Raw genomic sequence first — 57,671 nt, forward strand, 5'->3', positions numbered from 1 at the left:
CGCTGACCATTGCTCCCGGTCCGGCTGGGCACGAGCAACCCGACATCGCCGTAGTGCCGCAGGGTGCGACTGGTTGCACCGGTCAGCCGGGCTACCTCCTGGATGGACCATTCCGCCGTCAACGGGAACCGCGGTGGGAATTGACGTTGCGTCAATGTCAACGCCACGAACTGATGTCATTTGTGGGTATTTCCCAAATTAGGCACTATATGGATCGTGATGGTGGGCCGCGCAGGAGATGCGAACGCACTTCAGGGTGCCTTCGGCGAGCAGTGGCTCTGTATGGCCGCGGCCTCATGGGGCTACCAGTACGGGCGGCCCGCATTTCTGGACCTCGACAAAACAGATGTCCAGCTCTCCCTCCTCGGCGAACACTGGGGGTGCTACTCACCCACGGTTCAGATCCAGGTCAAGACCGTCAGCGGAGTGTCTGCCTCCGGAACCGAGATCTCGTACAGTCTCGATGTCCCCACTTACGACGTGCTCAGGCGCACCGACCACAGCATCAGACGCCTGTTGGTGGTCGTCATCGTGAGAGATGATGACGACCGGGCCCGCCTTCATGAGGATGGCTTGCTGGTATTGGCGCACGGGTACTGGATGTCTCTCGAAAGCCTTCCAGCCACAACGAATACCTCAACACGAGTGGTGCACGTCCCGACGAAGAACAAGATCGATGAGGAAGGGCTGGAGCGGATGCTACGAGAGAACGCCGCTCCCCGGTCCACGTCCGTTCCCGATTTCGACCCCTGGGAGATGGCGTGAACGCCTCTCCTTCCACCGTGGATGGATTTCCGCCGCACTTCGACTGGCCACCACTCGACGAACTGAAGCAGTACCTGATCTCGACGAATTGGCAAGAAACGTCCCGCACGGACAAGCTCGTCATCTACCGATCCCCACTGTCCGAGGTGAGCACCGTCGTCCTTCCGGTACATACCGGATTCACCGACGTCGTCCAGCGTGTTTATGAGGCAGTTCGGGTTCTGTCGTGGACCGAGAAGCGCCCTGTCAGACAGGTCGTCGAAGACATTCGCAACGGTGGTGTGGACGGGGTCCTGGTGCGGACCCACCCGGAGGCCCCGAGCGGCCAGGCACCTCTCGGCTTCATCCGGATAGCCCTGCCGGCGCTGCGGGATTTTATCGCCGCTTCGGCATCGGCCACGCTACTTCAGATTCCGGCCCTGGTTCTGCCCAACCGGCGGCCGGCCCAGGCAGAATCCTATGCAGACCAGGTCATGCTCTCCACCGAGCCGGGAAGCTTCGTCTTCTCCCTTTCCCTGCCTCTGCGAGACGAGGCTCTGGAGAGCTCATCAGCATCCGACGGTTTGCTCGACCTGGAACCCGTGCCGTTCGGGCGGCGTGTGCAGACCCGGATGGCCCAGGTCGCAGAGCGTGCCTCCGCCCTCGCCGAACAAGTCTCAGCTGGCCATGCCACACTCCGCGCGTTCGCCAGGATGGAGCCAGGCGCGCCCAACGCCACTGAACTGGCAGCGATGTCTGCGCTCGGAGGTTCCGAATTTCATACGTACGAGATGACATTTACCCGCTCCGCCCGATTCCGCTCACCGGAAACACCTAGTCATCTACGGATCACACCGGGGCAGCAACGCGTTCTGCACGAAGCCGCGGATTTTCTGCGCACGAAACAGCCACGCTCCAATGTGAAGGTGGTCGGTCTGGTGATCAGACTGTCACACGATACGGGGATGTCTGGCCCCGGTGAAATTACTATCTATGGCGCAGACGATGACACCGGCGCTCAACGCCGTTATCGCGTGGAGCTTGTCGATTCCGAGTATCAGCGAGCGGTTCTGGCCCATCGCGACGGACGGATCGTTTCCATTTCCGGAGATCTTGTGATGCGCGGAAACCAGCGGCGCCTGGTCAAGACCACAGGCTTACAAGTCATGGAGCCGTCAGACGAGGAGTCGGACTACTTGTTCGACTGAACTGCCCTGCCTGACCAGATGGCTTTTCCTATAACAAAACACGCTCGCCAGGACGCAAGGTCAGGCGGGGGGCCAGCTCTTCAGGGCGGCGTCGGCCACCTGCTGCAGTTCTTCGCGGGTGGCGCCGCCCGCAGCCTGGACCGCGATGCCGTTGGCCACGGTCATGACGTAACGGGCCAGCACTTCGGGGTCGGAGGTCGGGGGTAAGTCACCCTCGTCGACGGACTGCCGGAACCGGTCGAGAAGGGCCGCGCGGCCGCCGTCCCGCCACACCGCCAGCGTGTCGCGGACAACTCGCCCCGCTTCACCGGTGCTCAGCGCACCCTGCACGCCCATGCAGCCGGCGGGGCCGCCGGGCCAGGTACTCGAGCGGACCGACCCGGCGAGGAACATGGTGGCCACCTGCCGGGCGGTCGGCTGCCGCAGGGACTCGAAGGAGTAGGCCGCGGGGCCGACCGTATAGCGCTGCAGCGCCTTGAGAAACAGCTCTTCCTTGTTCCCGAAGGCCGCGTACATGCTCTTGCGGGTGATGCCCATGGCGGCTTCCAGCTCGGTGAGGCTCGCGCCTTCGTAGCCCTGCTTCCAGAAGAGCAGCATGGCCTGCTCCAGGGCGTCGTCGGCGTCGAACCCACGCGGCCGACCGATCTGAGCCTTCTGGGGTGCGTCCACCGCAGCATTCTAGCTCTTCGAAACTGATCGGTGCAGAAGTGCTACATTCACGTTCAGCACTGATCGGTGCCGAAAAAGACGGAGGTCAGAGATGCGCAGGCTCGAAGGCAAGACAGCAGTTGTGACCGGTGGCGGTACGAAGGGAATCGGTCGGGCCACCGCGGCGAGGCTGGTGGACGAGGGCGCGCACGTTTTCATCTTCGGTCGGCGCAAGAACGAGCTGGACGAGGCGGCCGGGCTGATCGGCACCTCGGTCACCGCCGTCCAGGGCGACATCACGAACCACGACGACCTGGACCGGCTGTACGCGGCGGTCGGCGAGCGCGGTCAGGGGCTGGACGTACTGTTCGCCAACGCGGCCACTGCCTCGTTCGGGACGATCGAGCAGATCACCGAGGAGGCCTATGACCAGGTCTTCGACGTCAACGTCAAGGGAAGCCTATTCACGGTGCAGAAGGCATTGCCGCTGCTCAATGACGGTGCCTCGGTAATCTTGAATGCTTCCACCGCAGCCGATCACGGAGCGGTCGCCTTCGGCGCCTACTCCGCGTCCAAGGCCGCTCTGCGGACCTTCGCACGGGTCTGGGCCCATGAGCTGGCGGGCCGGAACATCCGTGTCAACGCCGTCTCACCCGGCCCGATCGACACCACCGGCATCAATGAGCTGGTCGGCGAGGAGAACGCGGCCGGCTTCAAGGCGAGCCAGGGTGCTGGTCTCCCGATCGGGCGCATCGGTCGCCCCGACGAGGTCGCCGCCGCCGTGGCCTTCCTGGCTTCGGCGGACAGCAGCTTCGTGATCGGGTCGAACCTCTACGTCGACGGCGGCGAGAACCAGATCTGAGACGCCAGGGGCCGTTTCCTTCGAGACGGCCCCGGCAATCTCAGTTCTTCAGCCTGTTCTTCCCGGCACCGCCGTTGAGGACGTCTTTACCCAGCCCGCCGTACAGCCAGTCGTTCCCGGCCTGCCCGAACAGCTTGTCCGCACCCGAGTTGCCGTAGAGCTTGTCGTTGCCGCTGCCACCGTGGATGACGTCATTGCCGGCATCACCGTGCAAGATCTGAGCGCCCACGCCGCCGGTGATGGTGTCGTCGCCCTCATTCCCGCTGGCCGACGTGCCCTTACCGATCGCCCGCAGGACGTCGTTGCCCTCGCCGCCCTCAAGGATCAGGCCGCTGTGGCCGGTGATGGTGTCTGCACCGGGGCCGCCCCAGACCGTGGTGGCGAAATACTCGTCGCTACTCTTCGTGCGGAGGGTGTCGTTGCCGTCGCCGAGAACGAACTGATTGATGACGCGCGTGCCGGCCGGGTTCGAGAAGGTCACCGTGTCGTCCTGGTCGTACAGACGAGCCACCGTGTACGAGATCGGCTCGTCGCGATACAGATTCGCGTCGTAGTCGTCGATCGTGCAGGTGACGCGGGTGTGGTCGGTCGTGTCGGGGTAGGCGCAGCCAGGCCCCGCCGAGATCTCCACGCTGTCGTCGTAGGTGTACGTGAAAGTTTTCCCGCCATTGGACTTCTCGCTCGCGACAGTGAGGTCGTTCCGCTGACCCGGCGCCGCCTTGTAATCGAGCCGGTAGCCGATCCGCTGAGCTCCGCGGGCGAAGTAGTACACGCGCGCGGTGGCAGGAGCGGTGGTGGCAACGGTGCTCGCGGGCGCAGCGCCCGCGCTCTCCCCCAGACCGATGGCCGCCATCCCGACTCCCAGTAGCGAGGCGACAGCCCCGAGGCTCACCAGCTGGCGGGGGCGGCGACGCAGAGCCATGTGGGGTTTCTCCATGAGAGCAAGCCGGGAAGGCAGGCAAGAGGGGATTCGCCGCAACAATATTGGACGAATGCCATCATAGGGTACCGCTTCTGGGAGCTTTTGAGTTCGGTGAACTACTGCTTCCCCAGCACCCGTGAACACCAGAACTCATGGCCATCCGCTGACCACCCTGGAGAACCCCATGCCGGATCAACAGCCGCTCACGGTCGAGGAATGGCAGGCCTTCCTCACCGAGTTCAGCCGCAGGGTGCTGACCTCGCCGGAACAGACCGTCGACCGGTTCGACCCCACCACCGAGCTGGGTTTCGTCACCGTTCCCCGGTTCAGCCCGGAGGTCCTGGAGAAGAGCTGGCTGGGCAGCGACCCGTGCAGCGAGAGCGACATTGCTGCGGCGGAAGCCCGTCTGGGCCGTGCTCTGCCTTCGCGCTTTCGGAACTTCTACCTGGTCAGCAACGGCTGGACCGATGCGGGACGGTACGGGGAAGACGTATGGCCCATCGAGAAGATCGACTGGCTACGCAACGCCGACCCCGAACTCGTCGAGGTCTGGCTCGAGGTCTACGACGAGGACGAGGCCACCATTCTCAAGACCAGCCTGCTCATCGGTTACGCCGACGGGGGCGCCGGCGATTACTGGCTCCTGAAACCGCCATCCACTGATACCGATTCAGAGTGGACCGCGTATCAATGGGGGCCCGGATCAGCCGGGGACCCGGAACCGTACGAGAACTTCGCCGTGCTCATGTCCGAGTACTTCGACGAGGTGGTGGTCGAGGGGTGAGCGTGGGTCTTCCCAGCCCTCAAGCGAGCTAGTAACCCGTCAAACGTGTCAGGGGTGTCCCGCCGCAGCGGAACGGACCAGTGTGCGATGTGTACACCTGGTACATCCGGTACCGGATGTACCAGGTGTACACATCGCACTAGCCCTTCGCCGGCCCCTCCTTGGCCTTCCCGAAAACCTGATCCAAACGCTGTCGTCGCCACCGACGTCCTCCGCTCAGACCTGCACCTACTCGCCGGGAACAAACGACGCCCCGACTCTCTTGTACATACGTACTAGTACAGGCGTACAGGAGTTGGCGATGGCGTACATCATGTTGGTCGTGGCGATTGCCCTGGAGGTGGTGGCCACGAGCTTGCTGCCTGTGACGCAGGGGTTCTCGCGGCTAGGGCCGAGTGTGGTGTGTCTGGGCACCTACGCGGTGGTGTTCATGCTGTTGGGGCGCATCGTGGAGCAGCTGCCGGTGGGCGTTGTGTATGCGACCTGGTCGGGTGCGGGGATTGCGGCGATCATGCTGATCGGGGCCACGTTCCTGGGTGAGCCGTTGAGCCTCGCCAAGGTCACGGGGGCCGCGATGATCATTGGTGGGGTGGTGATCCTTAACGTGGCTGGGGTTCACTGAGTCCTGATGACTAGTTCCCGGGATCCGGAAGGCCGGCGCCGCGCCCTGCTCGCGGCCACCGTCGAAGTGGTGGCCGAGGTGGGCGTGGCCCGCACGACGCACCGGGCGATCGCGACCCGGGCCGGCGTGCCGCTCGGCGCGACCACCTACTACTTCCCCACTCTTAACGACCTCATTGCCGGGGCACTGGAGCAGTCGGGTGATGCCTGGGACGCCGATCTGAAGCGCTGGGAATCGGAACTGCGCGCTGCTCAAGCCGAGATCGGTGAAGGTGACCACGCAGCAAGGAAACTGAGCGACGTCCTCACGCAATTGATTTTGGGATACCTGGCTGATCAGCCGCGTGCGCGGCTGGAGTGCGAACTGTATCTCGCTGCGGGACATACGCCGGAGCTGCGGCCCCTGGCCACCCGCTGGTTGCTGGGGCTACGCGAGGTGACGGGGCGCCTCACCGACAAGAACACCGGTTACGCCCTCGCCACCCTCGTCGACGGGGTGTTCCTGCAGGCCACGGTTACGGGGGAGGCGCCTCCCGCTGAACAGTTGCGGGCGGCCATCGAGCGACTTTGGGTCACTGCCTGAAGTGCTTGCGGACGTTTGCCAGCCCCCGCTGTCACGTTCCCGCCGGTTTCTGGTTACCGAGCAACACCGGGAACAGGAGCGCGGTGAGGGTTTGGCGCTGTTCATCGTCCAGAAGCTCGAGGACTTTCGTCTCCACCTCGAGCATCGTGCGCTGGCCGATGTCGATGAGTTCCCGGCCGGCGGGGGTGACGACCAGGTCGGCGGTGCGCCCGCGGCCGGGTAGCGTGCGGCGATCGACTGCGCCGAGTTCCTCGAGCTGACGCAGCGTGGCCTGCATACTCTGTGCGGTCACCCCGGCCCGGCGGCCGAGTTCGCTGTACGAGAGCCCGGGCTCGCGCGACAGATGGCCCAGCGCGGACAGATGCCTCAGCGACGTTCCGTGTTCGCGTAGCCCGGCCTCGACCTCGGTCCGGATGGTGCGGCCGATGGTCATCAGCAGAAAACCCGGGCTGGGCTGCGGCGATCTCGGAGCACCTGTCACCTGCCCATCCTGACACCCGGCACCCCTCTCCGATCAGTTTAAGTCTGGCTGTAACCTGTGGCGCGTGAAGGCCTTGCTCCTCGTCATCCATGTGGTTCTGGCGATCGTGCTCATCGGCCCGCTCACGGCCGCGGCCAGTCTGTTCCCCCGGTACGCCCGTGAGGCCGTCGCGGCCGGCGAAGACCACGCCGGGCCGTTCGCCGTGCTCAAGGCCCTGCACCGGATCAGCACGGGATACGCGGTGGCCGGCATCACCGTGCCGGTGTTCGGCATCGCGACGGCCTCGGCCATGGGCGTACTCGGCGACTACTGGATCTGGATCTCGATGGCGCTGACCGTGGTCGCTGCCGGCCTGCTGGCCTGGGCGGTCGTCCCGGTACAGCGACGCGTGATGGAACTGCTGCAGAGCCCGGGCGGCACGGATCGGGTGCCCGCCCTTTTGCCGCGGCTGGGCATGGTCACGGGCATCTTCGGCCTGACCTGGGCGATCGTCGTGATTCTGATGATCGTGCGGCCCGGCTCGTCGACGGGGGTATGAACCCGTGCAGCTACGGACTCTGCGCATCGCCGCCGGGGTGGAGGCGTGCTCCCTCGTGCTCCTGGTGCTGAATTTGGCGACCGTTCATGTCGGGGCCCTGGCCTCGGCCTTGGGCCCCGTGCACGGCTGCGCTTATCTGGTGGCCATCGTGATGACCTGGTCACTGACCAAAGACTCTGCTGCGCGAGCATTTTCGGTCATTCCCGGGTTCGGGGCCATGCTGGCGCTACGGCGCCTGCGGTCCCCCGAATCCTGGGAGCACAAGTTTCCCCAGGCTGTTGAAAAGCCTTGTGGATAAACGGTGATTAGTCTTCGCTGCGCGGCCGGCGACCCGGCAGGGCGGCGATCTTGGCGTAGAAGTGGTCGATCCGGCGCACGACCTCGGTGAGCCCGTCGAGGTTCATGGGCTTGGTGACATAGGCGTTGGCGTGGAGCGAGTAGCTGCTGAGGATGTCGGTCGGCGCCTGCGAGGTGGTCAGCACCACGATCGGGATACTGCGCAGCTCAGGGTCGTTCTTGATCTCGGCCAGCACCTGACGCCCGTCCATCCGCGGCATGTTCAGGTCGAGCAGGATGACGTCGGGCCGCGGGGCGTCGTCGTACTCGCCGGTGCGACGGAGGAACGACACCGCCTCTTCGCCGTCATTCACCACGTAGACGTTGCGCGGGGCGCCAATCGTTTCCAGTGCCTCTTCGATCATGAGGACGTCGCCCGGGTCGTCGTCCACCAGAAGAACTGCCATGGCACGGGTAGCGGATGCGAGCATAGGAACCCCTCGACGTTGCGTAAGAGCGGCCGAGGAACCACTTCGCGGTCTGAAAAGCTCGCACCTCGGGGGCTGATGTTCAGACGGCGATCTTAACTGTCCATCGGTGATCTCGGACAGACGCGGGCCGGTGCCCGTGCACCGAACTGCGCGTGACTGATCGCCTACGTCCCGAACCGGGACGATGGATCTCAGTCGGAGTCGTTCCCAGTAAGCCGAACGTGGGCGTCTTCCCAGCCAGCCGGCAGTTGGCCGACGGGCAGCCGGTAGAAGGTGAAGGCGGAAGAAGCCATAGCTGGACAGTGTCGTGACATCGCGCTGCGGTGCGGTTCCTGGCGGATCATCGCGTCGATCGAAGCCTGATCGCGGCAAGCGCTCAGGGTGAAGAACTCGCGGCGTAGCGGATGGGCTTCGGCCAGCCCCCGACCGTCCCCTCGCTACGCGTCACCTGTCGGTGAATCTTCATGGCGTCCAGGAAGAACCGCGGCACCTGGCTCAGCTTGTGCAGCCGGAAGGGCGAAGCCACGACGATGACCGGACGGGCCTGCTGACCACAGCGGGGGCACAGGGTTTCGAGCTTCTGGCCGACTCGCCGGAGCAGGCCGAAGACTGTTCCGGCATGAGTCTTCGCTCCATGCGCTTCGCCCTGACGCATCCGGGGCATTTCGCGGTGATGTTCCGTACAGACATCGTCAACGCAGAGGACGAGGCATTTCAGGAGGCTTCCAGGCGCGCCTACGATTTGTTGCGAGGGTTTGCGTCAGAAGCACTTTCACCGGCGGACGAGCTCGCGCCGGCTCTCGCCGCCCGGTCGCTGGTACACGGCTTGGCGACCCTTCTGCTCAGCGGTGTGATGAGGCCGGATCCGGGGCAGAGTGAGGGACGACCTGGCGCGTCTGGTCACGCAGTGGCTGACGGGGCGATCGGCATGAACCGGCCAGCCGGGAGTCAGTGATAATCTCGACCTGCTCAAAGGGTGGCGGAGACGTCGCCCTTCCTGGACGGGGAGGACCCTGATGAAGAAGCTGCTGATGGTCGCGGTTGCCTCGGCAGCTGGCGTCGCTGTGTGGCGCAAGGTCGGAGCCACCAAGCCCACCCAGCCCTGGGCGATGGTGACCGACAAGATTTGATCCTCCCGTCCCGTGAGCGATAATGATCGCTCACGAGATACGGGGACGTGGCGCAATTGGTAGCGCACCTGCTTTGCAAGCAGGGGGTTGTGGGTTCGAGTCCCATCGTCTCCACTCTGGTCAGAAGCCGTTTTCCGGAGTAGTCGGAGACCGAGTTCTCGCACCTGAATGGCATGAAGTGCGGCTCCTGCCGCCGGTCGGCTACAGATCAAGCTCGTCGATCGTCAGGCCGCCATTGTTGAGGATTCCGCGCAGTGTGCCTTTGGCCAGGTCGCGGTCGGCGTGAACGGGCACCGTGGTTCCCCGCCCGTCTGGATGCCGCATGATGTGGTGGCTGCCAGCGATTCTCGCGACTTTGAAGCCTTCTCGTTCCAGCGCACGAACGATCCGGGCTCCAGGCTCCGAGGGGAGCGGAGGCATCAGGCGGCGACGGTGATCGACAGCTCCCGGGGTACCCCGAATTCCTCAATCAGCCCGGTGAGGGCTTCGCGGAGGTCTGCGAGGGCGGCCTCTTCGGTGTCGCCCTCGCCGTGAGCGCCCAGACCAGGTCGCAGCTGGGCGTGGGCGCACCACACGCCGTCTTCGTCCTGTTCGATGACGATCGGCACGGTTACGGTGCGGGGCTCGGCCATGACTCAACGATAGCCCCAAGCCGGCCCAGTGACAGGACTCCGATTGGAGCGGTCGGCACTCCTTACTGAGTGACAGTCTGAGTGTCAACGACCCGGAATGGCACCGGGCTACTATGGACCGTTCTGGACCTGTATAGCAGGTGTGGAATTGCGTCTGACCTGATCTTTTGGTCCTCGGAACCCCTTTGCAAACAGGGGGTTGTGGGTTCGAGCTCCATCGTCTCTACCGATTGGCACCAGGAGCTTCGGGTGTCGTGGACCTGGCACTCGTTCCATTGGGGCGGTGCCGATACGGAGGCTCGCCAAATTCTTACTATGGGCTGATAGATATCTACCCTCAGTCGGTCTTCAACTGCAACACCGCGAGCGCCCGCCCGGCCACGGTCAAAGATTTCTCGGCGTCCACCACCGGCCCGGGGTCACCAGTGATCACCGGAACCGCTGTCTGAATGCCCTGCACCGGCACGACCGGCGCCGAGATCGGCAGGCGGCCCGGTTCGGTGCTCAGGACCAGTGCCCAGCTCGCGCCGAAGGCCGCCGGTGGCATGGAGAAGTCGATGGGCTCGTCGTGGGCGTTGTAGCAAAGCACGAAGGAGTCGTCGACGACTCGCTCGCCGCGGGTGCTGAGGTCGGTGATGCCCTGGCCGTTCAGGTACACGGAGATGGCTCGGCCGAAGCCGGATCCCCAGTCCTGGTCGGTCATCTCGGAGCCGTCGGGGCGGAACCAGGCGATGTCGGGCTGGGCCTGCGAGCCCTGGGCCCGTACCGGCAGTCCACTGAAGAAGCGGCGCCGGCGGAACACCGGGTGGTTGCGGCGCAAGGCCGAGGCGGTGCGGGTGAACTCCAGCAGGTCTTCGTCGACGTCGGACCAGTCCACCCAGCTCAGTGGGCCGTCCTGGCAGTAGGCGTTGTTGTTGCCGTGCTGGGTGCGGCCCAGTTCGTCGCCGTGCGAGATCATCGGCACGCCCTGCGACAGCAGCATGGTGGTGATGAAGTTGCGCTGCTGGCGGGCGCGGATCGCCAGGACGGCGGGGTCGTCGGTCGGGCCTTCGGCCCCGGAGTTCCAGGAGCGGTTGTGGCGCTCTCCGTCGTTGTTGTCCTCGCCGTTCGCCTCGTTGTGTTTCTCGCTGTACGACACCAGGTCTCGTAGCGTGAAGCCGTCGTGGGCGGTGACGAAGTTGACCGAGGCCACGGGGCGACGGGCCGAGTGCTCGTAGAGGTCGGCGGAGCCGGTGATGCGGGAGGCGAATTCCCCAAGGGTTGCGGGTTCACTGCGCCAGAAGTCCCGCACGGTGTCGCGGTACTTGCCGTTCCACTCGGTCCACTGAGGCGGGAAGTTGCCGACCTGATATCCGCCGGGACCGACGTCCCAAGGTTCCGCAATCAGTTTGACCTGGCTGACCGTGGGGTCTTGCTGCACGAGTTCGAAGAAGCTCGACAGCCGGTCGACATCGTAGAACTCCCGGGCCAGGGTTGACGCCAGGTCGAAACGGAAGCCGTCGACGTGCATCTCGGTGACCCAGTAGCGCAACGAGTCCATCAGCAACTGCAAGGCGTGGGGGTGCCGCACGTTGAGGGTGTTGCCGGTGCCGGTGTAGTCCATGTAGTAGCGCCGGTCGTCCTCGACCGTGCGGTAGTAGGCCCGGTTGTCGATGCCCCGCAGCGACAGTGTGGGCCCGAGGTGGTTGCCCTCGGCGGTGTGGTTGTAGACCACATCGAGAATGACCTCGATGCCGGCCTCGTGCAGGGCCCGCACCATCGCCTTGAACTCCTGCACCTGACCACCCGGCGAAAGGGTGGACGCGTATTTCGGGTCGGGTGCGAAGAACCCGATGGTGTTGTAGCCCCAGTAGTTCGACAGACCCTTGCTGATCAGCGTCGAGTCGTTGGCGAAGTGGTGCACCGGCATGAGCTCCAGCGCGGTGACACCGAGCGAGGTCAGGTGCTCCACGATCGCGGGGTGCGCGATGCCGGAGTAGGTACCGCGCATGGCATCGGGCACGTCCGGGTGGGTCTGCGTCAGCCCTTTCACGTGGGCCTCGTAGACAACGGTGTCGGCGTACTCACGACTCGGTGGCCGGTCTGTGCCCCAGTCGAAGTACGGGTTGATCACCACGCACTTGGGCATGTGCCCGGCCGAGTCCGCGTCGTTCCGGATGTCGGGGTCTCCGAAGGGGTAGCCGAACACCGACTCGTCCCAGTCGAAGACTCCCTCGATCGCCTTGGCGTAGGGATCGAGCAGCAGCTTGTTCGGGTTGCAGCGGTGCCCCTGGGCCGGGTCCCACGGCCCGTACACGCGATATCCGTAGCGCTGACCAGGCTGAATGCCGGGGAGGAAGACGTGCCAGATGAAGGCGTCGACCTCGGGCAGTTCCACCCTGCTCTCGTTGCCCTGCCCGTCGAACAGGCAGAGCTCGACCTTCTCGGCCACCTCGCTGAAGATCGCGAAGTTGGTGCCGTAGCCGTCGTAGCTGGCTCCGAGCGGATAGGCCTTACCCGGCCAGACGCCGAGACCGGTGGGGCTGATGGCCGGATCCGTCACTGTGGGCTCCCAGAGGTGTCCAAAGATCGATGCGGGTCTCAGCCGACAGAAGCTGAACCATGATCTTTGCCCGGAATGTACTCTTCCGCACGTTGAGCAACTGATGGCCGAGGTGCTCCTCGTCCACAAACACGAGACCATCACCGGGTGCTTCTGGACGTCCGCACCATCTACGCCGAACCGGCCGCCCTCGAACTGGAGCGGGGCCGGGAGATCGTGGCGCGCTGGCCGCAGGCCCAGGTCGTGGAGGTCGCGTCGGCGAACCGGATCGACGCCGTGCACAACGACGAGCAGAACGTGCAGCGCTGGGTGCGGGTGAAGACCGAGGTGCTGGCCCTGGGCGTGCGCAAGACGATGACGGCGCGGGTGAACGGGCGGTCGGCGGACTGGATCGCCCCGAGCGCCTCCAACGGTTGTGCCATGGCCTGCGCGTATTGCTACGTGCCACGCCACAAGGGGTATGCGAACCCGATCACGGTCTACGCCAACATCGAGCAGATGATCGGCTACCTGGGCCGGCACATCGTCCGCCAAGGTCCGAAAACCGAGCCGAATCAGTGTGATCCGCAGGCCTGGGTGTACGACCTGGGGGAGAACAGTGACGCGTCGGTAGACGCGATGGTGAGTGACAACGTCCTCGATCTGGTCGCTGCTTTCCGGGACTGGCCGACGGCCAAGGCCTCGTTCGCCACCAAGCAGGTGAACCGTGACCTCCTGGACTACGACCCGCAGGGGCGCACCCGCGTCCGTTTTTCCGTGATGCCCGAACGCACCGCGAAACTGCTCGACATCCGCACCTCTCCGGTGAGCGAGCGGATCGCCGCGGTGAACGACTTTCTCGAGGCCGGCTACGAGGTGCACCTGAATCTCTCGCCGGTGGTGGTGCACGAGGAGTGGCTGGCCGACTGGGCCGAACTGCTGGCGCAGCTGAACGACTCGCTGTCACCCGCGGCGAAGGCTCAGGCCCAGGCCGAGGTCATTTTCCTGACACACAACCAGGGCCTGCACGACGTGAATCTGGGCTGGCACCCCCAGGCCGAGAACCTGTTGTGGCGACCGGACATTCAGGAGTTCAAGACCTCGCAGAACGGCATGCGCAACGTACGGTACCGGGCGGCCTGGAAGTCGGTGTGGAAGCAGCGTCTGCTGGAGCTGATCACCGAGCAGACGCCCTGGCTGAAGATTCGATACGCTTTCTGAAATGACGGCTTTGGTGGTATTCGCCGACGAGCTGCGGTTCATACTGCCGATCCGACAGATTCTCGAAGAGGCCTTCCCTAAGCCGGGTGCGAGATTCTGAGGGTGTAGGTGCCCTTGCCCTTCACCCGCCCGACGGTCCACCGGTACTTGCCGGGAGCGCCGGTGTAACTGACACTTTCGGTCGAGGCCGACCGACTGCCGACTGCGACCGACACCCAGCTGCGCCCGTTCCACTTCGACAGCGTGAGGTTGAAGTTGGTGCCCTTCGGGCCGGTCAGGCAGCCGCGGTGCAGCCCTGAGGCCTCACTCGTATAAGTGGACGCGGTGATCGCCTTCGTCCTCAGCGTCACCTTGCCCGTCAGGGTGGTCGTGCAGGTGGGCGCGGGGGTTGTGGGTGTTGGGGTGGGCGTGGGTGCGCTGGTGGGTGTTGTAACTGGGGACGAAGTGGGCACCGCGGTAGTCGGGGTGGCGGTCGGCGTGGTGGTCACCGGGGTCGGGGTGGGCGTGCTCGTGGCGGATCCCACGTACAGCAGCAGGTTCGGGGTTCCGCTGGGCACCGATGACAGAGCGCCGCTGGTGGCGTTCCCGGTCAGGGCCGAGGCCACTGAGGCCGGGGTCGCACCGGGATTGGCCTGTAGGTAGAGCGCTGCGGCCCCGGCGACGTGGGGGGAGGCCATCGAGGTGCCGCTCATCGTGGCCGCGGCCGTGTCGGAGGTGTAGTAGTCCGAGATGATGGCGTCGCCGGGCGCGTACAGGTCCACGCAGGTGCCGTAGTTGCTGAAGCTCGCGTTCGCATCGGTCTTGGTCGAGGCCGCGACGGTGAGGGCGTCCGCTACGTCGGCGGGGGAGCTGCCGCAGGCGTCCTCGGCGTCGTTCCCGGCGGCCACCGCATAGGTGACGCCCGATGCGATCGACGCATTGACCGCGCTGTCCAGGGCGGAGTTGCTCGAGCCCCCCAAGCTCATGTTCGCCACGGCCGGTTCGATCCGGTTGGCCGTGACCCAGTTGATGCCCGCGATGACGTCGGACGACGTACCCGAGTCCTGGCAGGGCAGGACCCGCACCGGAACGATGTTCACGGCCGGCGCGACACCGTACTTCGTGCCACCGATCGTGCCGGCCACGTGAGTGCCGTGCCCCTGGCAGTCCTCGGTGCCGTGCCCGTCGGAGATGGCGGTGTAGCCGGACAGCACCCGCCCGGCCAGGTCGGTGTGGGTGGACCGCACGCCGGTATCGATGACGTACACCGTGACTCCGCTGCCGTTGCCGGCGGTCGTGAGCTTGTTGTCGAGCCCGGAGCGCGCGTCGATGCGGTCCTGCCCCCACGACGTGACCGTGCGCGAGCCATCGATGCTGACGGCCTGGTCGGCGGTGATGTAGGCGATCGCCGGGTCCAGCTGGGCCTTCGCGAGCTCGGCCGCGCTCATCTGCGCGGCATACCCATTCAGCGCGTCGCCGTACTCCTGGGTGACCTCGGCGCCGCGATCCTCCGCGCGGTCCACAGCCGCGTCCAGCACGGCGCCGTCCTCACCGGCCGGAGGTGCCTTGAGCACGACGATGTACTGCCCCGGGATGGCATCGGGCTCGGACGTGCCCAGCACCTGGGCGCGATAGACGCTGCCGATCGAGGCGTCGCTCTGCTCGGCGCTACCGGGCAGAGCGGTGAGCACCGCTGCCCCCGCCACGGCCGCGATGATGAGCTTGGTGGGCAGATCGAGTTTGATATGGCGTTCGCCCACGTTTGAACCCCGTCCTGGAGACGTACCGTCTCTTGAGATGACGGAGCGCGCTGCATGGGTATGAGGGGCCGTTCGGGTTTCTGACGCGCCCCTGCATTTGTCCCACCCGGTGCGCCCTTGTAGGACAGGGTGATGGCTTCACAGAACTTGCAAGACCTGGCCGGACGCTGGCTGAGGGGGATCGACGCGTCGCTACCGGCGGCGATCGAGCTGAGGCACGAGCTGCACGCCGCGCCAGACCTGTCCGGGAAGGAAGACCCCACCTCGCGGCGGGTGCTGAACGCGCTGGGTGATCATGATTTCGAGGTCGAGACGGTCGCGGGCACCGGACGCCTGCTACGCCTCGGCCCGGCCGGTGAGTCGATCGGGCTGAGGGCCGAGCTCGACGCACTGCCGCTGACGGAGATGACCGGTTCATCCTTCGCCTCGACCGCGTCGAACCCGCCGGCGATGCACGCATGCGGCCACGACGTCCACCTCGCAGGCCTTTTCGCGGTCCTTCAGGCTGCTCGCGAAGTGGATCTGCCGCTGGGGTTGGTGGGCCTGCTGCAACCCCGTGAGGAGGTCGGCCCCACCGGCGCCGCCGACGTGGTGGCCGGCAACCACCTGATCGACCACCAGGTGCGAGCGCTCATCGCCGCGCACGTCCAGCCGCAGGTGCCCGCCGGTCACGTGTCGTCCGACGGGGGACCGGTGAACGCGGCCGTGGACGAGATCGAGATCGTGGTCTCCGGCCGTGGAGGTCACGGCGCCTACCCGCACCTGGCCGTCGACCCCGTACCCGCCCTCTGCCGGATCATCCTGGCCCTGCAGGAGACCGCCCGCTCCACGGTGAACCCGCTGCACGCGGCAGTCGTCTCGATCACCCAGATGCAGGGAGCGGCCGCCCCGAACGTGATCCCGGGAACGGCCATGGCGGCGGGCACGATCCGGGTGATGGACGAGACCGACCGCGCCCTGCTGCACGAGCGCCTGGCCCGGACCGTCACGAGCATCGCCGAGGCCCACGGCTGCACGGGCAAGTACGAGATTCGCCGGGGCGAGCCGGCGCTGGTCAACGACCAGGTGCTGGCCGGCCTCACCCGCACCTGGCTGAGCGATTTCGGAGTCCCCACCAGCCCGTTCGCATCCTGCGGCTCCGACGACTTCGCCACCTACGGCTCCCAGCTGCCGATCCTCATGCAGTTCGTCGGAACCGGCTACCCCACCGAGCATTCGGCCGCCGGACCGATGCTGCACGACCCGTCGTTCCTGCCCGGTGACCACGTCGTGCGGGAGGTCGCGGTGGCCATGCTGTCCGGGTGGCTGGGGGCTGCGTCGATCACGCCACCGAGTACCTGAGCAACACCAGTCCGCCGGGAGTGCTGCGGCCGTCTTGCCGGCTGAGGCGGCGCAGCGTGACCGGTCGGTCCACCATGAAGAAGGCCGAGCTGGTGTCGGAGACCAGCTCGGTGCCGCCGTCCTGAACCCTCACGTACTCGTGGTCGACGTCGGCCTGGAGGGTGACCGACCCGTCGTCGTTGCGGATGATCGCGAATTTCTCCCAGAGGCATTGCTAAGACTGGGTTTTCGTTGCCCGGAACGTATTGATCGATCAAACGGTTCAGTGGTGCCCACCACAGTCTTCCGGCGGGCACCACTGCGTTTCAATGAGGGACGATCCGACTGGCGAACGCCGTCGGGTCACCTACGGGTCGGGTTGTCGATGCCTCAATTGCCGACGCCGAGGTCTTTCATGAAGGAGGACGGGTAGCGGTCGCCTCGGGCCGAGCCCACCGGAACCGCGGTCTCGATCGCGGCCAGGTCGTCGGCGGTCAGCTCCAGATCGGCCGCGGACAGGGCCTCGGCCAGACGGGTGCGGGTGCGGGCCCCGATCACCGGCACGATCGAGGGGTCCTGGGCCGCGACCCAGGCAATGGCCAGCTGGGCGACGGTGCAGCCCTTGGCCTCGGCGACCTTGCGCAGCGCCTCGACCAGGGCCAGGTTGTGTTCCACGTTCCCGGCGGCGAAGCGCGGGCTCATCGCGCGGTGATCGCCCTGGCCCGGCCGGGTGGAACGATCGGCCGTCCAGTGCCCGGAGATCAGGCCCCGGCTGAGCACGCCGTACGCGGTCATCCCGATGCCGAGCTCTCTCAGCGTGGGCAGCACCTCGGCCTCCACCGCGCGGGAGATCAGCGAGTACTCGATCTGCAGGTCGGTGATCGGGTACACGGCGTGGGCGCGGCGAATGGTCTCGGCGTTCATCTCCGACAGGCCGACGTACCGCACGTAGCCGGCCTCGACGAGTTCCTTGATCGCGCCGACCGTCTCCTCGATCGGCACGGCGGGGTCGAGCCGGGCCGGGCGGTAGATGTCGATGTAGTCGGTGCCCAGACGGGTCAGGGAGTAGGTGACCGAGTTCTTGATCGTCTCGGGGCGGCCGTCCTGACCGGCGGGAAGTCCACCGATCCCGACGACCATCCCGGTCTTGACGCTCAGCCGGTAGCTCTCCCGTGGGCGGTCCCGCAGCGCCTCGGCCAGCAGCAGCTCGTTGTGACCGGTGGCGTAGAAGTCGGCGGTGTCGATCAGGGTCACGCCGGCGTCGAGGGCCGCGTGCACCGTGGCGATGCTCTCGTCGCGGTCGGCGTCACCGTAGGCGCCGGACATGCTCATCCCACCCAGGCCGATCGCCGAGACCGCCGGGCCGTTCTTGCCGAGGGTGCGTGTCCGCATGGCTTGCTCCTTCGTCCATTGCTCGTGCTTCTGTTCTTCGAGACTGGGACGGCGGACGCGGTGGCGGGAGAGGAGGCTTCATCGTGGGAGAGCCGCTCCCTGGCTCCGGCGCCCTTCCGGACGCAGGATGAAGACATGCAGAGGGACGAGCTGGCCGACTTCCTGCGTCGCCGACGCGAGGCGATCCGCCCTGGTGAGGTGGGTATTGCCGACGGCCCGCGGCGTCGCACCGCCGGCCTGCGACGGGAGGAGGTCGCCATGCTCGCCGGTATGTCGGTCGACTACGTGGTGCGCCTGGAGCAGGGCCGCAGCAGTCAGCCGTCGATCCAGTTGCTCGGTGCTCTGGCCCGGGCCCTGCGCCTGACCGACGACGAGCGTGACTACCTGTTCCACCTGGCCGGGCACCAGCCGCCGACCTCGGAGGGCGCGTCCCAGCTGGCCCGCGCCGGGCTGGTGCGCATGCTCGACCTGCTGGAGGGCGCCTCCGCGATGGTGATCTCGGACCTGGGACAGGTGCTCGCCCAGAACCGGATGTCCATGCTGCTCGCGGGCAATCTGATGAATGAGACCGGTGACCACCGCTACCTCATCTACCGGTGGTTCACCGACCCTCTCGCCTGGGGCGTCCAGCCGCCGGAGGATCGTGAGCACCAGGCCCGTCAGCTGGTCGCCGATCTGCGCGCCGTGTTCGGCCGGCGCGCCGGGGACCCGGAAGTGGTCCGCCTGGTCGAGCGGCTTCAGGCCTCCAGCAAGGAATTTGGCCGGTACTGGGCCGAGCACGAGGTGAAGGTGCGCCGGGCCGACCGCAAGACGCTGATGCATCCGCAGGTCGGACCCTTGCTCATGGATTGCGAGACGCTGATGACCCCCGACCTTCGGCAGCACCTGGTGGTGCTCACAGCGGCCGATGCCGAGACCCGCGAGCGCCTGGATCTGGTGCGGGTGCTGGGCCTGCAGGAGTTCCCAGCCGCGCCGTTGGGCTGAACGGGTGCCCACAGAGCAAACATCCTACATTTGGACGTTTGTGTGTTAGCGTCGCCGGCATGCCCCGAGTCACCCCCAAGCTGAACCTCTCCGACCAGGTGGCCGACCAACTGCGCCGTCGCCTGGCCGCCGGCGAGTTCCCGGTCGGTGCACGCATTCCCACCGAGACCGAGCTGATGACCGAGATGGGCGTCAGCCGCAACAGCCTGCGCGAAGCCGTCCGGTCGCTGGTGCATGCCGGGCTGCTGCGAGCCCAGGCCGGTTCGGGCACCTACGTGGTGGCGACGAGTGACCTGGCCCCCACCCTCGCCCGCCGCGTTCCGTTCGATCGTCCGAACGACACCGCGGAGGTGCGGCTGCTGCTGGAACGGGAGGCAACCCGTCTGGCCGCGTCCCGGGCCACGGCCGACGAGGTCGAGAAACTGCGCACCCTGCTGGCCCAGCGGGACGCCGCCACCCAGGCGCAGCAGCACGCGACCGCCGACGCGGCCTTCCACCACCAGCTCGTGGCCCTGGCCGGCAACGAGCTGCTGGCCGAGTTGTACCGGGGGATCGGCGGAGTTGAGGAAGCCCACCGCCGATCCGGCACGTTCGACCCGGACTTCGACCGCTTCCACCCGGGTCTCCGGGAGATCGACGCCGCGCACGGCGCCATCGTCGACGCAGTGGCCGCCGGAGATCCGGACGCGGCCGCAGCCGCGGTGGAGCACAACGTCCGGCTCGTCGAAGCGCAGGTCGACAGCAGGCTGAACCCGTGAGCACCGCCAAGACGCTCGCACCCCCAGCCGCGCCGAGCCCCGCGCTGGTGCTCACCGGCCTGCTCCTCGTAGCCGGCAATCTCCGCGCCGGAATCACCACCGTCGGGCCCGTTCTCGACGATGTAAAGACCGACATCGACATCTCCTCGCTGGAGGCGTCGGTCCTCATCAGCCTCCCGCTGCTGGCCTTCGCCCTGGTCTCCCCCTTCGCGCCCACCCTCGCGCGCCGCCTTGGCCTGGAACGCACCCTGGCCGCAGCGCTCGCCACCCTGGCCGTCGGGCTGATGGTGCGCTCCCTGCCCGGCTCGGTGCTGCTGTGGGCCGGCACTGCGCTGCTCGGCGTGGCCATCGCCACCCTCAACGTGGTGCTGCCCGCCTTGGTGAAACGCGACTTCCCACAACGCATCGGGCAGATCACCGGGGCCTACTCGGCCACGCAGTCCATTTTCGCGGCCCTGGCCGCAGGAGTCGCCGTCCCCCTGGCCGGCCTGTCCGCCCTCGGCTGGCGCCTCCCACTCGGCCTGTGGGCCGGTCTGGCCCTCATCGCCCTGGCCGTTCTCGCACCGCAACTGCGCCGGAACACCGTCGTGCTACCCCTCGAGCACGACGTCGCCCCCATCGGTCGATCACCGTGGAAAAGCGCTCTCGCCTGGCAGGTCACGGCCTTCATGGGGCTCCAGTCGGTGGCCTACTACGTCCTCGTCACCTGGCTGCCCACCATCGAGCGCGAGGCCGGCATCTCCCCAACTGCCGCCGGTGTGCACCAGTTCCTCCTCAGTGCGTTCGGCATCGCCGGGAGCCTGGCCTGCTCGACCCTTATCCCCAGATTCCGCGACCAGCGTGCACTCGCCGTCCTCGCCCCGGTCTTCTTCTTCGTCGCCGTGGCCGGCATCCTCACCGCCCCCCAGCTCGGCGTGATCTGGGCCAGCCTGGCCGGCACCGCGGGAGGCGGCTCGATCGTGCTCGCCCTGTCGTTCATGGGCCTGCGCACCGAACACCACACCCAGGCAGCCGCTTTGTCCGGCATGGCGCAGTCGGTGGGCTACCTGCTCGCCGCCGCCGGGCCGATCGCCGCGGGAGCACTGCGCGATGCGACCGGCACCTGGGCCCCTTCACTGGTGATGATCCTGGTCATGATGGTGATGCTCATGGTGGCGGGCTACTTCGCCGGGCGGGACCGCGTCATCGGTGTGAAACCCTGACGGCTCACAGAACCAATTCGACGGCGGTAAGGCTCACAGCCAGCCACCCAGGCCCCAGGGCAGGGATCGTCACCACCCCGATGCAGCGAGCCCCGCTGCGGCGATCAACGTGATGCGATGAGAAGGCACGAAACCACCTCTGATCCAGGCGGTGGCGAGGATCGGCATCGGGGAAGGTTCGTGCGGCTCCTGCGCACAGATCTTCCCCGATCGTATGGATCACGGACGACGAGATGGTGTCTCTTCGCCAAACCAGAAAGTCCCACCGCAAGCAGGCGGTGGGACTTTCTACTGTGGGCCTAAGTGGACTTGAACCACTGACCTCTTCCTTATCAGGGAAGCGCTCTAACCGACTGAGCTATAGGCCCGAACCGCGAGTTCGTCACCGTGGCGACGACCGCTCGTAGAGATTACCGTACGGGGCCCGGCCTTCCCAAACCGGGCCCCCTCGGTATCTCAGTCGTCGGACAGTGTGACTCGCACACCGCCGACAAGTCCGGAGCTGAGGTTGTACAGCAGCACGGCCACGGTGGACAGCGCGGTCAGGATGAACGCGTTGACCGCACCGAGCACGATGCTGATGGACAGGATCTTGCCGAACCCGACGTAGTCGTAGATGTCGAACGCCTTGTCGGTCGAGTCCAGACCGAGGGTGTTCAGCATCTCGTTCAGGGAGTCGAAGACGCCCATCGCGCTGAGCACCATCCACAGCACGGAGACGGCGATGACCAGGGCGATCGCGGCAGCGACCGACAGCAGGAACGACACCTTCAGCGCCGACCAGACATCGATGCTCGCAACCGTCAGACGGGCGACGCGCGGGGCATCGGCGTCGGCGGACGACGAGCGGTCCAGGTCAGCAGCGTTGTAGCCGTCTTCCGAGCCGCCGGAACGGGGCTGCGTCATCGGGCGCGGTGAGCTGGCGGGACGCGGGTTGCTGGCCACCGGGCGGGCGGCCGACGGGGCAGCCGAACCGGACGACGGCCTCAGGCCGGCCGGGGCGGCGGCCGACTTGGCCGCGGGTGCGTTCGAGCCGTTACCGGAACCCTGCGAACCACCCTGGCCGGGACGGCTGGGGACGTTCGAGCGGGCGTTGGTGCCACCGTTGGCGACGGCGCGCGCGGCGGCCGACTCAGCGGGGCTGCTCGGGCCGCTCGGGCTTCCCGGCTTGCTCGGGCTGCCGGACTTGCTCGCAGGCGGCGGCACCGGGCGGGTGGCGTCACCCGAGGAAGACGGGCGGCTGCCCGGCTGACCCGAGGGGGGCGGGGACCCGGCGGGACGCTTGGCCGCGGGCGAACCGCTGCCGATCGCGGGTGCACCCTGACGGGCCTGCGGGTTGCTGCTCACCGGACGGGCGGGGGAACCGCCCGGCTGGTTGTTCTGCGGCCGGGACGGCGCCTGACCGGACGAAGCCGGCTGGGGCGACTGCCCTGGACGGGAAGGGGTGCCGCTCGCCGGACGGGGAGCGGCGTTGGACGAACCGGACGAGGCGCCACCGTTACCGGCCGGACGCGCGGGACCGCTGCCAGCAGCGGGTCGTCCCTTCGCCGGTCCTCCGGAAGACGAGGGCTTACCCCCGCCGGAGACACTGGGCGATGCGTCGGTCGTCATCGGTGATGCTCCCCCACCCGGTTTCGGTGCTGACGTGCCCGCCGGTCGGTTTTCCTTCTCCGGACTCACGTCTCACCTCCACGCTCAGCAGTCGGCGGTACCCGCCGTCATAATTTGGTCAGATGAATTGATCGGCAGTGCCGAACATGGGTATGAAGCACACCCGTTTCGGCCGATCCTAGCGCTCGATACTGCGTGTCCCGACCCTACGGCATGTCACTCCGGCCGTCTCGTGAGTCATCTGTTACCCACGAGACGGCCAGAAGAGGCAACCGATCAGTCTTCGGAACCGTCCGCGTCACTCTCAGCAGTGCCGGTTTCATCCGATTCCGCCTGGTCAGTGGCCGATTCGGCCACTACCGCAGGAGTTTCACCCAAGGGCGCGTCGTCCACGCCCTCTTCGTCGTCCTCGAGTTCGGCGGTCTCGGTGTTCTTGGCCACCGCGATGATGCGGTCGTTCTTGTCGGGCTTGGCGAACACGACGCCCATGGTGTCGCGACCCTTGGCCGGCACCCCGGCGACCGCGGAACGCACGACCTTGCCGCGCTCCATGACGATCAGGGCCTCGTCGGTCTCGCTGACGATCATGGCGCCGACCAGGTCACCGCGCTCCTCGGTCAGCTTGGCCACCTTGATACCCAGGCCACCACGGCCCTGGACCCGGTACTGGTCAACCGGAGTGCGCTTCGCGTAACCATTTTCGGTAACGATGAAGACGTACTCGTCGGCGCCGTCCTTCACCACGTCCATCGACAGCAACTGGTCGCCGTCGCGGAACTTCATTCCGGTGACGCCCGAGGTGGCGCGCCCCATCGGCCGCAGCGCGGTGTCGTCGGCCGTGAACCGCACCGACATGCCCTTGCGCGACACCAGCAGCAGGTCGTCGCTCGCCCCGACCAGACGGGTGGAGACCAGCTCGTCCCCCTCCCGCAGATTCACAGCAATGACGCCGCCGGCCCGGTTCGAGTCGTACTCGGCCAGGCGCGTCTTCTTCACCAGACCGTCACGGGTGGCGACGATCAGGAAGTCCGCGTCCTCGTAGGTCCGCAGATACAGGACCTGGGCGATCTGCTCACCCGGCTGGAACGCCAGCAGGTTGGCCACGTGCTGCCCCTTGGCGTCCCGCTGCCCCTCGGGCAGCTCGTACGCCTTCGCCCGGTAGACGCGTCCCAAGTTGGTGAAGAACAACAGCCAGTTGTGCGTCGACGTGACGAAGAAGTGCTCGACCACGTCGTCGCCGCGCAGCGTCGTGCCCTTGCTGCCTTTGCCACCACGACGCTGGGCCCGGTACTCGTCCGACCGCGTGCGCTTGGCGTAGCCGCCCCGGGTGATCGTGACGACGACCTCTTCCTCGGGGATGAGGTCTTCCACGTTCATGTCGCCCTCGAAGGGCAGGATCTGCGTGCGCCGCACGTCGCCGTACTTGTCGACGATCTCCTGGAGCTCTTCGGAGATGATCTGACGCTGACGCTCCGGCGAGGCCAGGATCGCCTCGAGGTCGGCGATCTGGATCTCCAGCTTGGCCAGTTCCTCGACGATCTTCTGACGTTCCAGAGCGGCCAGCCGGCGCAGCTGCATGACCAGGATCGCGTCGGCCTGGACCTCGTCGATGTCCAGCAGCGCGATCAGGCCGCCCCGCGCGTCCTCGACCGTGGCGCTCGCGCGGATCAGCGCGATCACCTCGTCGAGCGCGTCGAGCGCCTTGACCAGACCGCGGTAGATGTGGGCCTGCCGCTCGGCCTCGGCCAGCAGGTAACGCGTGCGCCGGACGATGACCTCGACCTGGTGGTCCATCCAGTGCTTCATGAACTTGTCCAGGCTGAGCGTGCGGGGCACGCCGTCGACCAGGGCGAGCATGTTCGCGCTGAAGTTGTCCTGCAGCTGCGTGTGCTTGTAGAGGTTGTTCAGCACGACCTTGGCCACCGCGTCGCGCTTGAGCACGATCACGATGCGCAGCCCGGTCTTGCCGGAGGTGTCGTCGCGCATGTCGGCGATGCCCTGGATCCGGCCGGAGTCGACCAGCTCCGCGATCTTCACCTTCAGGTTGTCCGGGTTGACCATGTAGGGCAGCTCGGTGATCACCAGGCAGGTGCGGTTCTGGATCTCCTCGACCGTCACGATCGCGCGCATCGTGATCGAACCACGGCCGGTGCGGTAGGCGTCTTCGATGCCCCGCGTGCCCATGATCAGGCCGTGGGTCGGGAAGTCCGGGCCCTTGACCTTCAGGAGCAGCTGGTTGAGCAGCTCCTCGTCGGTCGCCTCGGGGTGGGCGAGCAGCCACTGGGCGCCCTCGGCCACCTCCCGCAGGTTGTGCGGGGGGATGTTGGTGGCCATACCGACCGCGATCCCGGCCGAGCCGTTGACCAGCAGGTTCGGGAAACGCGAGGGCAGGATGTCGGGTTCCTGCGTCTTGCCGTCGTAGTTCGGGGAGAAGTCGACGGTGTCCTTGTCGATGTCCCGGACCATCTCCATGGCCAGCGCGGCCATCCGGCACTCGGTGTACCGCATGGCGGCCGCCGGGTCGTTACCCGGGGAACCGAAGTTGCCCTGGCCGTCGACCAGCGGGTAGCGCAGCGACCACGGCTGGGCGAGACGCACCAGGGTGTCGTAGATCGCCGAGTCACCGTGCGGGTGGTACTGACCCATCACGTCACCGACGACGCGGGCGCACTTGTTGTAGCTCCGCTCGGGCCGGAACCCACCGTCGTACATCGCGTAGATCACGCGCCGGTGAACGGGTTTCAGGCCGTCCCGGACGTCGGGCAGGGCGCGCCCGACGATGACGCTCATCGCGTAGTCGAGGTACGACCGCTGCATCTCCAGCTGCAGGTCGATCGCCTCGACGCGGCCGGGGGAGGGTAGTTCGGGCAACGGGGGGCTTGCGGGCGGCTGCTCGGTCACATCGATCCTTTGTTTTCATCAGCGCCCTTGTGCAGCGCCAGTTCTCGATTGAGGACGACGTGGGCACCCAGGTGCCCACGTCGTCCTTTGTTCGAACTCAGATGTCGAGGAAGCGGACGTCTTTGGCGTTCCGCTGGATGAATGAACGCCGGGACTCGACGTCTTCACCCATGAGGATCGCGAACATCTCGTCGGCGGCCGCCGCATCTTCCATCGTGACCTGCAGCAGGACACGGTGGTTGATGTCCATCGTGGTCTCGGAGAGCTCGTTGGCGTTCATCTCGCCCAGACCCTTGTACCGCTGCACGCCGCTGTCGTCCTTCGGCAGCTTCCGGCCCAGCTCACGGCCCGCCGCGAGCACGACGTCGCGCTCCCGGTCGGAGTAGGCGTACTCGGGCTCGTTGCCCTTACCCGTCCACTTGATCTTGTACAGCGGCGGCTGGGCGATGTAGACGTGGCCGTGCTCGACCAGCGGCCGCATGAAGCGGAACAGCAGGGTCAGCAGCAGGGTGCGGATGTGCTGGCCGTCGACGTCGGCGTCGGCCATCAGCACGATCTTGTGATAGCGCAGCTTCGACAGGTCGAAGTCGTCGCTCACGCCGGTACCGAAGGCGCTGATCAGCGCCTGCACTTCCTGGTTGGCGAGAACCTTGTCGATACGCGCCTTCTCGACGTTCAGGATCTTGCCGCGGATGGGCAGGATGGCCTGGGTGCGCGGGTCGCGGCCGCTCTTGGCCGAGCCGCCGGCCGAGTCACCCTCGACGATGAAGATCTCGCACTCGGCGGGATTGGTGGACTGGCAGTCCGACAGCTTGCCGGGCAGGCCGCCACCACCGAGCAGGCCCTTGCGGCGGGTGGCCTCGCGGGCCTTGCGCGCGGCCATCCGGGCGGCGGACGCCTGGATCGACTTGCGGATGACGTCACGCGCGTCGTTCGGGTGCGAGTCCAGCCAGTCGGTGAGCTCGTTACGGACCACGCGCTGCACGAAGGTCTTCGCCTCGGTGTTGCCCAGCTTGGTCTTGGTCTGGCCCTCGAACTGCGGCTCTTTCAGCTTGACCGAGATGACCGCGGTGAGGCCCTCGCGGATGTCCTCACCGGCGAGGTTCGGGTCTTTCTCCTTGATCAGGCCCTTGGCCCGCGCGTACTCGTTGATCAGGTTCGTCATCGCGGCGCGGAAACCCTCTTCGTGGGTACCGCCCTCGTGCGTGTTGATCGCGTTGGCGTAGGTGTGGACGCTCTCCGAGTACGCGGTCGTCCACTGCATCGCCAGTTCGAGCGCGAGGCCCTTGTCCTGGTCCTCGGCCTCGAGGTAGATGACGTCAGGGTTGATGTTCTCGTTCTTCTTGGACGAGTTCAGGTGCTTGACGTAGTCGATCAGGCCGTCGTCGTACTTGTACGAGACCGAGAACTGCTTGCCGTTCTCGTCGGCGTGCTCCGGCCGCTCGTCGGTCAGCGTGAGCCGAAGACCCTTGTTCAGGAAGGCCATCTGCTGGAACCGGGTGCGCAGCGTCTCGTAGTCGAAGTCGACCGTCTCGAAGATCTCGGTGCTCGGCCAGAAGGTGACCGTGGTGCCGGTGTCTTCTTCCGGGATGTCTTCGCCCTTGGCCAGCGGCGCCTGCGGCACACCGATCGCGTAGGACTGGCGGTAGACCGAGCCCCCCAGGTGCACCTCGACGTCCAGCTCGCGGGAGAGGGCGTTGACCACGGAGACACCCACGCCGTGCAGACCTCCGGAGACGGAGTATCCGCCGCCGCCGAACTTGCCACCGGCGTGCAGCACGGTGAGCACGACCTCGACGGCCGGCTTGCCTTCGGAGGCGACGATGTCGACCGGGATGCCACGGCCGTTGTCCACGACCCGGACACCGCCGTCGGCCAGGATCTTCACGTCGATGTTGTCGCAGTAACCGGCCATTGCCTCGTCCACCGCGTTGTCCACGACCTCGTAGACCAGGTGGTGCAGACCCCGCTCACCGGTGGAGCCGATGTACATGCCGGGACGCTTGCGAACGGCCTCGAGGCCTTCCAGCACCGTGATGGCGCTGGCGTCGTAAGCGACTCCTTCGGCTCCGGCCGATTCGACGGTGGGGGACTCAGGGGCGCTCGGTATCGTCTGTTCGGCCACGAGTGGGGGGACTCCTGAAGCTTCAAGGGCCGGTGACTCTCGTCAGCGCGGCCGACGGTACGGGCCCGAGGGTGACCCGCTGAGTGCGGATCCCCCGGCGCCGCCGAACGCCCCCATCATATCTGGTCCTGCCCCAGATTCGCTCATCAGTGGGCCCAAACCAGGCATGTATCTGCCTCCCTGAGGGCTCCGAGCACATCTCTGCCGCATCAACCCGCCCCTTCGTGACTCCCGATACGTCTCGGGGCGGACTGTTCGACCTCAGCGCCACTCAGGCGCGCCGCTGCGCAACCCTCCGCGACCTGCCCCACTGGACCGATATGAACGATCTGTGACGCTTCGATCCGCCCATAAGTGTCACCCGTAGGTGTCGCCCGGGCCTTTCGAGCCGGGGGCGACGCGGGGGCCGTGTTTCCACGAGGGGGCCGAGGGGCCGCGCACCACGATCCGGGTCACAGTGCCCTCTCCCACCTCCCGGGCCAGCAGCCCGAGCAGGTTCGCCGAGAGCAGCCTGACCTGAGTCGCCCAGGCCGAGGAGTCGGCACCCACGGTGAGCACCCCGTCCACAAAGCTGATCGGCTGACAGTGCCCGGCGACGTCCGCACCGACGATCTGGTTCCACCGGCCGAGCACACCCCCGATGGCCACGGTCTCGGTCCAGCCGCGCTCGGCGATCAGCCGGCCCATCACCGAGTCGATGCCCTGTGGATCGCGGGCGTCCGGATGTGCTCCGGACCGGGTATTGGCGCCGTCGCGGCGCTGGCGCGCGAGCGCTGCGGCTCCGATGCGACCAGGGATCCCGGGTTTGTCCCCACGGGCGGCGGCGGCAGCGCGTGCTCTTCCGAGCGCTGCGCGCACCGCGTCGGCGCCACTGTCCACATCCCCCTGTGGATTTTCGATCGCGCTTTGACCTGCGGCGACACCGGATTGTCCGGCCTTCGAAGGGGTGCCCCCGCGACCCCTGTCCACAACCGAACGCGAATCGGAATCCACATGGTTATCCACAGTGGTGGCGGGGTTCCGGGCCAGGTCATCCCCAGCTTCACCGGCGTTTCCCACAAGGTGTGGGGAAGTTGTGGATAAAGGCTGTTCTTTGTTCGTGGCCGAGTTGTTGCCGGGGCCGGTTGCGCGCCCACCCTGTGCTCTGCTCGGCCCGCCACCGGATCTACCGGACACGTGTCACCGACCCCTTCGTCACGTCCACGCGTCCCCCGGTGAGGGCTTTCGGGACGTCTTCGGCCACTGCCGCCGTGACCAGCACCTGCTCGGCGCCCGACACCAGCTCGGCCAGGCGTTCCCGTCGGCTGGCGTCGAGTTCGGCGAACACGTCGTCGAGGATCAGGACGGGTTCGGCGGACTCGTCGCCGTCACCGCGCAGCAGTTCGTACGAGCTGAGGCGCAGGGCGAGCGCGAACGACCAGGACTCCCCGTGACTGGCGTATCCCTTGGCCGGCAGGCCGCCGAGGGTGAGCAGCAGCTCGTCGCGGTGCGGTCCGACCAGGCTGGTGCCGCGATCCAGTTCGGCGGTGCGCTGTTCCTCCATCGCCTTGAGCATGCGCTCACGCAGGATCTCGCGGTTGGGAACGTCGTACTGGGTGGGGACGTCGGCCACGGGGCCGCCGATGTCCTCACCCAGAGTGCTGCGATAGGTGAGAGTTGCCGTGCCCTGCCCGAGGCTGACCTGTTCGTAGGCCGCCGCGACCAGCGGGGTCAGGGCCCGCACCAGGTAGAGCCGGCCGAACAGCAGGTCGGCGCCGACGGTGGAGAGATGGGTGTTCCAGACGTCGAGGGTGCTGAGGTCGGGCTTGCGGCCCGCGCGCCTGGCCTTGCCCGCCGCCTTCAGCAGGGCATTGCGCTGGCGCAGCACCTTTTCGTAGTCGGACCGGGTGCCGGCGAACCGCGGTGCGCGCAGCACCAGCAGGTCGTCCATGAACCGGCGCCGGCCGTCCGGATCGCCCTTGACGATGGCCAGGTCTTCGGGGGCGAAGAGCACGGTGCGCAGCATGCCGAGCGCGTCGCGGGCCCGGGTGACCGGTGACCGGTTGATGCGGGCGCGATTGCTGCCGCCGGGCACGATCTCGAGTTCGACCATGGCCTTGCGCTCGTCGCGCTGAATGGCGACGCGGACCACGGCCCTCTGGGTACCGGCTCTCACCAGGGGCGCGTCCGAGCTGACGCGGTGGCTGGAGTGCGATGCCACGTAACCGATCGCCTCGACCAAGTTGGTCTTGCCCTGGCCGTTCGGTCCGACCAGCGCGGTCACCCCCGGCTCCAGCGGGAGCTCAGCGCTCTCGTAGGAGCGGAAGTCGGCCAACGAGACATGGGTGACGTGCATCGGGGCGGATCGGTCTCCGGTCTCGGGTCAGCAGGTCGGTTCGATGCGGGTCGATCTGCGGGGCTCGTTCGGTCCCGCACGGTCAATCGTCCATGGTCGTCCTGATCGGCGGTCCGAGTCCAACCGATCTTTGCGGTGTGGTCCCGGTCTGGTCCCGGGCTTACACGGCCGAACCGCCGGTCGCCCGGGATGGGCGGCCGGCGGTTCGTCGGTCCGGGTCAGGCTTTGTGCTGGAGTACCAAGCCCTGACCTGGCGTTCTACTTCTTCAGTTCTGGGTGGAACCGGTACCCGAGGTCGGGCCCGCGTCCGCGGCGGCCTTCGCGGTGGTGGCGTGACCACCGAACTGGTTACGCAGCGCGGCAACGGCCTTCATCGCCGGGGAGTCGTCCTGGCGGCTCGTGAACCGCGAGTACAGGGCGGCGGTCATGACCGGCGCCGGAACGGCGTTGGCGATGCACTCTTCGATCGTCCAGCGACCCTCACCGGAGTCGTTGACGTAGCCGGTGATCTGCGAGAAGCCCGGGTCTTCCTCGAGGCCCTTGACCAGGAGGTCGAGGAGCCAGGAACGAACGACGGTGCCGCGGGTCCAGGCCTTGAAGCTCCCGGTGACGTCCTTGACGATGTCCTTGGCGGCGAGCAGCTCGTAGCCCTCGGCGTAGGCCTGCATCAGGCCGTATTCGATACCGTTGTGGACCATCTTCGCGTAGTGACCGGCGCCGATCTCACCGGCGTGCACGAAGCCCTCTTCGCGCGGGCCCTCGGGGCGCAGCGCGTCGAAGATCGGCATGGCGCGCTCGACGTTCTTGGCATCACCGCCGACCATCAGGCCGTAGCCGTTCTTCAGGCCCCAGACACCACCGGAGACGCCACAGTCGACGTACTCGATGCCCTTCTCGGCCAGTTCCTTGGCGTGGATGATGTCGTCGCTGAAGCGCGAGTTACCACCCTCGATGACCAGGTCGCCGGGCTCGAGCAGGTTGCCCAGCTCCTCCACGGCGCCACGGGTGATCTCACCGGAGGGCACCATGACCCAGACGATGCGCGGTGCAGGCAGAGCGGCGACCAGCTCTTCGACCGAGGCGACGTCGCTGGCGTCCGGGTTCCGGTCGAAACCGGTCACCTTGATGCCGGCCTCGCTCAGGCGCTTGTACATGTTGCCGCCCATGCGGCCGAGGCCGATCATTCCGATGTGCACGGGGTGTTTCCCTTCGGGCTCAGCCCGCGATTCGCACCGGCATCAACAGGTACCGATAGCTGCTGTCGTCCGACCCTTCCGGATCGGTTTGCGGCGACAGCACCGCGGGCTTGGTGGGCTGAGTGAATGACAGGCGGACCAGGGGCGAGTTCAGTGCCCCGAGGCCGTCGAGCAGGAACTGCGGGTTGAAGGCAATAGAGAGTTCGTCACCAACTAGCGTCGACTCAACTGCCTCCGATGCCTGAGCATCTTCTCCTTGCCCGGCTTCCAGCGTGAGCAGGCCCTCCGTGAAGGTGAGTCGGACCGGAGTGTTCCGTTCCGCAACCAACGCGACACGTTTCACTGCATCTGTCAGAGCCTGCGTACCCACCAGCGCATATGTCGCCACCGTGTCGGGGAACAGGGCGCGGACCTTGGGGTAGTCGCCTTCCACCAGCAATGAGGTGGTGCGGCGACCGCCGGCCTCGAAACCGATCATCTCGGTTGCTCCGCCGGTGGTGAGAGCGAGGGTGACATCGGCACTGGTGCCGAGGGCCTTCGCGACGTCGGAAAGGGTGCGTGCCCGGACCAGGGCGACGCTGCTCTGACCGGGGTCGCCAGGATGCCAGGGCAAAGTACGCATCGCGAGCCGATACCGGTCCGTCGCCAGCAGCGTGATCTGGTCGCCCTCGATCTCGCACCGGATACCGGTGAGGATCGGGAGCGTCTCGTCCCGGCTGGCTGCGATGCTGACCTGCCCCACCGCCTGGGTGAAGATGTCGCCCGCGACCGTACCTGATGCGTCCGGCATGACCGGAAGGGTGGGGTACTCCTCCACCGGCATGGTCAGAAGCGTGAAGCGACCCGACCCACAGGTGACCGAGACCTTGGAACCGTCCGTGGTCACGTCGACCGGCTTGGACGGGAGCGACCGGGAGATGTCGGCCAGCAGCTTGCCGGAGACCAGCGCCGTACCGGCGTCGATCACCTCGGCCGGCACCTCGACGCGCGCCGAGACCTCGTAGTCGAAGCTCGAAAGCCGCAGCACTCCAACCTCGTCCGCCTCGAGCAGGAGACCTGCGAGGACCGGGACCGGAGGTCGGCTGGGCAGCGCCCGGGCCGCCCAGGCAACTGCGTCCGCCAGCGCGTCGCGCTCAACCCGGAATTTCACGGGTAACCCCTCCACAACTGGCCGATGACTGTCGGACGACGCACACGCGAGCCCGGGCTGGGCGATGTGTGGTTCTTGCCCGCCGACACTACGCGAGTTGGCGAGGCGGGGGGAATTCGATCGGCGGGTCGCGGGCGGCGGTGGGGCGGTTGTGGTCGGCAGCGGACGGCTGGGCCGAGGCCTGATGGGCCCCTGGGGGACATGGCGGACGTTCGGGTGCCCTCGGGGGGCGTTCCGGACGGCTCGGGGCTTCCTGGGGGCAGCTGAGGGCTTGAGGTGGGGAACGGTGTGTGTGTCGCGGGCGGTGGGAGTTCCACGGCGGTGGGAGTTCCACGATTGATCGCGTGGACGCCGGCTCGCGGTCGGCGGACCAGCTCCGCTTCGGCGCCGCTGCCCCTCGCCGAAGCGTTGATCCGCCGGACTGCTCCGGGACTGGCCTGGCTGCACTTCGGGTTCAGATCGCCACTTCGAGTTCATCGCTACTTCGAGTTCAGAGCGCTCGCCCGATGTCGGGCCGAAGGTCGCCGATCCTCAGATCGGCCGGCCCGCGGATTGATTGCCCGCTGATCCGCAGCCCCACAATCCGTTCCAGATCTCGTGGGTTCCGGCTCCAGATCTCGTGGGTCCCGGCTCCGGGCAATCCGCTCCGCCGAAAATCTGGCCCGACGATCCGCTCCCGGGCGATCACTTGGGTGACCCACCTAGGGGCGACCCACCTCGCGACGACCCACCTCGCGACGACCAATCTCGCGACGACCAATCTCCGGACCACTCTGCCCGCCATGAAGGCTTCGTCCATCGACCCGAGCGCCGGCCTCTCGCGAAGGCCCGTAGCGATGCAAGACCGCACGGAGGCCGGCGGTCGGGCAGCGGCGACCGCTGGCCGATGAGCACTTGCGGCCCCGACGAGTTATTCGAACACTTGTTCGTAGAACATATGTTCGAACACCTGAGCTTCCCCACAACCCACAGGCCGGGCAAGCCCCGCTCGATCGTCCAAGCCAAATGTTGGTGGATCATCCATTTCCTCGAGCAAACAGTTTGGTGTTTGTAGTAACGCTTGTGGATTCTGTGCATAACCCTTGTTTTTGCAGGTCGCAGGCTTGGAAGCCTGTTAATGGACAGTGGATGAATTTGCCGGTTCGGTGGAGAGTCGGTGGACAAACCGAGAGACACCCACAGGGTTGTCCACGGTTATCCACCGATCACCCACAACTGTCCACAGGTTCTCCCCAGAAAACGGCCCTTCATCCACGGAAATATTCACGGCGCATGCTTTGGGGTTATCCACTCGAGTGCAAACAGGTTGTCCACGGGGTGTCAGCACATCCCTCTGAAGCCCGAACGGCGCTCGAAAATATCGACGTTTTGGCCGGTCGGAGGCGTGGGATCAAAAGCGCAGCCCTGTTGATACTGCCTGTGGACAAACCGGAAACCGAACGCCCCATCCACAAAGTTGTCCCCAGGTGTGGGGACAAGCTCCATGACTGTCCACCGCTGTGGACAACGCTGCGCCCCTGTGGACAACGGGCAACTCGAGGCCGCCAAAGGGCTTTCGCTGACACCACCACGTGGCATGACCTCTCTCCCAGAGGTTTTCCACAGTTTTCATCCCCACTCTGTGCACAGTGTGGACAGCCAACCCCCGTAAGCAACGGTGCCAAGAGCCCGCTGCACCCAGCTTTTGCCCCCTGACCTGGCAAAACAAGAACAGGGAAGAACTTGCCTCTACGGCCGGGTCCCTGGGGGAAAAAGCGGGTGCCTGTGGAGAACAGGTGGACACTGCAAAAACACCCCTGCAAAAGAGTGGGAGAGAGCGGTTCGAGGCCCCAAAAACAGCTTGGGGGTGCCCGAGGAGAGTGCGGAGAGCTTGTTTTAAGAGAGACCGCGATTTTGTTGCTTTCCAAGCCCCGGGCTCGGGAACCAAGCATTTTGTTGACCCCTTGCTCCTTGTGAGACCAGCCAACAAGGCCTGTGGAAAGGCAAAATGCATCGCCCTGACTCGGTCGGAGACAGCGGCAGGCAGTCCTTTTGCAGGCGGATCTGGAGCCGAAGAGTCATCGGACGAGCTGGGCTGGACGGGGAACGGAACATCGAGCCTCGGGGCGTCGACACCTGCCCTGCCGTCTGGTCGACGGCGCTCAGGGCAGCGTCCAGCACCGGGGTCGGACCGGCGAGGGCGGCATTGAAAACACCCATCGTCAGCATGTTCACGCCCGTGCCCGCCGGCACCGCTCGTTCGGTGATCGCGGCCAGCCAGCGCGGCGCCCAGGAAGGCTGCCCCTCTTGGTGATTATGCAATCCCGGCCTTCGGCCGGGAAGTGGCCCCACTTACCCGGGGAAGGTTTGCATGATCACGAAAGGTTGGGGCGGGGGTCCTCGATGGTCGGCTACAGCCAGGGCCAGAGCCACATCGCCCGGGCGGCATCGGCGCCCGTAGGCCCTCCTGCACCTGCATCTGTCCTGCTCACGACCCTATGCGCAGTGACCGGCGGGGCCGCCCAGTAGATGGCTGTTGCCAACGGTTACAGCCCCGATTCCAGGCGAGGGCGTCCACTGCGCGCAGGACCGACCCAAAAACGAGACGAGAGCTTTCACCAGTGGAGTGGCCGCCAACCTCCGGCCACTCCACTGGTCACCTCGGAAAAAACTGCCCTATAAGCAATTTCAGAGAGTCTGGCGAGAAGCCGCGATCCCGAGCGCTACGCCTCTGACCCACGCAGAAGCGCAGGGCTGGGATGATCCGGTTGGGAGCTGTTTATCGTCCACAATTCTGAAAACAAACAGCCAGTGGACAACACCTGTGGATTATTGAGAAACCGCAGGTCAGGACATGCGTGAGGTCTGCTTGATGCGGTTCGTGAGCTCGGTGACCTGGTTGTAGGTCGACCGTCGCTCAGCCATCTGGGTGCGGATCTTGCGGTCTGCGTGAATGACCGTGGTGTGGTCACGGCCGCCGAAGAGCTGCCCGATCTTGGGCAGCGACAGATCAGTCAGCTCGCGGCACAGGTACATGGCGATCTGCCGCGCGTTGCTCAGCCCACGGGAGCGCGAAGGCCCACACAGGTCGTCGAGCGTGACGCTGAAGTACGCCGCAGTCTGAGCCATGATCGTGGCCGACGTGATCTCCGGCGTGTCGTCCGCCGGGATCAGGTCTTTCAGCACGATCTCGGCCAGCGACAGATCCACCTGCTGACGGTTCAGGCTCGCGAACGCCGTCACCCGGATCAGAGCACCCTCGAGCTCACGGATGTTGGTCGAGATACGTGAGGCGATGTACTCCATCACGTCGTCCCGGACCTCGAGGCGCTCGCCGATGGCCTTCTTCCGGAGGATCGCGATCCGCGTCTCCAGGTCGGGCGGCTGCACGTCGGTGATGAGGCCCCACTCGAAGCGCGACCGCATGCGCTCCTCGAACCCGGACAGCTGCTTCGGCGGAAGGTCGGAGGTGATCACGACCTGCTTGTTCGCGTTGTGCAGCGTGTTGAAGGTGTGGAAAAACTCTTCCTGCGTCTGCACCTTGTTCTGCAGGAACTGGATGTCGTCGATCAGCAGCACGTCAACATCGCGGTAGCGACGCTGGAACGTGCTCGCCTTGTCGTCACGGATGCTGTTGATGAACTCGTTGGTGAACTCCTCCGAGTTCACGTACCGCACGCGCACCCCGGAGTACAGGTTCATCGCGTAGTGGCCGATGGCGTGCATCAGGTGGGTCTTGCCCAGACCGGACTCCCCGTAGACGAACAACGGGTTGTAAGCCTTCGCCGGCGCCTCGGCCACGGCGACCGCCGCCGCGTGGGCGAACCGGTTACTGGCACCGATGACGAACGTCTCGAAGGTGTACTTCGCGTTCAGCCGGGCCGGCTCGACCGTCGGCTTCTGTGCCCGGTGACGTGCGGGGCGGTCTTCCGGATGCGGTTCGGAAGACGTGGCCGCGGGCAGGCCGGTGGCCTGCCCAGGGTTGTGCACACCGAGCGGACTGGGACCGCCCTGGCTTCCCGGCGCGGCACCTTCCAAGGGCTTCGCACGGTCGAGGTTACGGATGTCGATGATCGAGTCCGAGTTCTGGCCACCCCGTGATTCACCACGGAAACCGCTGTCGCCCTGCGGGTTACGGCTCGGCGTGGCATAGGGCTGCTCATGCCGGAAGCGCCGGTTCGGCCCGAACGTATCCGGGCCGTCGGGATCGCCCTGATGGTGGTAGCCGAAGGTGTCGCTGGACTGCTCGTCGCGCTGGTCAGCGGCGTCGTAGTCCGCCGCGGACTCGTCCACCGGATCGGCCTCGACCCCGAACCGGGAACGGGCCGGCCGCTCGAAGGGCTGCTCGGCCTGGCCCTCGGGACGGTCGCGCTCGGGACGGTCGCGCTCGGGACGGTCGCGCTCGAGACGGGACCCGTCGTAACGGGTGCTGCCGAAACGGTCGTCGTCCGCCTTCTCGTCCTGACCGGTGTCCAGGTCGAAGCCCAGCTGGTCGGGCTCGTGCCGAGGAGCTTCCGTCGGCTCGGCGTCGAAACGTCCCTGCTCGGGGTCGTAGCGGGTCTCGCCGTCAAACCGGTTGTTCTGGCGCATCTCCCGCCGGCTCTCGAACCGGGGGCGCTCGCCGTCATAGCGGTCGTTCTCGTACCGGTCCACCTCGTGCCGCGTGCCGGAGTAACCGCCGAACTGGCCGGGGTACTCGGGGCGGTAATCGGGCTGGGGCAGCGGGTAGTCCTGTTGCTGGTACTCGCCGCCGCCGCTCTGGTAGCGGTCGAAGTTGCTGCGCTCGCCCCGGTCGGTGCCGTCCGGCCGCAGGTCACGGGTGTCCGGCGCGGAGCGCGCGGATGCGCCTGGGTGCCACGGACCGGAGTTGTCCAGGTGCGAGTCCACGCGGAAGTCTGCACGCGGCTTTCCGAAGCCGGATTCACCCGAACGCGACTTCGGGTTACGCACTTCGTAGGTGGCGTTCTCCTCGGAGTCGAACATCCGGATGCCACCGGCCGGCGTACGTACGTGCACCGGCTCACCGCCCGCGAGGGAGGAGTCGACCGTCACGGCCAGGCGGATGGGGATGCCCAGGTGCTCCGAGAGAAGACCGGTGATCGTGTCCCGGACGCGCTGTTCCAGGATCTCCTTGGTCAGGTCGTTGGGGACCGCCAGGATGGCCGTTCCGTCGAGCAGGCCGACCGGCCGCGCGAGACGCACGAAGGCGCGCTGCTGCGGGGTCACACCCACTGAATCGAGCGAATCGAGGGCCCGGCGCCAGACTGAGGGGAAGTCCTCGTTCGGCGTTGCCACGCCGCTCACCTCCGTTACCTGTCCGTATCCGGTCGTTCGTCCACAGCGTTGTCCACACCCTGTGTATGAACGAGAGGCCGGACCAGGTCCAGTGTGCACTCGAGCCCGGTCGAACCCACCAGGCCCCCGTCGTCATCAACGGCGGACCCGGTTTGCAAATTCGACCTACGTGTCAATGACCAGCCAGTTCGGCGTGTCAGCGCAGCGGCAGAAGCACAAGAGAGGACCATAGCTCGTCAGGCCGCTGTGTGGGGGTGACCATGGTCCCGCCAGGCGTCGAACGGCGTTCCGGCAAATCCACATTCGCCCGCTCCGACCTGCCAGGTTGTGGATAACTGCAGCGATGCAGATCACGCCGGATTCACGTTTGCATCCGCTCTTCCGGTCGCCGGCGGCCCCGGGCCTCGGTCCGGGTGGTCCTCCACCCGTCGAACGGTAGGTGGTGCAGTCCGGGTTCCTGGGTCCCGATCCAATTCAGGACGAGGTACCTGGCGCACGTCGTCTCGGCACCTGTGTCACAGGGCCGGTGTCCGTGATGACCTGCTGTGGCACCCATGACACAGCGTTGCTCAGGGCTTTGATCGGTGCTTTGATCAAGGGCAGACGTCGTATCGGGCCCGCCCCGCGGAGTGAGTTTGACCGGGGGCGTGTGCGCCCGTACCGTGAGAGGGCTTGACGGCGACCTCTCTTCGCATGTCCACGCAACCCTGCGTGGGCGTCCGATGGAGGTCGGTGTCAGCGGTCGCTGTGGCATTCCCGTCACCGGCCGCACCGATCGCCTCAGCACTGACTATCTGGGAGTCCCCAAGTGAGCAAGCGGACGTTTCAGCCGAACAACCGGCGCCGTTCCAAGACGCACGGTTTCCGCCTGCGTATGAGCACCCGCGCCGGCCGCGCCATCCTGGCCGCCCGCCGCCGGAAGGGTCGCGCGGAACTCTCCGCCTGATCCGGCCGTCCCGGTCTCAGGGTGCTTCCCAGCGCTCACCGAATGCGTCACGGCAGTGAATTTTCCGCTGCAGTGCGCAAAGGTCGTCGCGCCGGTCGGCAGACCCTGGTCATCCATCTGAACCGCACTGGTTCGGATCCGGCCTCGCCGGCACGAGTTGGTTTCGTCGTGTCAAAGGCGGTCGGCCCGGCAGTGGTGAGGAATCGCGTGAAGCGGCAACTGCGTCACATCACGAGAGATCGCCTGGCGGCGTTGCCGTCGGGCTCTCTCGTCGTGGTGCGCGCAAATCCAGCTGCCGCCGGCTCGTCGACCCTCGCCGCCGATTTCGACCATGCCCTGACTTCGGCCCTCCGTGCGTCCTCCGGCGGTGGGCCCGAGCGAAGGCGTAGTCCAGATCGGGCGTCACCGGCGGCCGGGAGCCCCCGTGGCTGAGCAGCCGACGAGCTCTGCCACACCCCGGTTCCCCTTCCGTGCGCTCCTGCGTCGCGGTGCGGAACTTGTGGTCGGAGCAGTTCGCTGGCTTCTCGGTGTACCAAGGCTTTTGATCATTGGGTTCCTGACCCTGTACCGCCTGCTGGTCTCTCCGCTCTACGGGCAGACCTGCCGGTTCTACCCCTCGTGCTCGCAGTACGCGCTGACCGCGGTCCAGCAGCACGGAGCCCTTCGGGGTTCCTGGCTGGCCGGGTGGCGTCTTCTGCGCTGCAATCCCTGGAACGCCGGTGGTGTCGACCACGTTCCACCGGTCAGGAGCAAGTCCGGGTGCGAGCCCGGCGCGCACGAGATCATGCCGATTCAGGCAGACTCGCCCGCGCCACTCGCCGCCGAGCCCGAGTCCAACGACTCAAAGGCAGACAGCCGGGTGGCTCCCACTGACCAGAACTGCGCGCCGTCCGCATCACGACGTGCCGCTTGATCCGGCGAGGAGCCGATGACGCAGATCCTGAGACCCCTCGAGTACGTCGTCGCTTGGCTGATGGTGGGGTGGCACTCCGTCTGGACCGCGATCGGCCTGCCCGAGTCATCCGGCATTACCTGGGCCCTGTCGATCGTCGGCCTGGTGGTCGTCATCCGGATCATTCTGATCCCCCTCTTCGTGAAGCAGATCAAGGCTTCCCGAGGGCTTCAGCTGATCCAGCCCGAACTCCGCAAGATCCAGGCCAAGTACAAGGGCAAGACGGATCCTGATTCACGTCAGAAGATGACGCAGGAAACGATGGCCCTGTACAAGGACACGGGCACCAACCCGTTCGCGTCCTGCCTGCCCATCCTGCTCCAGGCGCCGATCTTCTTCGCCCTGTTCCGGGTGCTGAACGGCGACTTCGCCATCGGGCCGCTGAGCATGGACCTGCGGGGGCAGCTCAACAACTCGACGCTGTTCGGGTCGAAGCTGTCGGACACTTTCCTCGGGTCCTCCGACATCAGCACCAAGATCGTCACGGTCATCCTGATCATCCTGATGTCGGTGGCGACCTTCACCACCCAGCGTCAGCTGATGATGAAGAACATGCCGGCGTCCGCGCTGGACAACCCCTTCGCGCAGCAGCAGAAGATCCTTCTCTACGTTCTGCCGCTGGTCTTCGCGGTGTCCGGTGTCAACTTCCCGATCGGTGTCCTTCTCTACTGGCTCACCACCAACGTGTGGTCGATGGGTCAGCAGTTCTACGTGATCCGGCGCATGCCGGCTCCGGGTTCTCCCGCCGAGAAGGCCCTGAACGAGCGTCGGGCCAAGCGCGGCAAGCCGCTGCTGGGCCTGGGCTCGGCCAAGGAAGAGCCGGTCGAGGAAGAGCCCGTGGTGGACACCGTCCAGCGCGTACAGCCGAAGAAGCAGACCAAGGCCCAGCGTTCCAAGCAGACCGGCGCTGTCGCCAAGGCCGATGGCATCGTCTCCTCCGGAATCACCCCGGCACCTGGATCTTCGTCCTCCGGCCACGCACCGGTCCCGGGTTCGCCCGAGGCCGACGCACAGAAGGAGAACCGGAAGAAGAACCGCGGCCAGAAGGCACCGAAGACGCAGGGCCGTGCGCAAGGAAACGCGACCGAAACGTAAAATGGGGGCAGCTCTCGGCCCCTCCAGGGTCGGGTAAGTCTCGAGTATTCGAGCGCCGGGAACATTCGGCGCCGCGACCGGAATCCTTCCCGCACTGTGGGGGCGGGTTCCGGTCGCGAATCGTTCGTCAGACATCATGGAATTCATGTGGCCGGTCGTCGGGGGATGACCGGTGCCAGGCTTGCCGTTCGGCGAGCCGGCTGCGATGTGAGGAGACGGTTCATGGAGAGCGGCGAACAGGCCGAAGCAGTGACGGTCAAGGAGCGTCCCGTGGATGACGCGGAGCCCACGACGGCTGCCGACGACATCACCACGGAAGAGTCCTCCGAGGCCGCAGAGGACACTGCCGCGGGTGGTTCGAAACGGTCCTCCCGCTCGCGAGCGTCCATCAAAGACCTTGAGGAAGAGGGCGACGTCGCCGCCGACTACCTCGAGGAGTTCCTCGACATCGTCGATGTCGACGGGGACATCGACATCGATGTGGAGAACGGACGCGCGTCCGTCGCGATCGTTGCCGACGGGGCGAACGATCGGGCCCTGCGCCGTTTCGTCGGCTCGAGTGGTGAGGTGCTGGAGGCTCTTCAGGAGCTGACCCGTCTCGCCGTCCAGGCCAACACCGGTGAGCGCAGCCGGCTGATGCTTGATGTCGCTGGGTACCGCGCGCAGCGCCGCGCCCAGCTCACCGAGAAGGCTGGCAAGGTCTGCCAGCAGGTCAAGACCAGTGGCAAGTCCGTCGCCATGGAGCCGATGAGCGCCTTCGAGCGCAAGATCGTCCACGACGTGGTGGCTGAGGCCGGGCTGAGCAGTGAGTCCGAGGGCGTCGACCCGAACCGGCACGTGGTCGTGCTGCCGGCGGAGTCCTGAGACTTCGTGCCTGTCGAACCTACTGAGGAAGAGGCAGCAGCGGCCCGGACAGTGTTCGGGCCGCGACTCGACCTCGCACATGCATATGCCCAGGCTCTCGCCACTGTTGGCGTCGAGCGTGGGCTCATCGGCCCCCGTGAGGCCGAACGGATCTGGGAACGTCACCTTCTCAACTGCGCCGTGCTCCAGGAGCTCGCGCCCGACGACGCCGAGCTCGGCGACGTGGGCAGCGGCGCAGGTCTTCCTGGCATCCCGGTGGCTATCGCCCGTCCCGATCTCAGCGTCTACCTGATCGAGCCGATGCTCCGCCGCACCACGTGGCTGCGGGAGATCATCACTGAGCTGGGCCTGACCAACGTCGAGATCATCCGGGCCAAGGCTCACATTGTGGCCGAGTCGGGGCAGCACTTCGACGTCGTCACATCACGCGCCGTCGCCGCCCTGCCCACTCTCGCCGAGTGGTCCATGCCCCTCGTTCGCAAGGATGGCCAGCTGTTGGCCATCAAGGGCGACACCGCAGAGGACGAGCTAGCCGCCGCCGGCGAGACCCTCACCGCTCTGGGGGCTGCGTCGGCTGAGGTAGTGCGCTGTGGTGAGTCCGTTTTGGGGACGCCCACCACGGCAGTGCGGATCGTTGCCGGCCGCACCGGCAAGGTTTCCAAGAAAAAGAAGAGCAGCCCGAGCCCGTCGGCCGGAGCTTCGAGTAAGAAGAAGTCACCGCCTCCCCGAGGCGGTAACCGATCTGACGCAGGACGCCGAAGGTAGTCGGCGGATAACTGATCGACTGGTGGGGTTCGGATGGACCGAGAGGTTCACCCGAACCCTTTCCTGTTCGGTCTCAGCGCCGGTGCTGCACCGCGGTGCTCTGCGAGTGGGACTCTGGCTCTCATCTGGTTGAGTTCTGTCCGGGGTCGGCGCTGACCGCCTGATTCGGCGCTAGCTCTCCTGACGCCATCAGCGCTGCGTCGCGATTCCGTCACTTCATGTCGCGGCCTGTAGCTACGTTCTGTCATCGCGATCACGGTTCTCCCTTGCCATCCACAGCTATCCACCTCCCCTGTGTATAGACCTGTGGATAACTGCTGCGTGAGGTGAATTTTCCGGGCGTCCCGTCTTGGCCCCGAGCATCGCCGTGAAGGGCTTCGTCCCTCTCGTACGTGGTTTTGACCTGCAGCTTCACTTGGCTGGACCGGTCAGGCCCAACTGCCTGCGATCCGCCTGCGGTGCCCTCGCCATCTCTGGACAGCACTGTGGAAAAACTCGCGTCCACAGTGCTGCGAGCCGGTTCGAACAGATGTCTTGACCAAGCGTCCGGGGTTGTCGGCGTGATCACGGTGCGAGAGCAAACGTCGAGCTGGCCGGGGAAGGCAAAAGCTTGGCGTTGTGGTTCTGGGCAGCGGCCGAAGGCACGTGGGGGATCAGCCGAGCTGGTTGAGCTGCGGTTCGGGTCGTACTCCTGGCTGCCGAAATGCTGTTAGACCGTTTTGCTGGGTGATCAATTTGCAGCTCTGCAGGGACATGGAGCCGGCTATCTGGCTCAGCCATAGACGTGCCAGCTGTCCGTGGCATCCCGGTGGCTGAAGATCTCCATGGCAGTGCCACCTGCCATCTCCAGGTCAGTCTGGGCTTATGGCAGCGCGGCCTTCCCGAAATGCTGCGGACGCCGGGGAGCACGCCACTTAGGTGGCCACCTCCCATGACTTGCGTCTGGCGTTGCGGGCTGATGGGTCGGCTAGATGGCTCGTGGCAACGGCGTGACCTAGGCACACAGGCTGTCCGGTCGTCATTGCTTGTCATTCGCTGGTGGCGGCAGCAGCCGACGCCGCGTGCCGGGATCATCAGACACTTTGCTCGATCTGGCCGAAGCGGGGTGGTCAGGTGCCCTGTACGCGGCGGCTGTTGGAGCCAGATCGGGTGGCACTTGGCGACGTGAGAGTCAGCGTGATTTCACCGACCCCATCATCGTGCAGAGAGCTGAGCAATTGGAGCGCCCACTGGAAGTCCATTCCTGCTGAGAGGTATCCGGTGGCCGCACTGAGCGTGGCCCGTCGTAACGGCGATGTCCTACTAGGGCCAATCCTGGCCTCCCTTAGACGGTCACCGGGCACTCCCTCGCATACGGCGGCGATTTCCAAGCATGCCCGAGTGCGGTGGTCACGAATGATCGCGGCCGCCCTCCGCTCTCTTGCTCGTGATCATACGAACCTTCCCGTGGACGGTTCGCATGATCGCGAACAAGAAGATGGCCAATGCTTAGTCGTTTGGCACTGCAGTAGTAGGAGCAAGGGCTGTGAAGGGGAAGTAGTCTCACGGCCTGGCGAGGCTGGGCGGCGGATGCCTGCTGGCCGACCGAGGCTGCATTAGTGCGGTGTGAGCTATCGGTCCGCAGGACATGTAGAGACCAAATTCGGGGCGATAGCTGCTTTCTGAACTTGGCCGCTCGTTCATCTGTGATTAGGCGGGCAGACACGAACGACCGTGGCTATCCATCGCGTGCTTAGGTCGCTCTGCCGCCTCGCCGGTGGAACTCTTACTCAACGGGCTTTTCATACTTCTGGCTAGTTCCTAATGGTTCGATGCTTTTAAGAGCCAAGTTGTCGTCGGACCAGGTGCGGCTTCGCCCGGCGCCGGCCGGGTGGCTTCCGGTGGTCGGATCTCGATCAGTCGTTCAGACCTTGAGCGGGAACCAAGCATTCCATGGGCCCGGTAGAAGAGCATCCGACCTGGAGATTGGAGCGTGGCGCAGCTGCCGAGGGGTGCGTAGGTCAGAAGTACACGTCCCTGGATGGTCCTCGCGGCAGCCCGGACGCCTCTCGTTCAGCCGTCGACTGATGGGCGCTTCTCTATGAGCGTGTGCCGTAGATCCGATTACCTGTGGCGCTGACCGTTGCCATGCCTCGCCCCGGATCTCGCCGAGCGCTCATTGTGTGGTGGCCGGCAGAGGCGTGAAGCCGTCTCCTGGAAGCCACACAAAGGGCTCTCAGCGGCTTGGCCGACCGAGATGGATCTACAGGTGGTGTCAAAGATTTGGTCCGCCACAAATGAACCTAGAGCTTTGGGCGGACGAAGCCGCCCCGCTGATCGAGAGGTCCGTCAGCATGCTCCTTTGAGGGCCAAGGCTGCGCCAACCACCTGTTTCACGTGAATCAGCGACGCCCAGACCGCCGATCCACAGGGGCCCATCAGCTCAGACCAATAGAACAGCGGAAGGGCGCTCAAGGCGCAGGTGGCAGATCTGGAGCTCACCGACTCGGCCGTGCGCCGCGGGCACAGTGATGTACTCACCGAGAAGCATGTCCGCTGCATCTCCCAGAGCAACCTCCACCGACGGGTGGACGATCGACGTCCGCGAGATCCCTCTGCCGAGCCCGTAGTAGACAGGTGCTGGTGCGACCGACCCAAATCCATCCCGAAGAGAGCTGCCGGCCAAAGGCTGCGATGACAGTCCGAATGTCGCTGTCGCCACCGAGGTAGCGACGTTCACCCGACGAGGTCGGCGATCGTTGAGGTGAAGTCACCTCGCCCTACATTGATCGTGAGATCCAAGTCGGCCTGGATCAGGACTAGGTATGGGCGCAAAACAAGCGTCACTTGCACTCAACCCCGAATAGGGAGGGGAGTCTGGTCCGAACAGCTGTGCCGCCGTGTCGAGGTCACACCCGCGATAAGGGACCAGGGCAAGCTCGCGATTGCAGTTGGCCCGCTCTGGGATGGCCAGAGGCCAGATGATGTTCTCGGCACGGGCCGGTTTTCCGGAGGCTCGTGCGGGGCAGTTCCCCCACGAACCAAACGCGCGGACGATGAGCGGTGGCGAACCCAGCCTCCACTGTGATGCGCAGCCAACTGACGGTCACGTCCGGGCCGCCCGGTTCCACCAAGGCGACGACTATCTCCCCATTCGCTGTCGCTCGGCAGCAGGGTCTCAGGCTTTTAGCCACCTCACTTTACCGGGAACGGTGATGGCGATCTGATTGGTCAGATCGATCGTGGTTGCGTCAGATCGGCGTGCTGACTGACCGTTGGACCTCGGACGGTTGCGATCATGTCGACCCTGCCCACTTGACTGTGGTTCACGATCTTGTGCTCAGGCACGTCACTCGTCACCATGCCGGCCAATCCGAGTGCCAGCCTGTTGCTTCCATCTTTGGTTTCATCGGCGCGCGATTCCTTCTCCGCAAATCACTTTCGCCAGCTGAGACCGCAAGCATGTTTCACGTGAATCGAGGGCGCCTTTGGCCACCCCCCATGGCTTCCATTCGGAAGCCAGTGCTCATTGGGTGATCTCACTGTGGACTCCAGGCACATGGATGAGACCAATTACGAGAGGTGGGAAGTGCCCATCGATGTGGACTGCTCCCGCCGCACAGAAGCTACGTAGTGAACATGGCGCATCCGGCACTCTCATAGGGAACGGCACTGCGGTGCCACAGGGCCAACTAGCTCGTCTAGGCCGAGGGCACATTGCCATCGCTGCGATGGTGAACAAAGAATCATTCGGCTCAGCTAGCTAATGCTTACCGAGTCCTAGTGATGGCCAGCTACGTGGAAGTCACCAGCTCATGGTTGAACCTGTTAAGGCGGCACGACAGCCCGGTGTCCGCGCTTTCGTGCCCAGAAGCTCCTGAAGATCTAGCTAACTTTGACCCCCCAGTCCCTTGGACGCAGATAGGTACGCGCATCACCTACCTCGCACGGGGTAAGGGTGCTCCCATCTCCGTGCCGTGCCGTGCCGTGCCGTGCCGTGCCGTGCCGTGCCGTGCCGTGCCGTGCCGTGCCGTGCCGTGCCGTGCCGTGCCGTGCCGTGCCGTAGCGACATTGACAGATTCCGGCGAAGCATCCAGCTGCTTGTGCAAGGGCGGGAATGAGAGGAGTTTATTGGCGCGCGAGGGGGTATGGACGACTCGACAAGGGCTCAGATGGGGTGCTGCTACCTCAGCTAATCTGCCTTCTTCGTTGCCGGCCTTGACTTCCCTACTTCCATCTGCGGCCGTCATGCACTGGTTTCGTTGGGCTCACGCCGCGTTCAGAAGGAGGATGAGCGCACCTCCGACGTTGATTGGGCCCGTCAAAGTTTCACGTGAAACGCCTTCGACCAAGAGCTTCAGCGGCTGGGCCTAGCCGGCCACTCGCATCCCCTTGGCCCCGCCCGACCAGATCAATACGGGCCGGGCATCAAGACATGCTTTTGCACCTCGAAGCGCCATCATCACTAGGTCTCCATGAGGTGATGAATGACGCCTCGCCGTGGTTGACCGGATGCCAGCGGAGGCTGTGAATACAGCCTCACGAGTCGCTCTCTAAAGGTCAGTCATCGCTTGGTCAGGCTCCCAATGCGGCTACCTCAACCCCGAGGTATTTGCCTCCGAGCAGGCAAGAACCATCGGCGGCCAAGGTGTATACCTACCTACAACTATTCTTCGCCGGTCTAATCCTATGGCGGAAGCCGGAGTCCGCTCCGTCAAGCCTCTCGCTGCCAAGTACAGGAGCTGCAAGCTTCATGGTCGTCTTGGCTACCCACCGCACCCCTAGCATTCTGACGTCGCGTTGATCAGCGCGACCCAGGCGCCGCTTAAGGATGCAGAGCAGTGCTCTTGGCAGAGCCTGACCGCGCTGACTCGACGAAGCCATCGCCCAGTCGCCGTGGTCAGGCTGGCTGGCCTTTGTGGCTGTTTTTGGCCCCGGGCTTGATTCACGTGAAACGGTCGGTGGGGTGACCGTCCTTTAGCATGCGGCCGACGGCCTGTCCCTAGAGGCGCTTCATCGACCAAGTGGATTCTCGTACTGTGTTGAGGCATCGAGGACGCCCTTGTTGGGGATATACCGCGGGACTCAGCAATCGTGAGCACCACTCAACAGGCGACTGTCGCTGCGGCTAGGTCCAAAAGAAGATCGATTCCCGCTGATCCAGCGCGGTGCTCGAACGTCGTGTCTTCCGCAAGCCTCCACAGCCTGAGCAGGGACTCCACAAAGACTCAAGACCATCGGAGCTGGGCCCATCGACAAAATGAGTACGCCGGTGCGCCCAGTCCTCATTGGCTCATCGGAACGCCAATGTCGATCTGCAGTGGCCCAGCCAATGACCGCGCCGGTGGTGTTGCCAGCCCGAGCTGTCCATCTTCGCCACGGCTCGGGGCAGCAGTGGTTCGGCGGTATCCAGCTGTCCCCAAAACAAATCTGCCGAGGGTGCGCCGCACCTAAGAGCCAGCTGGGACAAGGTGCCTCGTTGCTATGCCCATATCGCGATCAGTCTTGGACAATTGGACCTGGGCCCTGTTGGGGAAGTCGCTGCCGTAGCGAGGGGCGTCCGGTGGTTGTCTTGGGGGGTACCGAGTGGTGGTCCTTGAAGCGGTAGTTCTATGTGGGCTCCACTCGGTGCCGCTAAACAGCCCCCGAGTGGCCCCGCAGCATGACTTGCAAAAAATGCCCCAGAACAAACGATGGCTTCAGATACTGGCCATCGCTCGGATGGGCCTACTGACATCCAAATACGCTTGGACACCGGGTGGAGCTGGCTGATGTGAAACTCACTAAGAGCCTGCGAGGTCGCCAGTTTGGAGTGCCCGTTCTGCGGCGCGGCACGGCACGGCGTGGGAGTAATGCGACGGCACTACGGTCCGATCAACCGCGGATCTGTCAGGCCACTCGATACTTCTACTCATGAACATTCGTCGTTGCAGTCTGGAAGTAGCTAGGCCGGCGAGGCTTGGATCCGCACGCCTAGCCACTGGTCTTCATGCTTGCCCGGGGCTCGCCCAGACTGGCGCTTGGATTGCGATGCTTTCCGGCTGTCTAATGCCACTGACGCCCTATGGGCGCGGACGCCAGCCAGGTTCGCTCGAGGTCGGATAGCTGCTAGACGTGGGAATCCACAGACTCATCCACGCCCTGTGGGTAAAGCAGCCAGAGCTGCGGCCCTGGATGGGGAGGCCGACTACGGAGTGGCGGCCGCATGCCTCAGCTGACGGACCACAAGTCACTTGTCGAAATCTATTTCCTGGACGCCGTGGTACCAGCCAGCGAACGTTGTCGAGCAGTCTCCGATCCCCTTGTGCGGCGCGATGGATGTGAAACAACCACAGCAGTCAGACACCCAGCTCATGCTGGCCTCGGTCGGCGCCGTTTCACCCAGTTGAGCAGCTTCGTTGCTGGCTCTCGAGAGCTCAGCTGTTGGCCGGTTGTCCCCAGGTTTCTCCACAGCCATGGTGAGGCCAAACCGCAGGTCAAGCGACTGTGACCACAAAACTTCACAGCGCTATCCACAGGCGGAAAAGCGTGCACAGTCTGCTGCGATGAGTCCTCGCTTGGCCGTCGGCGACGTAAGAGCTCGTCCTTCGACCCAGTGCCGATTCTCGTACGCCAAGGCGCAACGGGGGTCTATCCACAGGGCGATGACCCTGTAGCCCAGGAGCCAGACATGCTCCTTCCAAAGGGATACGACTCACGCCGGCGTTCGTCCACAGTGTGGATGGGTCTGTGGAAAAGCATCCATAGCCACTGGTCGCAGTGAAGTAAGAATCTGAGTTTCAGCCGGCTCCATGTTGAAGTCAGACGCGGATCGTCCAGCCGTAAAGCTCATGCCGCGAACGGGAGATTGCGGCCCGGCCGCGCGTTATCCACAGGACGGGGGAGCCGCGTCGGCTCTTAGTTCGTAGAACCCGATGGAACTTAGAGAGACGCCTAAGGCGACAAGTCCACAGGCGGAGACTTTTGGTCGGTGCTAGTCGCCCTGCGGCCCACGGCAACCAAGCCCATCGGACAACAGGCAACGGGCATATGGATTACGTCAGAGTCAGGAACTGCTGACAGAGCTTTCACTCGTGGTCCCAAGTGTCGCCTCCTGCTTGGGTCCTGATCGCGGAATCCTATGAGGGCCCAAGGCGGAGCTCGCGCGATTCGCCCGTGACAGGCGAGGGATGCGCACAACAGACTGTCCTCGCCTAAGTGATTCATGGCCGAAACGATCATGGGCCTGGCCTGGAACTGGATGTGGCCTGAAGCCGAACCGGAGCAGTACCGGGGGAGTTGAAGCCGTGTCAGCTGAATTCTCGCCGGGCATAGCTCTTACTCAAGAGATTGCCATGTCGGTGCGTGGAGCTTCCGGCCCTCAACAGGGCGACGCTGCGTTGCTCTTTAGGTGTTGGCCACTTGGGCCTTGGTTGCGATGAGCTGCCAACCCACTGTTCCACGTGAAACACAGACGATGACTGCTGGGGTGACGTCCTGTGCCAACCCAGTAAGACACGGCACTCTTCGCGCGTCAGAAGACGGGCGCTGCACTGCAGATCCGTTTCCCCTCCACCCGTCACGGTTGGCGAGCAGCAGATCCGTCAGTAACGGAAAGTTCTCCGCGCGCATGGTCGCAAAATGTTCGCACGTCCAGCAGGGGCAGCAATGATGAGTGGAGGGGTGCCCAAGGCCATCGGTCTTGGTCAAGGCTTCAGCGAGGGTGGAGCCGGATAGGGCATTGCGGACGGGTCTCGAAGAGACGCTCTCCGCATTGATGCGATCCTCTTGCACGCGCTGCGTCTTGACTAGGCTCCGTCGACTGAAAATCAGCCCAGGCGTTTCGGAACTAGCTGGTCCAAATCCCGGGCTACGGAAATCAGGTTAATCGTTGATGTCGGTGTTCCCAGCAAAGCGTCGAGCATATGGATTTACAGCGGAGGTTGTTGCCCGTCGAATGAGGGCTGTGAGCCAACTTCTTCGGAGCACGTCCCTCAGCAAGTCAAGCCAACTTCTCCAGATCAGCTGCACCGACATGTCGACAGCAGGGTCGCAACGCGTATAGGTATGGTTCGTTCGCTGAGTAGGGTCGGGCTGCCTGGCCAGAGGTCGACATTCCATCAGCGTCAGGATCAGGGCTCGGCAAGGGGCTGGTAGGTGTCGACCACGGTAGAAGTAGCTCTTGTCTTGGATGCTGAAAGATTGCTGGTTGAGACGTACTCGCTGCTGCATGGATCCTCCTCGTGGAGGAGCCGTTCCGTAAAGGGTGATGGAGGAGAGAACCGCCATCGTGTTGCCTAAGGGGGTGTGTCTGGTGACGACGCATCACATCTACCCGCGTGGCGTTTGGTCGGTGGTAAGGCGTTCCGGAGGGTCGCCCTTGGCTTGGAGAAGCTCCGTTTCACGTGGAACAAGGGCCCACGCTGTGAGTGGTCTCGTACTCGCGTGGTCGCCGCAAGGGATGGTGAGCCGCGCTGGGGTCAGTAATCGGACGAGACGATGGGTGGGCAAGCTCGGCAGTGGCCCGGCGAAGACTCGTGAAACGCGTATCCAGATGAGCGGCGAGAGATTGCCATGGCCAGCTGGTGATGTCATGAGAAGCGATTGGCGGCCGAGAGGATTTCGAGCGGCGGCAGCGCCCTTCCCGTGGATACGGTTCGCCGGCCTTCGAGGCCTGGGTTCGACATCAATTGGCAGCTTGGGCGAAGCGCGGCATGCCCGTCATTCAGCGCCAGCCACCTTGGACTTTTGGCCACCACTGATGCGGCACGATGAATCTGTCATGGACACAGACCCAGGTGATTGGACAGATCACTCTTGCCATGTGCAACCCAGGCTGGTGGACATATCGCTCGGATTGAACGGAAAGACAAGATCTACGTTAGGTATGGCAGCAAGCTGCATCTGGCATGGCAGGGTCGGCGGATCGTCAGCCAGGCTCATAGCAATGCCAAGTGCCAGTGAGCCGTCCGTTATTCGTCGGCCCACCGGTGTCGAGGGAGCGGTCGGACCACATCCGCTAGGGCAGGTTGCATGGCGGAACCTAGAAGTTTTGAACGGCAGCCGTTGGTCCGAAAGCGCTAGGGCTGCGGATACATCCGGCAGTGGAGCGGATGGGATGACAACCGCTATCCAATCTCCTTCGCCAGGTCAAAGTTTTCATAGGTGAAGCGCGACATCGGTAGGCCCTGAGAGCGGTAGGGGGCCGGTCAGTATGACGCTCCCGAAGACTTCTCCCTCAACGACAAGAGGCGCGGTACGCGTGGTCTTCAACTCGGTGCCTACGTCATCCTTCTTGGTCAGCTGCCATGTCCTTGGGGAAATTTCGCGGGCACACGGCCGTGTCAACCAGTGGCTCAGGACATCCTCGACGAGGACTACACCAAGCAAGACTCCGCAGAGAACATTTTCCTAAAACATGCTCGCTGCCTGTTTCCAACGGCCCCCAGTACTCGGCCGTTCTTCCAAGCTTGGCATCGAGGGGCCGCTCGGACAGGGAGCCCCTCCGACTCATTGGCGCTGAACCCCACACGTTATGTGTGCCCGCCAATATTGAGTGCCGCAAAAACCAAGAATCGCTTCCAGATAGTCTCGGACGACCGCCCTACCGTCCGTGGCGCATTGACTGTGTTTCACGGGAAACCATCTCTGGCTTCCCTCACCGACCGAGCTGCAAGCCTGCCTCATCGATGGATTCCAGTCCTGCCGGCAGGTGCCGTTGCCGGGGAGTCAACGGATGGGTGGGTTGAGGAGGCCATTTGTGGGTTGGCACCGGGCCAACGATCAGTAACTGCGTCTGCAGACCTTGATTGTCGTGTTAGTGCTTTGCCTAGAGCCGCTCTCCTTCGTCCTTCCGAACAGGGGCGCGATTGCCACACACTCCGCAGGCCATGTCTACGCCTCGTTGGAGGCCCCTTGGCTATGGGCGGAGACATCCACAGCTCCACCCACACCTGTGGATGACCGTGCGAACAAGAAGCGGCCCTAACTCAAGGTCTGTGCCAAGGAGACTTCTACTGGCTGACCTGCTATTTGCGGATCGCCTTCCCAGGTTGTCGTCTCGATGGCGAAAGGACGTGCACACCCTCCGCTGAGATCTCCACTCACCAAAGGAGTCGATCTTCGGCGTCAGCCACAGGCGCTGAGTCCGCAATTCAAGGAATCATGGGTCACCGGCCAGCTACCGCTCGCCCAGTCAATGGCGCTAGCTGTGCCATGCACTCCTACCGATGCGGGGTCTCAGAGTCATCTGTCAGGTGCTGTCGATGGGGTGCCTTTAGCTATATGGCATCAGGCGAACCTGCGCGATGGGTGCTGTTGGGAGGGCTGGCGCTCACCGGGGATCAGCTCAGTGGGGCGCGTCGGAGCCAGGGGCATTGAGAGTCTGGCCGGATCATATTTGCAGTTCGATCCGGTAAGACCTCACGGAGCTTGAGACGATCACCTGCTCCAATCCCCGCAAGACGTTCGGCTACTCTGCTCTGCCAAGGCCATGAATGTTTCACGGGAAACAAGATTCCCGACATCAATCGGCGGCTCAGGGAGACTGGGTTCCCGTGAAACGCCGAGTTCCTGCGCGACGCCTCTGCGGGATGAAATGGCAGCCGGCTGCTCTCGACGGTCTGCTCTGAAGGATGGGTTCAACAGGCCACCCAGAGCTAGATACCGGCGGCGGATCTCTGGAACGCGAAGACACCCGAACCATCCAGGGAGCAGCCACCGCATCGTCGCTGTCCTCACGACTTCGCCAAGTGTCCTGGCGGGTGGGCCGGTCGGCAGCCGACCGCCTCGGTCGGCAAAGATTCAACGGACGACTGAGCTAGGTCTAGGGAAGGTCTTTGAGAACCCTAGGGTCCGCTCAGGTTGGGCACGCCTATGAACGGCGAGCAATGTTGCGCCGATCGTGCTCCAGACGATGGACTTCCCTCAGCGCCATGACGGTCGGCTCATCTCATCTCGACTGAACTTCACAGGTCTCAGCGCCGGTAAGTGAGGTGTTCATCGTCAGTGGCTGTTGGTGAAACTACGCCAAGTCTAAAGAGGTACGGCAGATCGACGCGACTGTGCCACGACCCTGGTGCTGGCAGGTGCATCCAGGTGGACTCGCTCTCGATCTGACGAATACTCAATGCCTACTGCTGTGCGTGGTGGAGCCAGCACGGCAATCCGGATAACGGTGCCGGAAGCGTTCTCTGATGCCAGCAATGTCGCGGCGCGAGCCGTCGGGGTTCCGTTGAGATAGTGGGCGACCACGCGACCCTCGCCCTCAAGCCGGTAGATCCTGGACGGCAGTCTGCTCGGCCAGATAGCTGCGAGATCTGGAGGGCTGCCCTGCGGCGAAGCGGCGCAGGGCGAGGATGGGTCATAGAGCTGGAGCCTGGCTCTCCATGATTTCAACAGCACGGTCGTTGCGATGTCAGACGGGATCGAAGTAGGTGGAGGCCTTCGGATGCTGACGGCCGAGGAAATGGCTCATCACGTGGAACACGGTCGCGTCGATTTTCCTCAGCGCTTAGTCCGATCGAATGGCGCCGCATCCCATGATTGGCCTCGTACATGATGAGCGTCGAGTCGGGGCGGCGAATCCACCATTCAGCAAGACCGAGCGAAGAGCCTCTCTGCGGATTTTCAGCCAGGTGATGTTCTGAGAATTGCCACAACCCACAGAAGCTTCGACCATCTCCGACCGACGAGATCCCCGGAGGTACTGGCGAGGGCCAGACGTGCCCGATTGATGTGACCCGCTGGTGGGCTCTGGAAGGACAGAGGAGATCTGTCCAACGCGGCCGGCGCACCCCCTGCCATCCCTCGTGGGCCGTTTCGGGAAGTGGCTGGCCGTGTGCCACGGTGTCAAAACTCATGCCGAGTGGGCAACGGGCCGTGAGAAATTCGTGGGTCGTTTAGCCGAAACCAATGGCCAAATTCGGCGGCGCGATGCAGCACCGAACGTTGAGTCCAGGCCGTGCCGAACCACCTCTCCTGAAGCGATCGCTCCGTCTAACCGTCTGAGGATTCGAAGCGAAGGAGTGGCAGATCTTGTGGCGAGAATCGGCAGGGCTCTTGAATCGGAGGATGGTGGCCCGGTGGCAATTGGCGGACGGGGAACTGTCAGCACGCGACTGACCTAACTGCGTTCGCCCAGCCGGCCATCATTTCAGGAGCAATATGACCGCAGGGCCATCTAGCCAAATCGAATGCGAACCTCTGGCAGTTGGCTGTGTCCGTTCTGGTCGGCCAAGTTGTGGGTGACTGAGCCAGTGTCTACGAGTCAATGGCTGCCAGATCGGGAGCCCGCCAATCCAAAAACTGCCAGCGGCGATCTGGCTAGGTCAACGAGTAGACCGCCAGTGGTTGGTTAGGTGGCAGAACTGGCTTGCCGCTGTCCTGATTTTGGTTTCCAAGATCCACGTTCGTGGCCGTGGTTGAGCGCATAGGCGCGAATCTGGCCGCTGACACCAGGATGCCTCAAGACATGTCGGGAGCCATGCTCAACGCTGGGATCCCGGTTGCCGTTCGGCTGAGTCCGGTTGTGGTCTCGAGGTTGAACATCCCAGCGAAGGAACCTGCCGGCCGAGGGCAGACAACCAACACCGGGGCGATGTCCCGTTCGGCGCGTCTTCGAGTCACGTCCTGGCGAAAGCGCGTCGTTGTCAGAGCGACCCAAGCACAGGAATGTTCGTGGGCCGCTCGCGCGTGAGCAGGCACCCGTCCGGGGCAGATCCTGTCGTTGAGGGCTTCTTACCACTGCTTCTCACATCGAGCTCGACGCCCCTATGAGGGTTTCGATGGCCACTACCTTCTCTATTGATCCGCACTGATCGGACCGTGGCCGGTCTGCTTCTATCGGCTCTCTTCGGATGGCAATCTCGATCCGCGTCGAAGGATCCGGACGTCCATCGGCTCGACGCCAAGGTTCAACCGATACGTATGACCTGCGACGGTAGCGCTGCAGAAACAGGGAGGCAGATGAGGGCCTGCGCTGAGAGATCCTCAAGGGGGATTCTTCGGCTGGGCCAGACCGAACGGAGCGTCTTAGTTCAGGACTGAAGGAGTGTGAAGACGCCACGGGCTGGTGGTGTGTGTTCGTCGATTGGCTGGAAGGCACATCAGGACTCATGGCAATGCATTGATTGGTGTCACCCAAATCCGTCGGAGTCTTCCAGACCGGGCTCCAAGCGGTTGATACCGGCGGTCAGTGGGGAAGCCGTTGTGCGATCAACATTGACGATGAGTCAATGAGGTCAACCACCCGAGGCCCGCGTACTTGGGGGTGGGAACCAAGTCCATGGGCGTGCCCCGGTGATTAGTTGCTGTGAGGTAGGGAAGACCGGGGGACTAACTGGGATGTGTCCCGACGCGATCCCGAAGAACACCGGACCGCACACCGCCGCGTCAGATGCGTTCCGCTGGGGAGGGAGCCATCGAAGTCTGCGCTCGATCAAGTCCGTGACGTTCATCCTGGCGTTGGTTTCGGGGCTAATGGTGAAGCGTTAATAGAGCAGGGCAAGAGGCGGTCGTGAAGTCCAGCTTGGGTACCGGAAACCACTTGGTGAGTAGTGGGGCTGCGAAGGTCTTGCTTGAGACGCCGCAGAGCTGTGAGGACCTGCCCGCTACATCTCGGCGGTTGTTGGCCGGCCAATGCGAGCCCGTCTGGGGCGGTGCAAGTCCACACGGTGCTTGGGGATGGGATCGGGTTCACGACGTCATGTTGGGGCGCCGGGCCATGAGATCAGTTCACGAAGCGGAACGGGTCGGGTGGAAGGTCGGTCAGCGCCTGCGGTGATCGCAGAGATCGGCACCTTCTCGTTCGTGATCAGGCGAGCTCCCCTGTCTTCAGCCGGGAGACGCCCTCACCTTCCGGGGAAGGTTTGCATGATCACGCCCAACGGAGCGAAGTGTGTCTAGGCCACTGCAACGGAGACTGGATGATGGTCCGGGAGTCCGGGAGTCCGGGAGTCCGGGAGTCCGGGAGTCCGGGAGTCCGGGAGTCCGGGAGTCCGGGAGTCCGGGAGTCCGGGTGTGCGGGTGTGCGGGTGTGCGGGTGTGCGGGTGTGCGGGTGTGCGGGTGTGCGGGTGTGCGGGTGTGCGGGTGTGCGGGTGTGCGGGTGTTTAGATATCCAGGAGTCCAATGGTTCAGAAGGGGTCAGGCTTGTTGGCCTGGCCTCGGGGATAGGCGACAGCCAGAGACCGAGGCCGACTGGTGGTGTTGCTGGGGGATAAGGAGAGGGACTGTTTTCACGGTCCAATCCTGGGCGAAGTCGGTTCGGAATATCGGGCGGCAGCCGGCCCGGGGACAACCCCTTCGCAGCGAATCGCCAATTGAGAGGTGCGGCCGAAGGGACACGGGCTGGCGAGAGCACCCGACGAGATTGGGCTACGCCCGCTCGCTGGTCGCCCAGTGCCGGCTGGTCATCGGGTGTCATCCGTCGATCTTCACCGAGGAACTGGTGAGCTCCTGACCGGATGTGAGGACAACCCGATCATGATTCGGAAAGTGACTCAACGCGCACTCGTTGCGCCTGACCGTTCGGGTGGCGAGAGCGCGCGTTACGGGTGCAAGTGCCCGTCGAACGCCGCTTTGAAAATCTGTGACACCACGCCGGTAGACATAGGCGATCGATCACCTATGAGGTTGAGGTGGCTCTAGGGGCCTGGCTTATCAGTCGGAGAAGGCGGCTCGAGGGCGGGCCGACGTCGGCGCGCGGACAGACCCCATTCCCTAGGCGCTGCATCAGTCACGCATTTAGAGGGACGGCCGGAATTGGTCTGATTGATGTTGGCGGACCGGTTCCGGATGGACGCGTTCCGCTACGCAGTCCGCGCCTCCCGTAGCGGCGTCATGGTGAGGTCATCTCGTCGTTTCACGTGGAACAACGAGCCCGACGCGTCGAGGCGTAGTTCCGCGGGTCAATCGCCACAGCGGCCGGAGGATTGTGCCATCACATTCACCACCTGACCGGTGACTCGCAGTACATCGGGTCTTGCATCATAGGTAGTGTGATGTCGGCATGGTTGACTGAAGCCATCTCGGGGAAAGAACGTGGTGGTGGCTCGGCGCACATCGCTCATCACTGGCCTGTGGACAATGTGGGGATCCCCAGGTGTGGATGACTGCGGTGGATGACGCGGATGGCGTCCTCACCAGCTCTGATGGGCTCGATCAGCGGGCATCCACTAGCGAGGAAGTTTTCCACAGCCGGGAAAACCTGTGGATGAGCGCACCTAGACGGGTCGAACGCGAGATGATGGCGGAGCTGGACAATGGAAGGGACGTTGGTGAGCGAATTGGGCTGGCCCTCGGCAGCACTCAAGCGAATGGCCAATGGTCTTGGTTGGCCTAAGAGCGACCACAAGTTGGTTTCCCGTGAAACATCGCCCCGCAAACCTGAGTCCGACCCTGAGCCCGCAGCCAAGCGCGCCACTGTCTTCGCACGAGCGGCCG

At 64.9% G+C, this 57,671-nt stretch carries 41 protein-coding genes and 2 tRNA genes (1 of these 43 only partly in view); 22 read left to right on the plus strand and 21 right to left on the minus strand.

The features are described 5' to 3' along the window. Positions 1–122, minus strand: the beginning of a protein-coding gene (locus tag LR393_RS10505; protein ID WP_231483558.1) for a MerR family transcriptional regulator. The gene continues 634 nt to the left of window position 1, outside the view; 122 of the gene's 756 nt are visible here — the first part of the coding sequence; its start codon is at positions 120–122; its stop codon lies off the left edge, out of view. A 97-nt stretch (positions 123–219) separates the two neighbouring features. Between LR393_RS10505 and LR393_RS10510 the strand changes: the two genes are divergently transcribed. Further along, positions 220–765, plus strand: a complete 546-nt coding sequence (locus LR393_RS10510; RefSeq protein ID WP_231483830.1) for a DUF4365 domain-containing protein — start codon at positions 220–222, stop codon at positions 763–765. Continuing rightward, on the plus strand, positions 762–1,952 hold the full coding sequence (locus tag LR393_RS10515) for a hypothetical protein (RefSeq protein WP_231483559.1): 1,191 nt from the start codon (positions 762–764) through the stop codon (positions 1,950–1,952). Before LR393_RS10510 ends, LR393_RS10515 begins: the two co-directional genes overlap by 4 nt. Before the next feature lie 60 nt (positions 1,953–2,012). Here the strand turns inward: LR393_RS10515 and LR393_RS10520 are convergent, their stop codons facing one another. Further along, on the minus strand, positions 2,013–2,621 hold the full coding sequence (locus LR393_RS10520) for a TetR/AcrR family transcriptional regulator (RefSeq protein ID WP_231483560.1): 609 nt from the start codon (positions 2,619–2,621) through the stop codon (positions 2,013–2,015). Positions 2,622–2,712: 91 nt separating this feature from the next. Here LR393_RS10520 and LR393_RS10525 point away from each other — a divergent pair, with 91 nt between their 5' ends. Next, positions 2,713–3,462 carry an SDR family NAD(P)-dependent oxidoreductase gene (locus LR393_RS10525; RefSeq protein WP_231483561.1) on the plus strand — a complete coding sequence of 250 codons (750 nt, stop codon included), beginning with the start codon at positions 2,713–2,715 and terminating at the stop codon, positions 3,460–3,462. Positions 3,463–3,502: 40 nt separating this feature from the next. Here the strand turns inward: LR393_RS10525 and LR393_RS10530 are convergent, their stop codons facing one another. After that, complete coding sequence (locus LR393_RS10530; protein ID WP_231483562.1) at positions 3,503–4,384, minus strand: calcium-binding protein; 882 nt, start codon at positions 4,382–4,384, stop codon at positions 3,503–3,505. A gap of 184 nt (positions 4,385–4,568) precedes the next feature. On the opposite strand from LR393_RS10530, the gene LR393_RS10535 reads away from it, so the two are divergent. From LR393_RS10535 to LR393_RS10545, 3 genes are all read left to right on the plus strand, one after another. Further along, positions 4,569–5,168: an SMI1/KNR4 family protein gene (locus LR393_RS10535; protein ID WP_231483563.1), complete on the plus strand. Its 600-nt coding sequence runs from the start codon at positions 4,569–4,571 to the stop codon at positions 5,166–5,168. A gap of 301 nt (positions 5,169–5,469) precedes the next feature. Continuing rightward, entirely contained in the window at positions 5,470–5,790 is a 321-nt protein-coding gene (locus tag LR393_RS10540) for a DMT family transporter (RefSeq protein ID WP_231483564.1), read from the plus strand. A gap of 6 nt (positions 5,791–5,796) precedes the next feature. After that, positions 5,797–6,372, plus strand: a complete 576-nt coding sequence (locus LR393_RS10545) for a TetR/AcrR family transcriptional regulator (RefSeq protein ID WP_231483565.1) — start codon at positions 5,797–5,799, stop codon at positions 6,370–6,372. 31 nt (positions 6,373–6,403) lie between these two features. Here the strand turns inward: LR393_RS10545 and LR393_RS10550 are convergent, their stop codons facing one another. Next, positions 6,404–6,853 carry a MarR family winged helix-turn-helix transcriptional regulator gene (locus LR393_RS10550; RefSeq protein ID WP_231483566.1) on the minus strand — a complete coding sequence of 150 codons (450 nt, stop codon included), beginning with the start codon at positions 6,851–6,853 and terminating at the stop codon, positions 6,404–6,406. Between the two features lie 64 nt (positions 6,854–6,917). Between LR393_RS10550 and LR393_RS10555 the strand changes: the two genes are divergently transcribed. Together LR393_RS10555 and LR393_RS10560 are read left to right on the plus strand one after the other, a co-directional pair. Beyond that, a complete protein-coding gene (locus LR393_RS10555) occupies positions 6,918–7,391 on the plus strand; it encodes a hypothetical protein (RefSeq protein WP_231483567.1) in 474 nt (157 codons plus the stop codon). A 4-nt stretch (positions 7,392–7,395) separates the two neighbouring features. Further along, entirely contained in the window at positions 7,396–7,689 is a 294-nt protein-coding gene (locus LR393_RS10560; protein WP_231483568.1) for a hypothetical protein, read from the plus strand. Positions 7,690–7,696: 7 nt separating this feature from the next. Here LR393_RS10560 and LR393_RS10565 read toward each other — a convergent pair whose 3' ends face one another. Both LR393_RS10565 and LR393_RS10570 read right to left on the minus strand, forming a co-directional pair. Continuing rightward, complete coding sequence (locus tag LR393_RS10565; protein WP_231483569.1) at positions 7,697–8,158, minus strand: response regulator; 462 nt, start codon at positions 8,156–8,158, stop codon at positions 7,697–7,699. A 376-nt stretch (positions 8,159–8,534) separates the two neighbouring features. Next, positions 8,535–8,684 carry a hypothetical protein gene (locus LR393_RS10570; protein WP_231483570.1) on the minus strand — a complete coding sequence of 50 codons (150 nt, stop codon included), beginning with the start codon at positions 8,682–8,684 and terminating at the stop codon, positions 8,535–8,537. 108 nt (positions 8,685–8,792) lie between these two features. Here LR393_RS10570 and LR393_RS10575 point away from each other — a divergent pair, with 108 nt between their 5' ends. The 3 genes from LR393_RS10575 to LR393_RS10585 all read left to right on the plus strand — a co-directional run bounded on the left by LR393_RS10575 (position 8,793) and on the right by LR393_RS10585 (position 9,402). Next, complete coding sequence (locus tag LR393_RS10575) at positions 8,793–9,113, plus strand: TetR-like C-terminal domain-containing protein (RefSeq protein WP_231483571.1); 321 nt, start codon at positions 8,793–8,795, stop codon at positions 9,111–9,113. Between the two features lie 61 nt (positions 9,114–9,174). After that, a complete protein-coding gene (locus tag LR393_RS10580; protein WP_231483572.1) occupies positions 9,175–9,288 on the plus strand; it encodes a DLW-39 family protein in 114 nt (37 codons plus the stop codon). Between the two features lie 41 nt (positions 9,289–9,329). Then, positions 9,330–9,402: transfer RNA gene (locus LR393_RS10585), tRNA-Ala, on the plus strand. Positions 9,403–9,489: 87 nt separating this feature from the next. Here LR393_RS10585 and LR393_RS10590 read toward each other — a convergent pair. The 3 genes from LR393_RS10590 to glgX all read right to left on the minus strand — a co-directional run bounded on the left by LR393_RS10590 (position 9,490) and on the right by glgX (position 12,462). Then, on the minus strand, positions 9,490–9,708 hold the full coding sequence (locus LR393_RS10590) for a type II toxin-antitoxin system HicA family toxin (protein ID WP_231483573.1): 219 nt from the start codon (positions 9,706–9,708) through the stop codon (positions 9,490–9,492). Further along, entirely contained in the window at positions 9,708–9,920 is a 213-nt protein-coding gene (locus LR393_RS10595) for a type II toxin-antitoxin system HicB family antitoxin (protein WP_231483574.1), read from the minus strand. The genes LR393_RS10590 and LR393_RS10595 overlap by 1 nt, the downstream gene beginning before the upstream one ends. 337 nt (positions 9,921–10,257) lie before the next feature. Next, entirely contained in the window at positions 10,258–12,462 is a 2,205-nt protein-coding gene (glgX, locus tag LR393_RS10600) for a glycogen debranching protein GlgX (RefSeq protein ID WP_231483575.1), read from the minus strand. Between the two features lie 147 nt (positions 12,463–12,609). On the opposite strand from glgX, the gene LR393_RS10605 reads away from it, so the two are divergent. Beyond that, the gene (locus LR393_RS10605; RefSeq protein ID WP_231483577.1) at positions 12,610–13,662 is read left to right on the plus strand and encodes a spore photoproduct lyase family protein; all 1,053 of its coding nucleotides are present in this window, start codon (positions 12,610–12,612) and stop codon (positions 13,660–13,662) included. A gap of 77 nt (positions 13,663–13,739) precedes the next feature. Here the strand turns inward: LR393_RS10605 and LR393_RS10610 are convergent, their stop codons facing one another. Next, positions 13,740–15,401 carry a S8 family peptidase gene (locus LR393_RS10610; RefSeq protein ID WP_231483579.1) on the minus strand — a complete coding sequence of 554 codons (1,662 nt, stop codon included), beginning with the start codon at positions 15,399–15,401 and terminating at the stop codon, positions 13,740–13,742. A 132-nt stretch (positions 15,402–15,533) separates the two neighbouring features. Here LR393_RS10610 and LR393_RS10615 point away from each other — a divergent pair, with 132 nt between their 5' ends. Further along, a complete protein-coding gene (locus LR393_RS10615) occupies positions 15,534–16,742 on the plus strand; it encodes a M20 metallopeptidase family protein (RefSeq protein WP_231483581.1) in 1,209 nt (402 codons plus the stop codon). On the opposite strand, the gene LR393_RS10620 is transcribed toward LR393_RS10615, so the two are convergent. Next, entirely contained in the window at positions 16,723–16,875 is a 153-nt protein-coding gene (locus LR393_RS10620; protein WP_231483583.1) for a hypothetical protein, read from the minus strand. The genes LR393_RS10615 and LR393_RS10620 overlap by 20 nt on opposite strands. 236 nt (positions 16,876–17,111) lie before the next feature. Further along, positions 17,112–18,113: an aldo/keto reductase gene (locus tag LR393_RS10625; protein WP_231483585.1), complete on the minus strand. Its 1,002-nt coding sequence runs from the start codon at positions 18,111–18,113 to the stop codon at positions 17,112–17,114. A gap of 135 nt (positions 18,114–18,248) precedes the next feature. Between LR393_RS10625 and LR393_RS10630 the strand changes: the two genes are divergently transcribed. Genes LR393_RS10630 through LR393_RS10640 form a run of 3 tightly spaced genes read left to right on the plus strand, consistent with a single transcriptional unit; the run spans position 18,249 to position 21,057 of the window. Further along, complete coding sequence (locus LR393_RS10630; RefSeq protein ID WP_231483586.1) at positions 18,249–19,097, plus strand: helix-turn-helix transcriptional regulator; 849 nt, start codon at positions 18,249–18,251, stop codon at positions 19,095–19,097. Positions 19,098–19,156: 59 nt separating this feature from the next. After that, positions 19,157–19,855: a FadR/GntR family transcriptional regulator gene (locus LR393_RS10635; RefSeq protein ID WP_231483587.1), complete on the plus strand. Its 699-nt coding sequence runs from the start codon at positions 19,157–19,159 to the stop codon at positions 19,853–19,855. Continuing rightward, positions 19,852–21,057: an MFS transporter gene (locus LR393_RS10640; protein ID WP_231483589.1), complete on the plus strand. Its 1,206-nt coding sequence runs from the start codon at positions 19,852–19,854 to the stop codon at positions 21,055–21,057. The genes LR393_RS10635 and LR393_RS10640 overlap by 4 nt, the downstream gene beginning before the upstream one ends. Before the next feature lie 294 nt (positions 21,058–21,351). On the opposite strand, the gene LR393_RS10645 is transcribed toward LR393_RS10640, so the two are convergent. The 9 genes from LR393_RS10645 to dnaA all read right to left on the minus strand — a co-directional run bounded on the left by LR393_RS10645 (position 21,352) and on the right by dnaA (position 37,649). Then, positions 21,352–21,425 (minus strand) — tRNA-Ile (locus LR393_RS10645). Between the two features lie 88 nt (positions 21,426–21,513). Beyond that, entirely contained in the window at positions 21,514–22,668 is a 1,155-nt protein-coding gene (locus LR393_RS10650; protein ID WP_231483590.1) for a DUF3566 domain-containing protein, read from the minus strand. 276 nt (positions 22,669–22,944) lie between these two features. After that, complete coding sequence (gene gyrA / locus LR393_RS10655) at positions 22,945–25,569, minus strand: DNA gyrase subunit A (protein WP_231483597.1); 2,625 nt, start codon at positions 25,567–25,569, stop codon at positions 22,945–22,947. 97 nt (positions 25,570–25,666) lie between these two features. Beyond that, the gene (gene gyrB / locus LR393_RS10660) at positions 25,667–27,694 is read right to left on the minus strand and encodes a DNA topoisomerase (ATP-hydrolyzing) subunit B (protein WP_407937304.1); all 2,028 of its coding nucleotides are present in this window, start codon (positions 27,692–27,694) and stop codon (positions 25,667–25,669) included. A gap of 357 nt (positions 27,695–28,051) precedes the next feature. Continuing rightward, entirely contained in the window at positions 28,052–28,573 is a 522-nt protein-coding gene (locus LR393_RS36295) for a DUF721 domain-containing protein (protein ID WP_231483599.1), read from the minus strand. A gap of 286 nt (positions 28,574–28,859) precedes the next feature. Further along, a complete protein-coding gene (gene recF, locus LR393_RS10670) occupies positions 28,860–30,029 on the minus strand; it encodes a DNA replication/repair protein RecF (protein ID WP_231483606.1) in 1,170 nt (389 codons plus the stop codon). Between the two features lie 266 nt (positions 30,030–30,295). Continuing rightward, positions 30,296–31,225, minus strand: a complete 930-nt coding sequence (gene gnd / locus LR393_RS10675; protein WP_231483623.1) for a phosphogluconate dehydrogenase (NAD(+)-dependent, decarboxylating) — start codon at positions 31,223–31,225, stop codon at positions 30,296–30,298. Between the two features lie 19 nt (positions 31,226–31,244). Then, a complete protein-coding gene (gene dnaN, locus LR393_RS10680; RefSeq protein WP_345718678.1) occupies positions 31,245–32,375 on the minus strand; it encodes a DNA polymerase III subunit beta in 1,131 nt (376 codons plus the stop codon). 2,826 nt (positions 32,376–35,201) lie between these two features. Continuing rightward, positions 35,202–37,649 carry a chromosomal replication initiator protein DnaA gene (dnaA, locus tag LR393_RS10685; protein ID WP_331282933.1) on the minus strand — a complete coding sequence of 816 codons (2,448 nt, stop codon included), beginning with the start codon at positions 37,647–37,649 and terminating at the stop codon, positions 35,202–35,204. 808 nt (positions 37,650–38,457) lie between these two features. On the opposite strand from dnaA, the gene rpmH reads away from it, so the two are divergent. From rpmH to rsmG, 6 genes are all read left to right on the plus strand, one after another. Further along, positions 38,458–38,595 (plus strand): 50S ribosomal protein L34, encoded by a 138-nt coding sequence (rpmH, locus tag LR393_RS10690; RefSeq protein ID WP_052528269.1) that lies wholly within the window; start codon positions 38,458–38,460, stop codon positions 38,593–38,595. Positions 38,596–38,616: 21 nt separating this feature from the next. Beyond that, positions 38,617–39,027 (plus strand): ribonuclease P protein component, encoded by a 411-nt coding sequence (gene rnpA / locus LR393_RS10695; RefSeq protein WP_331282934.1) that lies wholly within the window; start codon positions 38,617–38,619, stop codon positions 39,025–39,027. Then, a complete protein-coding gene (gene yidD / locus LR393_RS10700; RefSeq protein ID WP_231483642.1) occupies positions 39,020–39,508 on the plus strand; it encodes a membrane protein insertion efficiency factor YidD in 489 nt (162 codons plus the stop codon). The genes rnpA and yidD overlap by 8 nt, the downstream gene beginning before the upstream one ends. Before the next feature lie 15 nt (positions 39,509–39,523). Then, complete coding sequence (yidC, locus tag LR393_RS10705) at positions 39,524–40,642, plus strand: membrane protein insertase YidC (RefSeq protein ID WP_231483644.1); 1,119 nt, start codon at positions 39,524–39,526, stop codon at positions 40,640–40,642. Positions 40,643–40,864: 222 nt separating this feature from the next. After that, the gene (locus tag LR393_RS10710) at positions 40,865–41,506 is read left to right on the plus strand and encodes a Jag family protein (RefSeq protein WP_231483646.1); all 642 of its coding nucleotides are present in this window, start codon (positions 40,865–40,867) and stop codon (positions 41,504–41,506) included. 6 nt (positions 41,507–41,512) lie between these two features. Beyond that, entirely contained in the window at positions 41,513–42,271 is a 759-nt protein-coding gene (gene rsmG / locus LR393_RS10715) for a 16S rRNA (guanine(527)-N(7))-methyltransferase RsmG (RefSeq protein WP_231483648.1), read from the plus strand. Positions 42,272–57,671 lie beyond the last annotated feature (15,400 nt).

It is taken from the genome of Kineosporia mesophila (genome assembly GCF_021129235.1).
GTDB classification, from domain to species: Bacteria; Actinomycetota; Actinomycetes; order Actinomycetales; family Kineosporiaceae; genus Kineosporia; species Kineosporia mesophila.

What these genes read in the sequence shown, in the direction of transcription:
- LR393_RS10510 (WP_231483830.1), top strand. Translation starts at nt 220, where the DNA reads ATGGTGGGCCGCGCAGGAGATGCGAACGCACTTCAGGGTGCCTTCGGC.
- LR393_RS10525 (WP_231483561.1), top strand. Translation starts at nt 2,713, where the DNA reads ATGCGCAGGCTCGAAGGCAAGACAGCAGTTGTGACCGGTGGCGGTACG.
- LR393_RS10530 (WP_231483562.1), bottom strand. Translation starts at nt 4,384, where the DNA reads ATGGCTCTGCGTCGCCGCCCCCGCCAGCTGGTGAGCCTCGGGGCTGTC.
- LR393_RS10535 (WP_231483563.1), top strand. Translation starts at nt 4,569, where the DNA reads ATGCCGGATCAACAGCCGCTCACGGTCGAGGAATGGCAGGCCTTCCTC.
- LR393_RS10540 (WP_231483564.1), top strand. Translation starts at nt 5,470, where the DNA reads ATGGCGTACATCATGTTGGTCGTGGCGATTGCCCTGGAGGTGGTGGCC.
- LR393_RS10545 (WP_231483565.1), top strand. Translation starts at nt 5,797, where the DNA reads ATGACTAGTTCCCGGGATCCGGAAGGCCGGCGCCGCGCCCTGCTCGCG.
- LR393_RS10565 (WP_231483569.1), bottom strand. Translation starts at nt 8,158, where the DNA reads ATGCTCGCATCCGCTACCCGTGCCATGGCAGTTCTTCTGGTGGACGAC.
- LR393_RS10575 (WP_231483571.1), top strand. Translation starts at nt 8,793, where the DNA reads ATGCGCTTCGCCCTGACGCATCCGGGGCATTTCGCGGTGATGTTCCGT.
- LR393_RS10580 (WP_231483572.1), top strand. Translation starts at nt 9,175, where the DNA reads ATGAAGAAGCTGCTGATGGTCGCGGTTGCCTCGGCAGCTGGCGTCGCT.
- LR393_RS10590 (WP_231483573.1), bottom strand. Translation starts at nt 9,708, where the DNA reads ATGCCTCCGCTCCCCTCGGAGCCTGGAGCCCGGATCGTTCGTGCGCTG.
- LR393_RS10595 (WP_231483574.1), bottom strand. Translation starts at nt 9,920, where the DNA reads ATGGCCGAGCCCCGCACCGTAACCGTGCCGATCGTCATCGAACAGGAC.
- LR393_RS10615 (WP_231483581.1), top strand. Translation starts at nt 15,534, where the DNA reads ATGGCTTCACAGAACTTGCAAGACCTGGCCGGACGCTGGCTGAGGGGG.
- LR393_RS10625 (WP_231483585.1), bottom strand. Translation starts at nt 18,113, where the DNA reads ATGCGGACACGCACCCTCGGCAAGAACGGCCCGGCGGTCTCGGCGATC.
- LR393_RS10630 (WP_231483586.1), top strand. Translation starts at nt 18,249, where the DNA reads ATGCAGAGGGACGAGCTGGCCGACTTCCTGCGTCGCCGACGCGAGGCG.
- LR393_RS10635 (WP_231483587.1), top strand. Translation starts at nt 19,157, where the DNA reads ATGCCCCGAGTCACCCCCAAGCTGAACCTCTCCGACCAGGTGGCCGAC.
- LR393_RS10650 (WP_231483590.1), bottom strand. Translation starts at nt 22,668, where the DNA reads ATGACGACCGACGCATCGCCCAGTGTCTCCGGCGGGGGTAAGCCCTCG.
- recF (WP_231483606.1), bottom strand. Translation starts at nt 30,029, where the DNA reads ATGCACGTCACCCATGTCTCGTTGGCCGACTTCCGCTCCTACGAGAGC.
- yidC (WP_231483644.1), top strand. Translation starts at nt 39,524, where the DNA reads ATGACGCAGATCCTGAGACCCCTCGAGTACGTCGTCGCTTGGCTGATG.
- LR393_RS10710 (WP_231483646.1), top strand. Translation starts at nt 40,865, where the DNA reads ATGGAGAGCGGCGAACAGGCCGAAGCAGTGACGGTCAAGGAGCGTCCC.